General features: G+C 72.3%; 53 protein-coding genes and 1 pseudogene (1 of these 54 running past the window's edge). 33 read left to right on the forward strand and 21 right to left on the reverse strand.

The window, feature by feature from the left end; all coding sequences use genetic code 11:
• Positions 1-270 precede the first annotated feature (270 nt).
• Both ftsH and folE read left to right on the forward strand, forming a co-directional pair.
• On the forward strand, positions 271-2,295 hold the full coding sequence (gene ftsH / locus ACN6LM_RS18690; protein ID WP_164403118.1) for an ATP-dependent zinc metalloprotease FtsH: 2,025 nt from the start codon (positions 271-273) through the stop codon (positions 2,293-2,295).
• A 151-nt stretch (positions 2,296-2,446) separates the two neighbouring features.
• Positions 2,447-3,052 (forward strand): GTP cyclohydrolase I FolE, encoded by a 606-nt coding sequence (gene folE / locus ACN6LM_RS18695; RefSeq protein WP_445066525.1) that lies wholly within the window; start codon positions 2,447-2,449, stop codon positions 3,050-3,052.
• Between the two features lie 43 nt (positions 3,053-3,095).
• On the opposite strand, the gene ACN6LM_RS18700 is transcribed toward folE, so the two are convergent.
• The 6 genes from ACN6LM_RS18700 to ACN6LM_RS18725 form a co-directional block, all read right to left on the reverse strand.
• A complete protein-coding gene (locus ACN6LM_RS18700; protein ID WP_445066526.1) occupies positions 3,096-3,581 on the reverse strand; it encodes a DUF3180 domain-containing protein in 486 nt (161 codons plus the stop codon).
• A gap of 67 nt (positions 3,582-3,648) precedes the next feature.
• Positions 3,649-4,260: a 2-amino-4-hydroxy-6-hydroxymethyldihydropteridine diphosphokinase gene (folK, locus tag ACN6LM_RS18705; RefSeq protein ID WP_164403115.1), complete on the reverse strand. Its 612-nt coding sequence runs from the start codon at positions 4,258-4,260 to the stop codon at positions 3,649-3,651.
• Positions 4,257-4,616 carry a dihydroneopterin aldolase gene (folB, locus tag ACN6LM_RS18710; RefSeq protein WP_445066527.1) on the reverse strand — a complete coding sequence of 120 codons (360 nt, stop codon included), beginning with the start codon at positions 4,614-4,616 and terminating at the stop codon, positions 4,257-4,259. Before folB ends, folK begins: the two co-directional genes overlap by 4 nt.
• 211 nt (positions 4,617-4,827) lie before the next feature.
• Positions 4,828-5,349, reverse strand: a complete 522-nt coding sequence (locus ACN6LM_RS18715) for a nuclear transport factor 2 family protein (RefSeq protein WP_445066528.1) — start codon at positions 5,347-5,349, stop codon at positions 4,828-4,830.
• On the reverse strand, positions 5,346-6,200 hold the full coding sequence (folP, locus tag ACN6LM_RS18720) for a dihydropteroate synthase (protein WP_445066529.1): 855 nt from the start codon (positions 6,198-6,200) through the stop codon (positions 5,346-5,348). Before folP ends, ACN6LM_RS18715 begins: the two co-directional genes overlap by 4 nt.
• 30 nt (positions 6,201-6,230) lie before the next feature.
• Positions 6,231-8,060: a phosphatidylglycerol lysyltransferase domain-containing protein gene (locus tag ACN6LM_RS18725; protein ID WP_445066530.1), complete on the reverse strand. Its 1,830-nt coding sequence runs from the start codon at positions 8,058-8,060 to the stop codon at positions 6,231-6,233.
• A gap of 140 nt (positions 8,061-8,200) precedes the next feature.
• On the opposite strand from ACN6LM_RS18725, the gene ACN6LM_RS18730 reads away from it, so the two are divergent.
• Complete coding sequence (locus ACN6LM_RS18730; protein ID WP_445066531.1) at positions 8,201-9,322, forward strand: alpha/beta hydrolase; 1,122 nt, start codon at positions 8,201-8,203, stop codon at positions 9,320-9,322.
• Between the two features lie 9 nt (positions 9,323-9,331).
• On the opposite strand, the gene ACN6LM_RS18735 is transcribed toward ACN6LM_RS18730, so the two are convergent.
• Positions 9,332-10,519 (reverse strand): betaine/proline/choline family ABC transporter ATP-binding protein, encoded by a 1,188-nt coding sequence (locus ACN6LM_RS18735; protein WP_445066532.1) that lies wholly within the window; start codon positions 10,517-10,519, stop codon positions 9,332-9,334.
• 131 nt (positions 10,520-10,650) lie between these two features.
• Between ACN6LM_RS18735 and ACN6LM_RS18740 the strand changes: the two genes are divergently transcribed.
• The 4 genes from ACN6LM_RS18740 (at position 10,651) to ACN6LM_RS18755 (ending at position 14,178) form a co-directional block, all read left to right on the forward strand.
• The gene (locus ACN6LM_RS18740) at positions 10,651-11,355 is read left to right on the forward strand and encodes an ABC transporter permease (RefSeq protein WP_445066533.1); all 705 of its coding nucleotides are present in this window, start codon (positions 10,651-10,653) and stop codon (positions 11,353-11,355) included.
• Between the two features lies 1 nt (position 11,356).
• A complete protein-coding gene (locus ACN6LM_RS18745) occupies positions 11,357-12,031 on the forward strand; it encodes an ABC transporter permease (RefSeq protein WP_445066534.1) in 675 nt (224 codons plus the stop codon).
• An 83-nt stretch (positions 12,032-12,114) separates the two neighbouring features.
• Complete coding sequence (locus ACN6LM_RS18750; protein WP_445066535.1) at positions 12,115-13,092, forward strand: ABC transporter substrate-binding protein; 978 nt, start codon at positions 12,115-12,117, stop codon at positions 13,090-13,092.
• 105 nt (positions 13,093-13,197) lie between these two features.
• A complete protein-coding gene (locus ACN6LM_RS18755; protein ID WP_445066536.1) occupies positions 13,198-14,178 on the forward strand; it encodes a hypothetical protein in 981 nt (326 codons plus the stop codon).
• Between the two features lie 42 nt (positions 14,179-14,220).
• Here the strand turns inward: ACN6LM_RS18755 and ACN6LM_RS18760 are convergent, their stop codons facing one another.
• On the reverse strand, positions 14,221-15,363 hold the full coding sequence (locus ACN6LM_RS18760) for an NADH-quinone oxidoreductase subunit D (RefSeq protein ID WP_445066537.1): 1,143 nt from the start codon (positions 15,361-15,363) through the stop codon (positions 14,221-14,223).
• 57 nt (positions 15,364-15,420) lie between these two features.
• Entirely contained in the window at positions 15,421-16,422 is a 1,002-nt protein-coding gene (locus ACN6LM_RS18765; RefSeq protein ID WP_445066538.1) for an SAM-dependent methyltransferase, read from the reverse strand.
• A gap of 94 nt (positions 16,423-16,516) precedes the next feature.
• Between ACN6LM_RS18765 and ACN6LM_RS18770 the strand changes: the two genes are divergently transcribed.
• Together ACN6LM_RS18770 and ACN6LM_RS18775 are read left to right on the forward strand one after the other, a co-directional pair.
• Positions 16,517-17,734 (forward strand): sensor histidine kinase, encoded by a 1,218-nt coding sequence (locus tag ACN6LM_RS18770; protein ID WP_445066539.1) that lies wholly within the window; start codon positions 16,517-16,519, stop codon positions 17,732-17,734.
• Positions 17,735-17,759: 25 nt separating this feature from the next.
• A complete protein-coding gene (locus ACN6LM_RS18775) occupies positions 17,760-18,434 on the forward strand; it encodes a response regulator (RefSeq protein WP_445066540.1) in 675 nt (224 codons plus the stop codon).
• A 5-nt stretch (positions 18,435-18,439) separates the two neighbouring features.
• On the opposite strand, the gene ACN6LM_RS18780 is transcribed toward ACN6LM_RS18775, so the two are convergent.
• Positions 18,440-19,555, reverse strand: a complete 1,116-nt coding sequence (locus ACN6LM_RS18780) for a DUF5937 family protein (RefSeq protein WP_445066541.1) — start codon at positions 19,553-19,555, stop codon at positions 18,440-18,442.
• Positions 19,556-19,623: 68 nt separating this feature from the next.
• Positions 19,624-20,814, reverse strand: coding sequence for a threonine aldolase family protein (locus ACN6LM_RS18785; RefSeq protein WP_445066542.1), 1,191 nt, complete (start codon positions 20,812-20,814; stop codon positions 19,624-19,626).
• Positions 20,815-20,980: 166 nt separating this feature from the next.
• Between ACN6LM_RS18785 and ACN6LM_RS18790 the strand changes: the two genes are divergently transcribed.
• The 10 genes from ACN6LM_RS18790 (at position 20,981) to ACN6LM_RS18835 (ending at position 29,110) form a co-directional block, all read left to right on the forward strand.
• Positions 20,981-21,970: a Rossmann-like and DUF2520 domain-containing protein gene (locus tag ACN6LM_RS18790; protein ID WP_445066543.1), complete on the forward strand. Its 990-nt coding sequence runs from the start codon at positions 20,981-20,983 to the stop codon at positions 21,968-21,970.
• Complete coding sequence (panC, locus tag ACN6LM_RS18795; RefSeq protein WP_445066544.1) at positions 21,970-22,986, forward strand: pantoate--beta-alanine ligase; 1,017 nt, start codon at positions 21,970-21,972, stop codon at positions 22,984-22,986. The genes ACN6LM_RS18790 and panC overlap by 1 nt, the downstream gene beginning before the upstream one ends.
• Positions 22,983-24,722, forward strand: a complete 1,740-nt coding sequence (locus tag ACN6LM_RS18800) for an L-aspartate oxidase (RefSeq protein WP_445066545.1) — start codon at positions 22,983-22,985, stop codon at positions 24,720-24,722. The genes panC and ACN6LM_RS18800 overlap by 4 nt, the downstream gene beginning before the upstream one ends.
• Positions 24,723-24,724: 2 nt before the next feature.
• Positions 24,725-25,756, forward strand: a complete 1,032-nt coding sequence (gene nadC / locus ACN6LM_RS18805) for a carboxylating nicotinate-nucleotide diphosphorylase (protein ID WP_445066546.1) — start codon at positions 24,725-24,727, stop codon at positions 25,754-25,756.
• Positions 25,756-26,553 (forward strand): type III pantothenate kinase, encoded by a 798-nt coding sequence (locus tag ACN6LM_RS18810; protein ID WP_018102267.1) that lies wholly within the window; start codon positions 25,756-25,758, stop codon positions 26,551-26,553. Before nadC ends, ACN6LM_RS18810 begins: the two co-directional genes overlap by 1 nt.
• A 137-nt stretch (positions 26,554-26,690) precedes the next feature.
• Entirely contained in the window at positions 26,691-27,263 is a 573-nt protein-coding gene (locus ACN6LM_RS18815) for a hypothetical protein (protein ID WP_445066567.1), read from the forward strand.
• 43 nt (positions 27,264-27,306) lie between these two features.
• Positions 27,307-27,486, forward strand: coding sequence for a hypothetical protein (locus ACN6LM_RS18820; RefSeq protein WP_018102269.1), 180 nt, complete (start codon positions 27,307-27,309; stop codon positions 27,484-27,486).
• 120 nt (positions 27,487-27,606) lie between these two features.
• A complete protein-coding gene (locus tag ACN6LM_RS18825) occupies positions 27,607-28,050 on the forward strand; it encodes a BlaI/MecI/CopY family transcriptional regulator (RefSeq protein WP_445066547.1) in 444 nt (147 codons plus the stop codon).
• A 9-nt stretch (positions 28,051-28,059) separates the two neighbouring features.
• Positions 28,060-28,617 carry an amino-acid N-acetyltransferase gene (locus tag ACN6LM_RS18830; RefSeq protein WP_164401223.1) on the forward strand — a complete coding sequence of 186 codons (558 nt, stop codon included), beginning with the start codon at positions 28,060-28,062 and terminating at the stop codon, positions 28,615-28,617.
• 157 nt (positions 28,618-28,774) lie between these two features.
• Positions 28,775-29,110, forward strand: a complete 336-nt coding sequence (locus tag ACN6LM_RS18835) for a histone-like nucleoid-structuring protein Lsr2 (RefSeq protein ID WP_018102272.1) — start codon at positions 28,775-28,777, stop codon at positions 29,108-29,110.
• On the opposite strand, the gene ACN6LM_RS18840 is transcribed toward ACN6LM_RS18835, so the two are convergent.
• A complete protein-coding gene (locus tag ACN6LM_RS18840) occupies positions 29,089-29,709 on the reverse strand; it encodes an SCO3374 family protein (protein WP_445066548.1) in 621 nt (206 codons plus the stop codon). The two genes, ACN6LM_RS18835 and ACN6LM_RS18840, sit on opposite strands and share 22 nt — an antisense overlap.
• A gap of 441 nt (positions 29,710-30,150) precedes the next feature.
• On the opposite strand from ACN6LM_RS18840, the gene ACN6LM_RS18845 reads away from it, so the two are divergent.
• The 3 genes from ACN6LM_RS18845 to ACN6LM_RS18855 all read left to right on the forward strand — a co-directional run bounded on the left by ACN6LM_RS18845 (position 30,151) and on the right by ACN6LM_RS18855 (position 35,310).
• Positions 30,151-32,676 (forward strand): ATP-dependent Clp protease ATP-binding subunit, encoded by a 2,526-nt coding sequence (locus tag ACN6LM_RS18845; RefSeq protein ID WP_445066549.1) that lies wholly within the window; start codon positions 30,151-30,153, stop codon positions 32,674-32,676.
• 267 nt (positions 32,677-32,943) lie between these two features.
• A complete protein-coding gene (locus ACN6LM_RS18850) occupies positions 32,944-34,167 on the forward strand; it encodes a PQQ-binding-like beta-propeller repeat protein (RefSeq protein WP_445066550.1) in 1,224 nt (407 codons plus the stop codon).
• A gap of 417 nt (positions 34,168-34,584) precedes the next feature.
• Positions 34,585-35,310: a M23 family metallopeptidase gene (locus ACN6LM_RS18855; protein WP_445066551.1), complete on the forward strand. Its 726-nt coding sequence runs from the start codon at positions 34,585-34,587 to the stop codon at positions 35,308-35,310.
• Between the two features lie 45 nt (positions 35,311-35,355).
• On the opposite strand, the gene ACN6LM_RS18860 is transcribed toward ACN6LM_RS18855, so the two are convergent.
• On the reverse strand, positions 35,356-35,940 hold the full coding sequence (locus ACN6LM_RS18860) for a TetR/AcrR family transcriptional regulator (protein WP_445066552.1): 585 nt from the start codon (positions 35,938-35,940) through the stop codon (positions 35,356-35,358).
• Positions 35,941-36,064: 124 nt separating this feature from the next.
• Here ACN6LM_RS18860 and ACN6LM_RS18865 point away from each other — a divergent pair, with 124 nt between their 5' ends.
• Entirely contained in the window at positions 36,065-37,648 is a 1,584-nt protein-coding gene (locus ACN6LM_RS18865; RefSeq protein ID WP_445066553.1) for an MDR family MFS transporter, read from the forward strand.
• Between the two features lie 56 nt (positions 37,649-37,704).
• Here the strand turns inward: ACN6LM_RS18865 and cseC are convergent, their stop codons facing one another.
• The 5 genes from cseC to ACN6LM_RS18890 form a co-directional block, all read right to left on the reverse strand.
• Positions 37,705-39,066, reverse strand: coding sequence for a two-component system sensor histidine kinase CseC (gene cseC / locus ACN6LM_RS18870; RefSeq protein ID WP_445066554.1), 1,362 nt, complete (start codon positions 39,064-39,066; stop codon positions 37,705-37,707).
• The gene (gene cseB, locus ACN6LM_RS18875; protein ID WP_445066555.1) at positions 39,063-39,767 is read right to left on the reverse strand and encodes a two-component system response regulator CseB; all 705 of its coding nucleotides are present in this window, start codon (positions 39,765-39,767) and stop codon (positions 39,063-39,065) included. Before cseB ends, cseC begins: the two co-directional genes overlap by 4 nt.
• Before the next feature lie 10 nt (positions 39,768-39,777).
• A complete protein-coding gene (locus ACN6LM_RS18880) occupies positions 39,778-40,503 on the reverse strand; it encodes a hypothetical protein (protein WP_445066556.1) in 726 nt (241 codons plus the stop codon).
• Entirely contained in the window at positions 40,491-41,039 is a 549-nt protein-coding gene (locus ACN6LM_RS18885; protein WP_164401226.1) for a SigE family RNA polymerase sigma factor, read from the reverse strand. The genes ACN6LM_RS18880 and ACN6LM_RS18885 overlap by 13 nt, the downstream gene beginning before the upstream one ends.
• A 306-nt stretch (positions 41,040-41,345) precedes the next feature.
• Entirely contained in the window at positions 41,346-42,248 is a 903-nt protein-coding gene (locus ACN6LM_RS18890; RefSeq protein WP_445066557.1) for an A/G-specific adenine glycosylase, read from the reverse strand.
• A 294-nt stretch (positions 42,249-42,542) separates the two neighbouring features.
• On the opposite strand from ACN6LM_RS18890, the gene ACN6LM_RS18895 reads away from it, so the two are divergent.
• A complete protein-coding gene (locus ACN6LM_RS18895; RefSeq protein WP_445066568.1) occupies positions 42,543-43,349 on the forward strand; it encodes a hypothetical protein in 807 nt (268 codons plus the stop codon).
• Positions 43,350-43,385: 36 nt separating this feature from the next.
• Here the strand turns inward: ACN6LM_RS18895 and disA are convergent, their stop codons facing one another.
• Together disA and radA are read right to left on the reverse strand one after the other, a co-directional pair.
• Complete coding sequence (gene disA / locus ACN6LM_RS18900) at positions 43,386-44,510, reverse strand: DNA integrity scanning diadenylate cyclase DisA (RefSeq protein ID WP_073966311.1); 1,125 nt, start codon at positions 44,508-44,510, stop codon at positions 43,386-43,388.
• Between the two features lie 122 nt (positions 44,511-44,632).
• Positions 44,633-46,045, reverse strand: a complete 1,413-nt coding sequence (gene radA / locus ACN6LM_RS18905) for a DNA repair protein RadA (RefSeq protein ID WP_445066558.1) — start codon at positions 46,043-46,045, stop codon at positions 44,633-44,635.
• 134 nt (positions 46,046-46,179) lie between these two features.
• On the opposite strand from radA, the gene ACN6LM_RS18910 reads away from it, so the two are divergent.
• Positions 46,180-48,006 (forward strand): hypothetical protein, encoded by a 1,827-nt coding sequence (locus ACN6LM_RS18910; RefSeq protein ID WP_445066559.1) that lies wholly within the window; start codon positions 46,180-46,182, stop codon positions 48,004-48,006.
• 4 nt (positions 48,007-48,010) lie between these two features.
• Here the strand turns inward: ACN6LM_RS18910 and ACN6LM_RS18915 are convergent, their stop codons facing one another.
• Positions 48,011-48,886, reverse strand: coding sequence for a hypothetical protein (locus ACN6LM_RS18915; RefSeq protein WP_361033038.1), 876 nt, complete (start codon positions 48,884-48,886; stop codon positions 48,011-48,013).
• Positions 48,887-48,927: 41 nt separating this feature from the next.
• Here ACN6LM_RS18915 and ACN6LM_RS18920 point away from each other — a divergent pair, with 41 nt between their 5' ends.
• The 8 genes and pseudogenes from ACN6LM_RS18920 to ACN6LM_RS18955 all read left to right on the forward strand — a co-directional run.
• Positions 48,928-49,878 carry a Ppx/GppA phosphatase family protein gene (locus ACN6LM_RS18920; RefSeq protein WP_445066560.1) on the forward strand — a complete coding sequence of 317 codons (951 nt, stop codon included), beginning with the start codon at positions 48,928-48,930 and terminating at the stop codon, positions 49,876-49,878.
• Positions 49,879-49,961: 83 nt separating this feature from the next.
• Positions 49,962-50,789, forward strand: coding sequence for a sugar phosphate isomerase/epimerase family protein (locus tag ACN6LM_RS18925; RefSeq protein ID WP_445066561.1), 828 nt, complete (start codon positions 49,962-49,964; stop codon positions 50,787-50,789).
• Positions 50,786-51,409 carry a TetR/AcrR family transcriptional regulator gene (locus ACN6LM_RS18930; protein WP_445066562.1) on the forward strand — a complete coding sequence of 208 codons (624 nt, stop codon included), beginning with the start codon at positions 50,786-50,788 and terminating at the stop codon, positions 51,407-51,409. The genes ACN6LM_RS18925 and ACN6LM_RS18930 overlap by 4 nt, the downstream gene beginning before the upstream one ends.
• 243 nt (positions 51,410-51,652) lie before the next feature.
• A pseudogene (gene ilvD, locus ACN6LM_RS18935) lies at positions 51,653-53,507 on the forward strand (dihydroxy-acid dehydratase).
• A gap of 70 nt (positions 53,508-53,577) precedes the next feature.
• Positions 53,578-54,120 carry a hypothetical protein gene (locus tag ACN6LM_RS18940; protein ID WP_445066563.1) on the forward strand — a complete coding sequence of 181 codons (543 nt, stop codon included), beginning with the start codon at positions 53,578-53,580 and terminating at the stop codon, positions 54,118-54,120.
• A gap of 27 nt (positions 54,121-54,147) precedes the next feature.
• Positions 54,148-54,930: a class I SAM-dependent methyltransferase gene (locus ACN6LM_RS18945; protein ID WP_445066564.1), complete on the forward strand. Its 783-nt coding sequence runs from the start codon at positions 54,148-54,150 to the stop codon at positions 54,928-54,930.
• A 61-nt stretch (positions 54,931-54,991) separates the two neighbouring features.
• Complete coding sequence (locus tag ACN6LM_RS18950) at positions 54,992-55,759, forward strand: ABC transporter ATP-binding protein (RefSeq protein ID WP_445066565.1); 768 nt, start codon at positions 54,992-54,994, stop codon at positions 55,757-55,759.
• A protein-coding gene (locus ACN6LM_RS18955; protein WP_445066566.1) for an ABC transporter permease crosses the window boundary here: on the forward strand, positions 55,756-56,393 show its 5' portion. Its footprint extends 121 nt past the window's final position; 638 of the gene's 759 nt are visible here — the first part of the coding sequence; it begins with the start codon at positions 55,756-55,758; its stop codon lies beyond the right edge, outside the window. The genes ACN6LM_RS18950 and ACN6LM_RS18955 overlap by 4 nt, the downstream gene beginning before the upstream one ends.

Consider the following 56,393-nt stretch of genomic DNA (forward strand, 5'->3'; position numbering starts at 1 on the left):
CCCCCCCCCCCCCCCCCCCCCCCCCCCCCCCCCCCCCCCCCCCCCCCCCCCCCCCCCCCCCCCCCCCCCCCCCCCCCCCCCCCCCCCCCCCCCCCCCGGGCCCGCCGGGAACCCTCAAGGGCCGCCCGCCGTTGAGCCTTCGAGGCGCGATTGCCGGACGTCCGAGGCGGACGCCGGTGACCATGCTGGGGTACCGTCCGAAGAACAGTCTTTACTCACAGCAGCATTTACCTACGGGCAGGAGGGACGGGGCGTCTTCGCCTCGTATGGATGGACGTGAAGCGATACTTCCGTGGGCCGGTCATGTGGATCGTGCTGGCCGTCCTCGCCGTGGTCGTGTTGATGAATGTCGTCGGCTCGGGCGGCGGCTACAAGACGGTGGACACCGGACAGGTGATCCAGGCGATCAGCAAGAACCAGGTGGACCAGGCCAAGCTCACCACCGGTGACGATCACATCATCAAGATCGAACTGAAGGACGGCCAGAAGCTGGCCGACGAGTCCGGCAGCAAGTTCCAGGCGAGCTACATCGGCAACCAGGGCGTACAGCTCGCCGACATGCTCCAGAAGAAGTACGAGAGCGGCGACATCAAGGACGGGTACACCGTCTCGCCCTCGAAGCAGTCCCCGTTCGTCTCGATCCTCTTCTCGCTGCTGCCGTTCGTCCTCATCGTGGTCGTCTTCCTGTTCCTGATGAATCAGATGCAGGGCGGCGGCTCCAAGGTCATGCAGTTCGGCAAGTCCAAGGCCAAGCTGATCACCAAGGACACCCCGAAGACGACGTTCGCCGACGTGGCGGGCTCGGACGAGGCGGTCGAGGAGCTCCACGAGATCAAGGAGTTCCTCCAGGAGCCGGCCAAGTTCCAGGCCGTCGGCGCCAAGATTCCCAAGGGCGTCCTGCTCTACGGGCCTCCCGGTACGGGCAAGACCCTGCTCGCGCGCGCCGTCGCGGGCGAGGCGGGCGTCCCGTTCTACTCGATCTCCGGCTCCGACTTCGTGGAGATGTTCGTCGGTGTCGGCGCCTCCCGGGTCCGCGACCTGTTCGAGCAGGCCAAGGCGAACGCCCCGGCGATCGTCTTCGTCGACGAGATCGACGCCGTCGGCCGCCACCGCGGCGCCGGCATGGGTGGCGGTCACGACGAGCGCGAGCAGACGCTCAACCAGCTGCTCGTGGAGATGGACGGCTTCGACGTGAAGGGCGGCGTCATCCTGATCGCCGCCACGAACCGCCCGGACATCCTCGACCCGGCGCTGCTGCGCCCGGGCCGCTTCGACCGGCAGATCGCGGTCGACCGGCCGGACATGCAGGGCCGTCTGGAGATCCTGAAGGTCCACCAGAAGGGCAAGCCGGTCGCCCCGGACGTCGATCTCGGCGCCGTCGCCCGCCGTACGCCCGGCTTCACCGGTGCCGACCTGTCGAACGTGCTGAACGAGGCCGCGCTCCTGACGGCGCGCAGCAACCAGAAGCTCATCGACAACGCCATGCTGGACGAGGCCATCGACCGTGTCGTGGCGGGCCCGCAGAAGCGGACCCGGATCATGTCCGAGAAGGAGAAGAAGATCACCGCGTACCACGAGGGCGGACACGCCCTGGTCGCGGCGGCTTCCCCCCAGTCGGACCCGGTCCACAAGATCACGATCCTCTCCCGCGGCCGCGCCCTCGGTTACACGATGGTGCTCCCGGAGGAGGACAAGTACTCCACGACGCGCAACGAGATGCTCGACCAGCTCGCGTACATGCTGGGCGGGCGGGCGGCCGAGGAGCTGGTCTTCCACGACCCGACCACCGGCGCGGCGAACGACATCGAGAAGGCCACGGCGACGGCCCGTGCGATGGTCACGCAGTACGGCATGACCGAGCGGCTCGGCGCGATCAAGTTCGGTGGCGACAACACCGAACCGTTCGTGGGCCGCGAGATGGGCCACCAGCGCGACTACTCGGAAGAGGTCGCCGCGCTGGTGGACGAAGAGGTCAAGAAGCTCATCGAGACCGCCCACAACGACGCGTGGGAGATCCTCGTCGAGAACCGTGACGTGCTGGACACCCTGGTCCTCCGCCTCCTGGAGAAGGAGACCCTGGGCAAGGAGGAGATCGCCGAGATCTTCGCCCCGATCGTCAAGCGCCCGGCCCGCCCCGCGTGGACCGGTTCCGCCCGGCGCACCCCGTCCACCCGTCCGCCGGTCCTCTCCCCGAAGGAGCTCGCCCTCACCAACGGCGCGAGCACGGCCGCCGGCTCGGTCACGGACACCGTCCCGAGCACGGAGGCCCTCCCCGAGGACCGTCCCGAGAGCTAGTCACCAACCCGGTGTGGCCCCCGTCACGGGGCTCCCGCCAGGCCCGGAATGGATGCCGCGTCCCCCAGGTTCTAGCCTGTTGGGGGCGCGGCTTTCTCCGTACACCTGCGCGGATGCCCCCCGCAGTGACAGCTCAAGGAACGAGGCACACATGACCGACCCGGTGACGCTGGACCCCCAGGGGCCGATCGGCGAGTTCGACGAGAAGCGTGCCGAGGCCGCCGTCCGGGAGCTGCTGCTGGCCGTGGGAGAGAACCCCGACCGTGAGGGCCTGAAGGAGACGCCGGGCCGGGTGGCGCGGGCGTACAAGGAGATATTCGCCGGCCTGTACCAGCAGCCCGAGGACGTCCTGACCACCACGTTCGACCTGGGCCACGACGAGATGGTGCTGGTCAAGGACATCGAGGTGTTCAGTACGTGTGAACACCACCTGGTCCCGTTCCGCGGGGTGGCGCACGTCGGATACATCCCGGCCACCAGCGGCAAGATCACCGGTCTCTCGAAGCTGGCCCGGCTGGTCGACGTCTACGCCCGCCGGCCGCAGGTGCAGGAGCGGCTGACCACGCAGGTCGCCGAGTCCCTGATGGAGATCCTGGAGCCGCGTGGCGTCATCGTCGTCATCGAGTGCGAGCACATGTGCATGTCGATGCGCGGCATCCGCAAGCCCGGGGCGAAGACGCTGACCTCCGCGGTGCGCGGGCAGCTGCGCGACCCCGCGACGCGCGCCGAGGCCATGAGCCTCATCATGGCGCGCTGACCCCGCCCCCCGGCCGGCCCACGAGCCGGACCCGGCGCCGGCCCTACGCCGCCGCCGCGTCCGGCTTGTTGTCGTCCTTGTCGTCCGGGAGCTTGCAGACGTGTTCCAGGAAGAGGGCGGCGGCGATGACCGCGAGGCCGGCCAGGACCGCGAAGCCGGCGTAGATGGCCTGGTCGCGGCGGGGCGGGTTGTCCAGGGAGCCGAGCAGGAAGACGGCCGTGCCGCCGTACATGCCGGAGACCAGGGCGACGACCAGGGCGCTCGCCTGGGCGAAGACCAGGGCGCGGGCGGCCATGAGGGGCTCGACGCCCTTGGCGCCGGGGCGGCGTTCGCGCTGGGCGCGCAGACGGGCGCGGATGGACAGCGCCGTGGCCAGCAGGACGACGGCGATCAGCGCGAGGACGATGGGCGCGAAGAGCGGGACGCTCGGCAGTGTGCCCAGGGAGTCCCAGAGGCGGGCGGCGCCCCAGGACAGGACTCCGGCGGCGGCGAAGAGGCCGGCCAGGACCCCGAGCCGTAGTTGCTTCACCGGGTGAACCGCCCTTCGCCGCCTGTGACCGTCGTGATCGTCGTGCTGTGTCCTGTGAGCCTAACGACTACTCGGGCAGCCGGAGTTCCAGGTCGGCCCGGGGAAGCACGCCGTCGCGCCCGACACCGGTCAGCAGCTCGGCGACCGGGCCCGCGCCGGGCAGCTGCGCCTCGGGGTCCACGTCGTGCCAGGGGGCGAGGACGAATGCGCGCTCGCGGGCCCGGGGGTGGGGGAGGGTGAGCACGGGGTCGTCGGAGACGACATCCGCGTACGAGACGATGTCGACGTCGATGGTGCGCGGACCCCAGCGCTCCTCGCGGACCCGTTCGAAGGCTTCCTCGATGGCCTGGCCGCGCTCCAGGAGCGAGGACGGGGGCAGCGTCGTCTTCACGACGATCACCGCGTTGAAGTACGAGGGCTGGGAGCCCGGGTCGACACCCCAGGGCTCCGTCTCGTACACCGGGGAGACCGCCTTGACCCGAAGGCCGGGAGTGTCCTCCAGGGCGTCGATGGCGCCCTGGAGCGTCTCCAGGCGGTTGCCCAGGTTGGCCCCGAGGGAGAGCACGGCGAGTTTGGGGTTGGAGAGGGTGATGTCCGCCGCGTCCACCTGCTCGACCACGGAGGCGGGCACCGGCTGTACGGTCGGGTCGCTCTGCCCTTCGGTGGAAAATGCAGTCATGCTCGGCTCCGGGTGATGGTGACGGTGACGTCGTCGAACGGGACGGTGATGGGCGCGTCCGGCTTGTGCACCACGACCTCCACCTCCTCGACGCCGTCGTGCTTGAGGCACTGCTGGGCGATGCGCTCGGCGAGCGTCTCGATCAGGTCGACCGGCTCGCCCTGGACCACCGCGACGACCTCCTCCGCGACCACGCCGTAGTGCACGGTCTTCGTGAGGTCGTCGGTGGCTGCCGCGGGGCGGGTGTCGAGACCGAGCACCAGGTCCACGATGAACGTCTGTCCCTCTTCCCGTTCCCGGGGGAAGACGCCGTGGTGCCCGCGGGCCTTGAGGCCGCGCAGCGCGACACGATCCACGCGAATCACTCCTGCTGTCGTTGGTCGTAGGGCCACGGGGCCGCGTGCGGGCGGCCGGGTGCCCGATTTCGAATCTACCCGCGAGCACCGACAGCCCTCCCCCGTGGGGGCCGGGCCTGTGGGCACGGAACAGATAGCCGCTGATACCCCGATGGGGCCGGGTCCAATCACCCCGGGCGGGCTTTCGTGCCCGGAAAGGGAGCGGGGTGGGTCAGGGCGAGGGGTCTTCGTCCTCTTCCTCACCGGTTTCGGCCAGTACGGGCGAACCGTGGTGCGACCAGAGCTTCCAGCCGTCCGGCGTGTGCCGGAACACATTCGTGGCGACGACGAGCTGCCCGACGAGGGGGCCGAGCGAGGCCCCCTCCTCGGCGGGGCCGCCGCTGAGGATGTTCTCGGTGCAGGTCACCAGCGCGGTGTCGCCGGTCATGGAGACGCCGACGTCGGTCAGGAAGAACTGGATGTACTCCGTGTGCGCCATGATCAGCGCGTAGCTGCGCAGCACCTCGCGCCGCCCGCTCAGCACCGGCCAGCCCGGGTGGACGCAGGAGACCGTCAGCTCCTCGTTCGGCAGCCAGGCCGCGGTCAGCGCGTCCAGGTCGCCGCGCTCCACGGCCTCGTAGTACGCGGTGTTGGCCTGCTCGACGGCCGCGATGTCGGCGGCGGCGTCCGCGTGCTCGCCGCCCGGCCCGGCCGTCTCGCCGCCCGGGGCCACCTCGTCGCCCGGCCCGGTCACGCGGCTCCCTCGATGGCGCGGGCGACCCGGACGGCGTCGGCGGTGGCCCGTACCTCGTGGACGCGGACCGCCCAGGCGCCGGCCCGGGCGGAGAGGGCGGAGACGGCGGCGGTGGCGGCGTCGCGCTCGCGGGCGGGCGGCGGGGCGGCACCCTCGCGGGCCAGCACGTGGCCCAGGAACCGCTTGCGGGACGCGGCGACCAGCAGGGGGCGGCCGAGGGCGTGCAGCGCGTCGAGGCCGGCCAGCAGCGCGAGGTCGTGCGGGGCGTCCTTGGCGAAGCCGAGCCCGGGGTCGATCACGAGGCGTTCCGGGGCGACGCCGCCGGCGACCACCGCGTCCATCCGGGCGCGCAGCTCGTCGGTGACCTCGCCGACCACGTCCCCGTACACCGCCCGGCTGTTCATCGACTCGCTGAAGCCGCGCCAGTGCATGACGACGAACGGCGCGCCGGCGGCGGCGACCACGGGGACCATGTCCGGGTCGGCCTGGCCTCCGCTGACGTCGTTGACGAGGACCGCGCCGGCGGCGATCGCCTGCTCGGCGACGCGGGCGCGCATGGTGTCGACGGAGACCGTGACGCCCTCCGACGCCAGACCCCGGACGACCGGGACCACCCGGCGCAGCTCCTCGGACTCGTCCACCCGGCTGGCGCCGGGGCGGGTGGACTCGCCGCCGACGTCCACCAGGTCGGCGCCCTGGGCGACCAGGTCGAGGCCGTGCTTGACGGCCGCCGTGGTGTCGAACCAGCGGCCCCCGTCGGAGAAGGAGTCGGGCGTCACGTTGACGACCCCCATGACCGCGCAGCGGTCCCACTCCGGCAGACCCTGGACCGTCCCGCGCAACGTACTCATACGACCAGCGTAGGCCCGTACGGGACGCCCTTACGCCGGACGGGCGTCCTGCCCGCCCGCCGGGGGCCGGGCGTGGGCGCAGGGGCGGCGGGGGGCGGACCGCAGGGGGCGGGGGAGCGCGAGGTGGACGAAGCCCTCGGCCTGCATCGCGGCGAACGAGATGCGCGGCAGGTCGCGGGCGGTGCGGTAGACCACGAAGCGGGGCTCCCAGCGCGGCCGGAACTTGGCGTTGAACTTGTACAGCGACTCGATCTGGAACCAGCGCGAGAGGAAGATCAGCAGCCCGCGCCAGACCCGCAGGACGGGCCCCGCGCCCAGCTTCTCGCCCCGGGCGAGCGCGGAGCGGAACATCGCGAAGTTCAGCGAGACCCGGCTGATGCCGAGCCGGGGCGCGGCCTGGAGCGATGCGACGATCAGGAGTTCGTTCATGCCGGGGTCGGCGGAGCGGTCGCGGCGCATGAGGTCGAGGGACATGCCGTCGCTGCCCCAGGGCACGAAGTGGAGCACGGCCTTCAGATCGCCGTACGGGGAGTCGGCGCTCTGTTCGTCCGCCTTGTGGGCGGTGGCGACGAAGCAGTCCCGGTCGGCGGTGTCGCCGATCCGGCCGAGCGCCATGGAGAATCCGCGTTCGGTGTCGGTGCCGCGCCAGTCGGCGGCGGCCCGGCGGATGCGGGCGAGTTCTGCCTCGCCGATGTCGGCCACGCGCCGGACGCGGGTCTCGTAGCCGTTGCGCTCAATGCGCTTCACCATCTGGCGTACGTTGCGCATCGCGCGCCCGGCGAGGGAGAAATCCGCGACGTCGACCACCGCCTCGTCGCCCAGCTCCAGGGCGGTGAGTCCGGTCTCGCGGGTCCAGACCTCGCCGCCGGTCTCGCCGCACCCCATGACGGCGGGGGCCCAGGAGTGCGCCCGCGCCTCGTCCATGAAGCGCTCGATCGCCCCGGGCCACGCCTCCACGTCGCCGATCGGGTCGCCGCTGGCGAGCATCACGCCGGAGACCACGCGGTAGCAGACGGCGGCCTTGCCGCTGGGCGAGAAGACGACGGCCTTGTCGCGGCGGAGCGCGAAGTGGCCGAGCGAGTCGCGTCCGCCGTGCCGTTCCAGCAGGGCGCGCAGCCGGGCCTCGTCGTCCTCGGTGAGCCGGGCGGCCGGGTGTTCGGGGCGGAAGGCCAGGTAGATGGTGGTGACGGCGGTCAGCAGGCCGAGGGCGCCGAGCGAGCAGCCGACGGTCCAGGAGGTGTCCCCGGAGTAGTCGACGGGCCCCTCGAAGCCGACCAGGCCGTACAGCACGTGCTGGAGCCGGTCGGCGATGCTGGGACTGCCGACCAGGCGGCGGGGGTGGGCGCTGACGATGACCAGACCGAGGCCGAGCGAACCGGCGCCGAGCAGGACGAAGTTGGCCAGGGCCCGCCACCGGCTGCGCGGGTCGGGCAGGGCGGCGAACTCGCGCCGGTGGCGTACGAGCAGGTAGCACAGCGCCAGCGAGACCAGGGTGCCGAGGATCGAGTGCCGGTAGCTGAACTGGGCCAGCGCGCCCGCCGGGAGCAGGACGACCGCGGCGCGCCAGGCCCGGCGCTTGTGCCGCTTGAGGCCGTGGGCCAGGAGGAGTAGCAGGACGCCGGCGCTGAGCGAGAGCGCGGCGGCGAACGGGCCGAGGGCCCCGGGGAGCACTTCGGCGAGGGTGTGCATGCGGCTGTGCCGGAAACGAGGGAAGACTCCGGCGGCGACGTCGATCAGTCCGACGGCGGTGCACGCGGTGCCGACGAGCGCGGGCACGGCCTCCGGCCGGGGCCCGCCCGCGAACGTGCGTGCGCGAACCGGAACCGATCCTGATTTATCCCCATCTAGCGTGACAGACATCGCTTCCCGTGGTTCCGCGAGAGATTTCCTGGAGTCCGGTGGCCGGAGCCCTGCGGACGATGTGCGACCTCTAGGACGATCCTTCCGGGCCGCGGGTTCACCCGCTGCCCGGAAATTTCCTGACAGAAAGTTCACCCGTCATGGGCCTTACGGGCAAACCGGTGCTGTTCCTCGCGATCGCGCTGGCCGTCGTGCTGTTCACCGTCACCGTCTGGTGCTGGCCGAGGCTCGCCCGGCGCAGCGCGCCCGCCGTGCTCGGCCGGGTGGGCATGCTGCTCGCGACCCAGGTGGCGGTGTTCGCCACGGTCGGCCTGCTGGCCAACAACAGCTTCCTCTTCTACGGCTCCTGGGCGGATCTGTTCGGCCGCAAGCAGGAGCTGGGCGTGATCACCGACCACGCGGCCGGGACGCTGGCGGCGAAGAACATCGTCCGGGTGGGCTCGCAGCGGCCGGACGTGCCGGGCGGGGCGCTGCCCAGGGTGGGCGGCCGGATCGACAAGGTCGTGATCGCGGGGAAGCACTCGGGCATCGAGAGTTCGGCGTACGTGTATCTGCCGCCGGAGTACTTCCAGCCGGCGTTTTCGCGGCGGAAGTTCCCGGCGGTGGTGGTGCTCACCGGTTACCCGGGCACCTCGGAGAACCTGATCAAGGGGCTGCGCTATCCGCGAACGGCACTCGAACGGGTGAAGGCCGGACGGGCGCAGCCGATGGTCCTGGTGATGCTGCGTCCGACGGTGGCGCCGCCCCGGGACACCGAGTGCGTGGACATAGAGGGCGGTCCGAAGACGGAGACGTTCTTCGCGGACGACGTGCCCCGGGCGGTCTCGGCCGGGTACCGGGTCGGCAAACGGGCCCGGAACTGGGGCATCATCGGCAACTCGACGGGCGGTTACTGCGCGTTGAAGATCGGGCTGCACCACCCGGGCCGGTACACCGCGAGCGCGGGGCTCTCCGCGTACTACAAGGCGGCCGAGGACCCGACGACGGGCGACCTCTTCCACGGCGACGAGGCGGCGCGGCGCCGCGCGGACCTGCTGTGGACGCTGGACAACAGGCCGCAGCCGGACTCCTCGTTCCTGGTGACGACCTCGCGCCAGGGCGAGGCGAACTACGCCGACACGCAGAAGTTCGTGGCCGAGGTGAAGCAGCCGGCGCAGGTCTCCTCGATCGTGCTGGACAGCGGCGGGCACAACTTCAACACGTGGCGCCGGGAGATCCCGGCCGCCCTGGAGTGGCTGAGCAGCCGGCTGAGCGAGAGCTGAGGGGCGGGCTCAGCCCTTCGCGGCCTCCGTGACACCGGTGACGCTCTCGACCTCCACCTCCGCGCGGGGGACCGCGCGGCCGTCCGCGCCGACCGAGCGGCGCAGCGCCTCGTGCAGGCGGGCCGGGGTGAGCACGCCAAGGAAGCGGCCCTCGCCCGCCTCGTCGATGACGGCGATCCAGCCGGCGTCGTGCTGGAGCATGGTGGCGAATGCCTGCTTGAGCGGGGCGCCGAGGGGGAGCCACGCCTCCATGCGGCGGGCGTGGTCGCGGACGGCGCCCTCGGAACCGGTACGCGTGTCACCGGCGGGGATCCAGCCGTGCAGGTGCTCGTCGCGGTCCAGGACGACGGCCCAGCGGGCGCCCTCCGCGCGGAGGCGGTCGGTCGCGGTGGACAGCGGGTCGTCCAGGTGGACGACGGGCGGGTGGTCGAGGTCGCTCTCCTCGACGGGGGTGACCGAGAGCCGCTTGAGGCCCCGGTCGGCGCCGACGAAGTCCGCGACATAGGCGTTGGCGGGGGCGCCGAGCACGGTGGCGGGGGTGTCGAACTGCTCGATCGAGCCCTGCCCGTAGACGGCGATGCGGTCGCCGAGACGGACCGCTTCCTCGATGTCGTGGGTGACGAACAGAACGGTTTTGCGGACCTGTTCCTGAAGTCTCAGGAATTCGTTCTGAAGGTGCTCGCGCACCACGGGGTCGACCGCGCCGAACGGCTCGTCCATCAGCAGGACGGGCGGGTCGGCGGCCAGCGCCCGTGCGACTCCCACGCGTTGGCGCTGTCCGCCGGAGAGCTGTTCGGGATAGCGGTCGCCATAAACGGAAGGATCGAGTCCGACAAGGTCGAGGAGTTCGGCGGCGCGGGCGCGCGCCTTTTGGCGTTTCCAGCCGAGCAGATGGGGAACGGTGGCGGTGTTCTCCAGGACTGTCCGGTGCGGGAAGAGGCCCACTTGCTGGATCACATAGCCGATGCGACGGCGCAGTTGGACGGGGTCGATGGCCGATATGTCGTCCCCGTCGAGGAATATCCGGCCGTCGGTCGGTTCGATCAGCCGGTTCACCATCTTCATGGTGGTCGTCTTGCCGCAGCCCGACGGTCCGACGAGCGTGACCAGTTCACCCTCGGCGACCTCGAAGGAAAGGCCGTCGACGGCGGTGGTGCCGTCCGCATACCGCTTGGTGACGTGCTCGAAACGGATCATGGTTCCCCATTGTCGCGGGTGTTCTGTGAAGGACATGTTGCTGGAACACAACGGCTCCGGCGATTGTCAGTGGTCGAGGATAGGCTCGCCGGACATCAGTACGAGAAGGCGAACGGGAGGTGGGGGGACGGATGGCCGGACAGAACTGCCTGGTGACGAACGACTGGATCTGCGGGGAGTATCTCCGTTCCCGCAGCCAGGAGTTGACGGACGCCACCGTCCAGCACATCTGGATCACCGCCGTCTCGGTCGCGATCGGTGTGGCCGTCGCCTTCCCGCTGGCGCTCCTCGCACGCAGGGGCCGCCGGTTCGCCGGACCGGTCCTCGGGCTGACGACGGTGCTCTACACCGTGCCGTCGCTCGCGATGTTCTCGCTCCTGCTGCCCCTGCTCGGGCTCTCCGCCGCCCTGGTGGTCACCGGGCTCGTGCTGTATTCGCTGACCATCCTCGTACGCAACATCCTGGCGGGCCTGGAAGCGGTGCCCGCGGAGGCGAAGGAGGCCGCGCACGGCATGGGGTACGGGCCGGTCCGCCTGCTGTGGGAGGTGGAGCTGCCGCTCGCGCTGCCCGCGCTGATGGCGGGGATACGGATCGCCACGGTGTCGACGATCGCGCTGACGACGGTCGGTTCGATCGTCGGCCGGGGCGGCCTGGGCAATCTCATCGAGGACGCGCTGCCGAGCTTCTTCAAGGCCCAGGTGCTGGCCGCCTCGGTGCTCTGCGTGCTGCTCGCGGTCGTCGCGGACCTCCTGCTGCTCGGTCTCCAGCGGCTGCTGACGCCCTGGACGCGCATACGTGCCGCCGCGACCGGCCCGGCGAAGGCGGAGGCGGTCTGACATGGGAGTTCTCGGGGACGCCTGGGCCTGGCTCACCACCGGTGCCAACTGGTCCGGGGAGAGCGGGGCCGCCCACCGGCTGGGCGAGCATCTGTACGTCAGCGGTGTGGCGCTCGCCCTGGCCTGCGCCGTCGCCCTGCCCCTCGCGCTGTACCTGGGCCACATCAGGAAGGGCGGCGCCCTCGCGGTCAACCTGGCCAACGTGGGGCGCGCGGTGCCCGTCTTCGCGGTGCTGGCCCTCTTCATGGTCTCGCCCCTGCGCAACGCGGGGTACATACCGACGATCACCGCCCTGGTGCTGTTCGCCGTGCCGCCGCTGCTCACCAACGCCTACGTGGGGATGACCGAGGTGGACCGCTCGGTGGCGGAGGCGGCGCGCGGGATGGGCATGTCGGGCGGCCAGCTCTTCCTGCGCGTCGAGCTCCCCCTCGCGTACCCGCTGATCATGACCGGGCTGCGATCGGCTGCCGTCCAGGTCGTGGCGACGGCGACCATCGCGGCCATGGTCGGGCAGGGCGGCCTCGGCCGCATCATCACCGCCGGGTTCAACACGTACGACACCGCGCAGGTGGTGGCGGGGGCCCTGCTGGTCGCCGTGCTCGCCCTGCTGGTGGAGGCCGTCCTGGTGGCCGTCGACCGCCTGCTGTCCCCGCTGCGCCGCCGCCGGCCGGCCTGAGCCCCGGCCCACCCGACTCGTCACACATGTCGTACATCCACCACTTGTCGCATACGGCGTCGCCGCCGTGGACGGAGAAGAACATGACCAGGACCTCACGCGTGGCCGGCGCCGTCATCGGCATCCTCGCGCTCGCGGGCTCGCTCGCCGCGTGCGGCGGGGACAGCCTGGAGGAGGACAAGGGCGCCCCGGCCGGGGGCCAGGACTCCGGCAAGAAGGGCTCGCTCGTCGTCGGCGCCGCCGCCTTCACCGAATCCAAGGTGCTCGCCGAGCTGTACGCGCAGATCCTCGAGGACGCCGGCTACAGCACCTCGGTCACCACCGTGAAGAACCGCGAACTGTACGAACCCTCCCTGGAGAAGGGCGAGATCGACGTCGTACCGGAATACGCGGCGACGATCGCCGAATTCCTCAACGCGAAGGCGAACGGGGCGAAGAAGGCCGAGGCCGATCCGGTCGCGTCGGGCGACACCGCCGCCACCGTCGCCGCCCTGAAGAAGCTCGCCGAGCCGCGCGGACTGAAGGTCCTTCCGGCGGGGAAGGCCGTCGACCAGAACGCGTTCGCGGTGACCAGGGAATTCGCCGACAAGCACAAGCTGAAGACGCTTTCCGATCTCGGCGCCGCGAAGATCGGCGTCAAGGTCGCGGCGGGCGACGAGTGCGAGGTGCGGCCCTTCTGCGCACCCGGGCTCAAGAAGACGTACGGCATCGACGTCACCGGAATCGACCCCAAGGGCGTCGGCACCCCGCAGTCCAAGCAGGCGGTGAAGGACGGCAAGGACCAACTCGTCCTGACCACCACCACCGACGCCGTGCTCGACACGTACGACCTGGTGTTCCTGGACGACGACAAGAAGCTCCAGAACGCGGACAACGTCCTGCCGGTCCTGAACGCGAAGGACGCCGGGGACCAGGAGATAGCCGACGCGCTCGGCAAGCTCACCGGCGCACTCACGACCGAGGACCTCGCACAACTGAACCGCAAGGTCGACGCGGAGCGCGCCAAGCCGGCCGATGTGGCCCGCGAATATCTCCAGTCGAAGGGACTGATCAAGAAGTAGCGAAGGCGCCCGGAGAACGGGCAGCGGGAGCCGCCGGGTAACTTGCCGGGCACAGATTGCCGGGCGGCTCCCCAAGTGCGCCGCGCACACGGTAAATTTCGGGCCATGCCACGTGGACGCCATCGCCATTCGCCACCACTGCACAGAATCCTTCCGCCTTCGGCAGTCGCCGGAGCGTCGGTCGCCTGTGCCGCGGGAGCCTGGCTGCTGACCGAACCCATGGTCCTGCGCGCGCTGGTCGCGGCCGCGGCGGCGGCCGCCGTCACCGGCGCGGTCCTCATGCGCGGCTGGGACCGCGAGGCGGGCCGTCGTGTCGCCGAGCTGACGCGCGCCCGCGCCAGTGACGAGTGGCGCGCCGAGGAGCGCGCGGCGGAGCTCGAAGCGGATCTGGAGGAGGCGCGGGAGATCCGCGCCCGCCTGGAGACGAAGCTGCGCCGCAAGCGCGTCGAGCTGGCCGGTCTGCGGGGCGAACACGCCGCGCTGCTGCGGCGGTACGCCAACGCGGAGACCGAGCGCGCCAGCGTCCTGGAGAGCCGGCGGAAGCTCGCGATCGAGGCGTCCGCGCCCGCCCGCGCCCTGCCCCCCGCCCGCTCCACCCCCACCCCGGACGCCTACGCCCGCGCCGCCCGCGCGCTGGCCGACCTCCCGCGCAACGCGGCGCTCCAGAAGGGCCGCCGGATCGCCGAGGACGCGGCCCGGCACCGGGAGACCGCGGAGCGCGCCCGGGAGGCTGAGGAGCCGCGGGCCGCCCTGCCCGCCACCCGGCCCGCCGTGCAGCCGCCCGCCCCGCGCCCGGTTCCGGCCGCCAGCGCGGTCGTCCCGTACGCCGCGTCCCGCCGCCACCTGGTGCCGCAGGGCGGCTTCGACTTCTTCGGTACGCAGAAGGCCGTGCCCGCCGCGGCCGAGCGCGCCGCCATCGAGGCCGTGCAGAACGAGGACCTGGCCGACGTGGTGGGCGAGGAGGTCCTGGCCGCGCAGCGCCCGGACGCGCCGGAGGACCGCGCCGTCGGCAAGGTCATCGACCTCACCGCGCACGACGAGACGGAGCAGCTGGACGTGGCGGTGCTGCGCAGCGCGATCTCGTAACGCGGTGGCGGGCGTCGGCGCCCGCCGGGTGGCGATGGCGCGTTACTTGTCGATGTCGCCGACGACGAAGAACAGCGAGCCCAGGATCGCCACCATGTCGGCGACCAGCGTGCCCGGCAGCAGTTCGGTGAGCGCCTGGATGTTGTTGAACGACGCCGAGCGCAGCTTCAGCCGGTACGGGGTCTTCTCGCCCTTGGACACCAGGTAGTAGCCGTTGACGCCGAGCGGGTTCTCGGTCCAGGCGTACGTGTGGCCCTCGGGGGCCTTGAGGACCTTCGGCAGCCGCTGGTTGACCGGCCCCGGCGCCAGGTCCGCCATCCGGTCCAGGCAGGCGTCGGCGAGGTCCAGGGCGTTGTGCGTCTGCTCCAGCAGGCACTCGAACCGGGCCAGGCAGTCGCCCTCGGTCCGGGTGACGACCTTCAGCGTCTCCGACAGCTCTCCGTACGCGAGATACGGCTCGTCGCGCCGCAGGTCGAAGTCCACGCCCGAGGCGCGGGCGATCGGCCCGGACACCCCGTACGCGTGCACCGCCCCGGCCGACAGCACGCCGACGCCCCGGGTGCGGCCCCGGAAGATCTCGTTGCCGAGGACCAGTCCGTCGTACACGTCCATCCGGGAGCGGACCGAGGCGACGGCGTCCCGGACCCGGCCGAGCCAGCCCGCCGGCAGGTCCTCCTTGAGGCCGCCGACCCGGTTGAACATGTAGTGCATACGGCCGCCGGAGACCTCCTCCATCACCGCTTGCAGCTCCTCGCGCTCCCGGAACGCGTGGAACACCGGGGTGATCCCGCCGAGTTCCAGCGGGTACGAGCCGAGGAACATCAGGTGGTTGAGGACCCGGTTCAGCTCGGCGAGCAGGGTGCGGGTCCAGACCGCGCGCTCCGGGACCTCCATGCCGAGCATCCGCTCGACGGCCATCACGACGCCCAGCTCGTTGGAGAACGCGGAGAGCCAGTCGTGGCGGTTGGCGAGCATGATGATCTGGCGGTAGTCGCGGGCCTCGAACAGCTTCTCCGCGCCGCGGTGCATGTAGCCGACGACCGGTTCGGCGTGCTGGACGCGCTCGCCGTCCAGGACGATGCGGAGGCGGAGCACGCCGTGGGTGGAGGGGTGCTGGGGGCCGATGTTGAGCACCATGTCGGTGCTTTCGGCTGCGCCGCCGATGCCGATGGTCGTCTCCGTCATGGGGTCAGTATTCCTTGCGCGCCGTTGGTGAGGGGCTCTGCCCCGGGCCCCGCACCCTCAATCGCCGGAGGGGCTTGAGGGTGCGGCGGGGCTGAGCACGTGTTCCAGCCACCCGAAGTCGCCCAGGCCGCCCTTCGCCGTCAGTTCCGCCGCCTCGCCCGCCGTGGACAGGGCGCGGAGGTACGCGGGCGGGTCCGCCGACGCCAGGGTCAGGGGCGGGCGTTCGCCCGTGATGCCCAGGGCCGCCAGGGCCTCGCGCTGGGTCCGCAGGTGCGCGGGCGGGCCGGCCGCCGCCGCGCACGCGTCCAGGGCCACGTGCGCCGTCAGGTCGCAGCTCCCGTCCGGCACCGGCCGGACCTCGCGGCCCGCGCGGAAACCGGTGAGCGTGCCGAAGGGCGGGCGCTCCCCGCGTACGTGCGCGTAATCCACCGCCACCGCGAGCCCGGCGGACAGGGACGACACCGCCGCCGCCCACGCCTCGTCGCGCGGGCGGCCGATCTCCGCCCGGCTGCCCGGTCCGGCCGACGGCCACCAGCGGCGCAGCCACTCCGCGTCCGCGCCGGTCACCGGAGCGCCCAGCCGCTCCGCGCCGTCGGAGGCGCGGACCTCGACGTACCGTTCGACGCCCCCGGCGTCCGTCTCCGCGACGGGGAGCGGCACGTTGTCCAGCCACTCGTTGGCGAAGAGCAGCCCGCGCGCCCCGTGCGGCGGCTCGGCGCACCACTCCACCCGGGGGTCCAGGCCCTCGGGGCGGGCGGCGAGCTCCACGGCGTACGCGCGCACCGCGAGGTCCGCCCCTCCCTCGGCCGGGAGCGCGGCGAGGACGCCGGTGACGAGTTCCCCGCGCCCGGCGCCCATGTCGACCAGATCCACGTGCACGGTGCCGAGGTCCGCCGCCGTGCGCACCAGGAGCCGGGCGACGGCGGTGGCGAACAGCGGTGACGCGTGCACAGAGGTACGGAAGTGACCCGCGGGGCCCTCGGGGCGCCGGTAGAAACCCTCGTCGCCGTAGAGAGCGGTCTCCGCCGCGTCCTGCCACCCGCGCCACTCATCCGTCACGGGCCCAGTCTCCACCTTGGGGAGTACGGTCCAGGGACGCGGATCGGCCCTTCGGTTGACCCGGCGGCCCCCGGCCTTCTTTACGCTGGGTCACGTGCAGCGCCTCTACGATTTCATCCGCAGACACCCGACGGGCGTCGACAGCTTCTGGGCTGTCTTCCTCCTCGGGCTCTCCGGCATGACCATCGTGGTGGGCGACGTCGGGCACGGCGGGCGTCTCGAACGGATCGCGGTCGTGCCGGTCGTCCTCGGCCTCTGCCTCGTCGTCGCGCTGCGCCGCCGCGCGCCGGAGAAGATGCTGCTGCTCGCCATCGCGATGGGCGTCGTCCAGCTGATCTGCGGTGTCCGGCCGACCGTCGCGAACTTCGCGATGCTCGTCATCACCTTCACGGTGGCCACCGTCGGTGAGCGCTGGGCCTCCCGGCTCGCCCTGGCGTGCAGCCTGACCGCCGCCACGCTGTCCCAGCTCCGCTGGCCGGACGAGGAGGGCGTGCCGCGCAACTGGGCGCAGACGCTGTTCGTCGTCGTCGTGCTGACGGTGCCGTTCGTGCTGGCCTGGGTGCTCGGCGACTCGATGCGGACCCGGCGGGCCTACTTCGACCAGCTGGAGGAACGGGCGGCCCGTCTGGAGCGGGAGCGCGAGGCCCAGTCGAAGGTCGCGGTGGCCGCCGAACGGGCCCGTATCGCCCGCGAACTGCACGACGTCGTCGCGCACAACGTCTCCGTGATGGTGGTGCAGGCCGACGGAGCCGCCTACGTCATGGACGCGGCGCCCGACCAGGCCCGGCAGGCGCTGGAGACCATCTCCAGCACCGGCCGCCAGGCGCTCGCGGAGATGCGGCGGCTGCTCGGGGTGCTGCGGACGGGCGACGCGCAGGAGAGCGGGGAGTACGTCCCGCAGCCGGACGTCGAGCAGATCGAGGACCTGATCGAGCAGGTCCGCAAGGCCGGCCTTGCGGTGGACTTCAAGGTCGAGGGGACCGCCCGCCCGCTGCCGAGCGGCGTCGAGCTGACCGCGTACCGCATCGTGCAGGAGGCCCTGACCAACACCCGCAAGCACGGCGGCCCGCACGCCGGGGCCAGCGTGCGGCTGGTCTACTTCGACGACGGGCTCGGCCTGCTGGTCGAGGACGACGGGCGGGGCGCCGCGCACGAGCTGTACGAGGACGGGGGCGCCGACGGCGCCGGCCACGGCATGATCGGCATGCGGGAACGGGTCGGCATGGTCGGCGGCACACTGGACGCCGGGCCGCGCCCCGGCGGAGGATTCCGGATCAGCGCGCTGCTGCCGCTCAAGGCCGCCGACCGCTGAACGAACGAGGAGAGAACAGGCCCCCATGGCGATCCGCGTGATGCTCGTCGACGACCAGGTGCTGCTGCGCACCGGATTCCGGATGGTGCTCGCCGCCCAGCCCGACATGGAGGTGGTCGCCGAGGCCGGCGACGGCGCGGAGGCGATCGACATCCTGCGCGCCACCGCCGTGGACGTGGTGCTGATGGACGTCCGCATGCCGAAGCTGGACGGCGTCGAGGCCACCCGCCGCATCTGCGCGGAGCCCGACCCGCCGAAGGTGCTGATCCTGACCACGTTCGACCTGGACGAGTACGCGTTCTCCGGGCTGAAGGCAGGGGCCAGCGGCTTCATGCTGAAGGACGTGCCGCCGGGCGAACTGCTCGCCGCGATCCGCTCCGTGCACAGCGGGGACGCCGTCGTCGCCCCGTCCACCACCCGCCGGCTGCTCGACCGCTTCTCGCCGATGCTGCCCAGCGGCACCCAGGAACCGCAGCACAAGGACATCGCCAGGCTCACCGAACGCGAGCGCGAGGTGATGCTGCTCGTCGCGCAGGGCCTGTCGAACGGCGAGATCGCGGGGCGCCTGGTGCTCTCCGAGGCGACCGTGAAGACCCATGTCGGCCGCATCCTGACCAAGCTGTCCCTGCGCGACCGGGTGCAGGTCGTCGTCCTCGCGTACGAGACGGGACTGGTCCGCGCCGGCGGCGGCGCGGGCTGAAACAGCTAGCGGAGGATCCCTTCCAGGAAGTCGCTGCCGAGCCGGGCCACCACGGTCAGGTCCAGCTGGTGCAGCACGTACCGGCCCCGGCGCCGGGTCGTGACCAGACCGGCCTTCTTGAGCACCGAGAGATGGCGGGAGACCTCGGGCGCGGTGATCCCGTTCGTGTCGGCGAGTTCACCGGTGGTGTACGGGGAACGCGCGATGTTCCGGCACAGCCGCATCCGCATCGGGTGCGCCAGCGCCTCCAGCCGCAGCTGGAGCAGCTCCACCGAGGCGGGCGCGGGCAGCTCCGGCCGGTGCACCGGGTAGTGGATCACCGGGCGCCAGCCCGGGGCGTGCAGCACCATCAGATGCGGCCAGCCGAAGCTGGTCGGGATGAGCGTGAGTCCGGGGCCGACGGCGGGGTCCGTCGCGGTGGTCGCCCCCTCCGCCAGCTTGTCGACGCTGATCCGGCCGCCGTCCGCGTCGAGCGAGAGCGCGGGCGAGACCGCCCGGATCGCCTCGGCGAGCCCCTTGCGCCGCAGCAGGTCCGTCTTGTGCCGCGCGTCCGCCACCAGCTGGATGCGCGTCCGCTCCCAGGTGTCCGCGAAGAACGCCTGGTCGCAGTCCTCGAACAGGCGGCGCAGCCAGCGGCGTACCGGAGCCGGGTCGGCCAGCAGCCGCTCGGTGAAGTCCACCTGGCGCGGACCGCGTGCCGCCGCCATGTCCAGCGCCCGGGCGCGCGCCTCCGCGTTGCGCAGCGGGGAGGCCGCGCCGGTCCCGTAGAACGCGGCGCAGGTGAACTCCAGGGCGGCGGAGACGAACCGGTCGTCGTCCAGCCGGTCCAGGATGTCCAGCTCGGCGGCGAGGGTGTCGCCCGGCATGCCGTCGCCCCCGACCCCGGCGGACGGCATGAAGATGTCCGAGAAGGTGTTCCGCCACAGGAACTCCGCCTCGTGCAGCCGGTCGGCGAGATCGGGCTCCAGGGCCGTGGCGGTGGCCGTCGCCCAGCCGTGCAGGCCCGGGTGGTGCCCCGGCTCGGAGAGGGCGTGCAGGGCGACGCCCAGCTCCACGAGCGGGGAGGTCCGGAAGACGATGCGGGCGGGGTCGAGGCCCGCGATGCCGATGGTGACGCTCACCGGTCCATGGTGCCGGGTGGGTGTGACAGCCGGGCCCGGGGCCCCGCCGCCTCAGCCCTCCCGCCGGCTCAGCTCTTCCCTTCCACCCGCTCCAGGAACGCCGCCACCGCGTCCCGGACGTCCTCGGCGCTCCACTCCAGCCCCGCCTCCGTCACCGTCACCTCGGTGAACGCGACCCCCGGCGCCCCCGTGTCCGGCGTGAACCAGCGGCGGAAGAGCACCACGCCCGTCTCCTCCGCCTGCCGCACCGACGCCCGGCTCAGCGCCTCCGCGTCGTACGGCAGCCACACCTGGAACTGGTGCGTGTGCGGCACCTCGGGGTGCACCCGGGACCAGCCCGCGCCGGCCGCCTCGAACCCCTCGGCCAGCGCCCCGGCCACCACCTTCGCGTGCTCCACGTACGACGGCAGCCTCGGCAGCTCCCGGTCGAGCCCGGCCAGGGCCGCGACCGCCGCCGGGAACTGCTGGAAGAGCTGACCGCCGTACCGGTGCCGCCAGAGGCGGGCCTCCTCGACGAGCGAGGCGGAACCGGCGAGCACGGCCCCGGAGATCCCGCCCAGGGACTTGTAGAACGACACGTACACGCTGTCCGCGAGCGCGGCGATCTCCGGCAGCCCGCGCCCGAAGTGCGTGGCGCACTCCCACAGCCGGGCCCCGTCGAAGTGGACGACGGCGTCGCGGTCGCGCGCGGCGGCCACCACGGCCTCCAGCTCCTCCCAGGCGGGCAGCACGAAACCGGCGTCCCGCAGCGGCAGCTCCAGCATCAGCGTGCCGAACGGCTCCGGGAAGTCGCGGACCTCCTCGGCGGTCGGCAGCCTCGGAGCGGTCGTCGGGTGGACCGTGCGCAGCCCGCTCACCGCACCGAAGGCGCCGTTCTCGTGCACCTCCGGGTGGGCGAGCGGGTGCAGGGCGACCACGGGGTTGCCGGTGCGTGCGGCCCAGCAGCGCAGCGCGACCTGCTGCGCCATCGTCCCGGTCGGGAAGAACACGGCGGCCTCCGTGCCCAGCAGGGCGGCGACCCGCTGCTCCAGCTCGCCGATGACACCGTCCCCGTAGATGTCCGCCGGGAGTTCCGGGTCGGTGACCGTTCCGGCGTCCGCCGCCAGGGCGGCCAGCTGCTCACCGAGCGTGCGGTCCTGCGGATTGCGGGACAGCGCGCGCCCGGCCCGCCGCCACGCGGCGATCCGCCGCGACCGCCACGCCTCCTCGCTTTCCGGCTCCGCCGTCTCGTCCGCCACCTGCGTGTTCATGTCTGCCATGGGACGATCATCACGCAGAAGGCCGGGTCTGCCCACCGCGATTCCGGGGCCCGCCCGGAGCGGTATCCACAGCCTGTGGACAGACGGGAGGACGGGGCGGCCGCTGGCGTAGCATGCAAGGGAATCGTCCGGTACCCCCCGCGGACTGGAACGGAAGGCCCGCAGCGTGAACGCAACAGCTCCCAAGGACCCCCTCGACGCGAGGGACCGCCCCGCCCGGCTCACCGTCGGCGTGGTGGGGGCGGGCCGTGTCGGCCCCGCCCTGGCCGCCTCCCTCGCCCTCGCCGGACACCGCCCGGTCGCCGTCTCCGGGGTCTCCGACGCCTCGCGGGGGCGCGCCGCCGACCTCCTCCCCGACGTCCCCCTCGTGACGCCCGCCGACGTCCTCGCGCGCGCCGACCTCGTCCTGCTGACCGTCCCCGACGACGCCCTCCCGGGGCTGGTCGAGGGCCTGGCCGAGACCGGGGCGGTCCGCCCCGGACAGCTCCTCGTCCACACCTCCGGGCGGTACGGGACGAAGGTGCTGGACCCCGCGCGCCGCGCCGGCGCCCTGCCGCTCGCCCTGCACCCCGCGATGACGTTCACCGGCACCTCCGTGGACGTCCAGCGACTGGCCGGCTGCTCCTTCGGGGTCACCGCGCCGGACGAGCTGAGGCTCGCCGCGGAGGCGCTGGTCATCGAGATGGGCGGCGAGCCGGAATGGATCGCGGAGGAGTCCCGTCCGCTCTACCACGCGGCCCTCGCCCTCGGCGCGAACCACCTGGTGACCCTGGTCGCCCAGTCGATGGAGCTGCTGCGCACCGCCGGGGTCACCGCCCCCGACCGGATGCTCGGCCCCCTGCTCGGCGCCGCCCTGGACAACGCCCTGCGCTCCGGCGACGCGGCGCTCACCGGACCGGTCGCGCGCGGCGACGCCGGCACGGTCGCCGCGCACCTCGGGGAGCTGCGCGCCCACGCCCCGCAGACGGTCGCCGGTTACGTGGCGATGGCCCGCGCCACGGCGGACCGCGCCCTCGCCCACGGCCTGCTCAAGCCGGAGCTGGCCGAGGAGCTGCTGGACGCGCTGGCCGACGGCGGCGCGGGCACGCGGGGTCCCGCCCCGGACGGCGGCCCGGCCTCTTCCGGCGACACCGGCACCGGACCGGAGGAGTCCTGATGACCGCCACCACGTCCACCGCCCCGGTCCTGCTGAACACGGCCGCCGAGCTGCACGCGTACGCCCCCGAGGGGCGGCGGGCCGTCGTCATGACGATGGGCGCCCTGCACGAGGGCCACGCCTCGCTCATCCGTGCCGCCCGCGCCCACGCGGGCCCCGCCGGGCAGGTCGTCGTCACCGTCTTCGTCAACCCGCTCCAGTTCGGCGAGGCCGCCGACCTCGACCGCTACCCGCGCACGCTCGACGCCGACCTCGCGGTGGCCGGCGCGGCCGGCGCCGACGTGGTCTTCGCCCCCTCCGTGGACGAGGTCTACCCGGGCGGCGAGCCGCAGGTCCGGATCTCGGCGGGCCCGATGGGCGAGCGCCTGGAAGGGGCATCGCGCCCCGGGCACTTCGACGGCATGCTCACCGTCGTCGCCAAGCTGCTCCACCTCACCCGGCCGGACACCGCGTTCTTCGGGCAGAAGGACGCCCAGCAGCTGGCGCTGATCCGGCGCATGGCGCGCGATCTGAACTTCCCGGTGGAGATCACCGGTGTGGAGACGGTCCGGGAGCCGGACGGCCTCGCGCTGTCCAGCCGCAACCGCTTCCTCGACACGCACGAGCGCCGCACCGCGCTCGCCCTGTCCCGCGCCCTGTTCGCGGCCCGCGACCGCCTCGCCGCCCAGACCGCCCTGCACGCCCGCGCCCAGGCCACCGGCGCCACCGAGGACCGGGCCGCCGGACTCAACCGGCTCGGCGAGGCCCGGCTCGCGGCCGACGCCCAGACGGTCGCCCGGGCCCGGCCGGACGCCGGACCCGCCGCCGTGCGCGCCGCCGCCCGCACGGTCCTGGAGGAGGCGGAGGCCGCGAGCCCGCCGCTCGCCCTGGACTACGTGGCGCTCGTGGACCCGGCCGACTTCACCGAGATCCCCGACGACCGCGCGGCCGGTGAGGCGATCCTCGCCGTCGCCGCCCGGGTCGGCGCCACCCGCCTCATCGACAACATCCCCCTCACCTTCGGAGCGACCCCGTGACCGGAATACGGCTGACCGCCCCCGCACCCGGCTGGTCCATCGACGCCGACGTCGTGGTCGTCGGCTCCGGCGTCGCCGGGCTCACCACCGCCCTGCGCTGTGCCGCGGCGGGCCTCGCCACCGTCGTGGTGACCAAGGCCCGTCTCGACGCCGGCTCCACCCGCTGGGCCCAGGGCGGCATCGCCGCGGCCCTCGGCGAGGGCGACACCCCCGAACAGCACCTGGACGACACCCTGGTCGCCGGCGTCGGCCTCTGCGACGAGTCCGCGGTGCGGGCGCTGGTCACCGACGGCCCGGGCGCGGTGCGCCGGCTGATGGAGACCGGCGCCCGCTTCGACACCGCCGACGACGGCTCCGTGGCCCTCACCCGCGAGGGCGGCCACCACCGCCGCCGCATCGTCCACGCGGGCGGCGACGCGACCGGCGCCGAGGTCTCCCGCGCCCTGGTGGAGGCGGTCCGTGCCGCCGCCCTCCACACCATCGAGAACGCCCTCGTGCTCGACCTCCTCACCGACGCCGAAGGCCGTACCGCCGGTGTCACGCTGCACGTGATGGGCGAGGGCCAGCACGACGGCGTCGGCGCGGTCAACGCCCCGGCCGTGGTCCTGGCCACCGGCGGCATGGGCCAGGTCTTCTCCGCCACCACCAACCCCTCGGTCTCCACCGCCGACGGCGTGGCGCTCGCGCTGCGGGCCGGCGCCGAGGTCTCGGACCTGGAGTTCGTCCAGTTCCACCCCACGGTCCTCTTCCTCGGCGCCGGCTCCGAGGGCCAGCAGCCGCTGGTCTCCGAAGCGGTACGCGGCGAGGGCGCCCACCTGGTCGACGCCTCCGGCACGCGCTTCATGACCGGGCAGCACGAACTGGCGGAGCTGGCCCCGCGCGACATCGTCGCCAAGGGCATCACGCGCCAGATGCAGCTCAAGGGCACCGACCACATGTACCTCGACGGCCGCCACTTCGGCGCCGAGATGTGGGAGCAGCGCTTCCCGACCATCCTGGCCGCCTGCCGGTCCCACGGCATCGACCCGGTCACCGAGCCCATCCCCGTGGCCCCCGCCGCGCACTACGCGTCCGGCGGCGTCCGCACCGACCTGCGGGGCCGTACGACCGTCCCCGGCCTGTACGCCTGCGGCGAGGTCGCCTGCACCGGGGTGCACGGCGCGAACCGGCTGGCCTCCAACTCGCTGCTCGAAGGACTCGTCTTCGCCGAGCGCATCGCCGCCGGCATCGTCGCCGACCGCCCCCGCGCGGGCGAGGCCGTCGGGCCCGTCGGGGCCCCCGTCCCGCTCCAGGCCCCCGAGACCCGGCTCACGGTCCAGCGCGCCATGACCCGGGGTGCCGGGGTGCTGCGCTCCGCCGAGAGCCTGGCCGCCGCGGCGGACGAGCTGGAGGAGCTGGAGGAGCTGAGCCTCGCCGCCCGCGACGCGGGGGCGACGGAGACCAAGCCCGCGGTGCCCGGCGTCGAGGCGTGGGAGGCCACCAACCTGCTGCTCGTCGCCCGGGTCCTGGTCGCCGCCGCCCGCGCCCGCGAGGAGACCCGGGGCTGCCACTGGCGCGAGGACCGGCCCGAGCGCGACGACGCGGACTGGCGCCGCCACCTCGTCGTACGGCTCGACCCCGAGGACGGTCTCGTCCTCCGTCGGACGGATAGCGAGGCGTTCGGGCCCGTGGACGCGCCCGGGGCAGCAGACTGCGCAGCGACGAGCACCACCCACCCCACTCCCGAGGAGCCGTAACCGTGAGCACGCCCGAAGAGAATCCGCGCCCCACTCCCGTGGACGTACCGCTGATCCGGGTCGGCGCGCCCGCCCCCGCCGCGGGCGGCTGCGGGGACGGCTGCGGCTGCGGCGACGGCGAGGAGTACGAGGAGTGCGGGCTCGACCCCGCGCTCGCCCAGCTCCTCGCCGAATCCGGCCTGGACCCCATCCAGGTCGAGGACATCGCGCACCTCGCCATCGCCGAGGACCTGGACGGCGGGGTGGACGTCACGACCTTCGCCACCGTCGCCGAGGACGCCGTGGCCACGGGTGACTTCACCGCCCGCGAGGCCGGTGTGGTGGCCGGGCTGCGCGTGGCGGAGGCGGTCCTGTCGATCGTCTGCACCTCCGAGTTCGAGGTCGAGCGGCACGTCGAGGACGGCGACCGCGTCGCCCCCGGCCAGAAGCTGCTGACCGTCACCACCCGCACCCGCGACCTGCTCACCGGCGAGCGCAGCGCCCTCAACCTGCTCTGCCGGCTCTCCGGCATCGCCACCGCCACCCGCGCCTGGGCCGACGTGCTGGAGGGCACCGGGGCCAAGGTCCGCGACACCCGCAAGACGACGCCGGGGCTGCGCGCCCTGGAGAAGTACGCCGTGCGCTGCGGCGGCGGGGTCAACCACCGGTTCTCGCTGTCCGACGCCGCGCTCGTCAAGGACAACCACGTCATCGCGGCGGGCGGGGTGGCCGAGGCGTTCAAGCGGGTCAGGGAGGAGTTCCCGGACGTCCCGATCGAGGTCGAGGTGGACACGCCGGCCCAGCTCACCGAGGTGCTGGACGCGGGCGCCGACCTGATCCTGCTGGACAACTTCACCCCGGCCGAGACCGCCGGAGCGGTCGCCCTGACCGGCGGACGCGCCTTCCTGGAGTCCTCCGGCCGGCTCACCCTCGACTCGGCCCGCGCCTACGCGGAGGCCGGCGTCGACTACCTGGCCGTGGGCGCGCTGACCCACTCCTCGCCGATCCTGGACATCGGGCTGGACTTCCGCGACACCGACGGGGCCGGCGCCTGATGCTGCTCACCATCGACGTCGGGAACACCCACACCGTCCTCGGCCTGTTCGACGGCGAGGAGATCGTCGAGCACTGGCGGATCTCCACGGACGCCCGCCGCACCGCGGACGAGCTCGCCGTGCTGCTCCAGGGCCTCATGGGCATGCATCCGCTGCTCGGCATGGAGCTGGGCGACGGCATCGAGGGCATCGCGATCTGCTCCACCGTCCCGGCCGTGCTGCACGAGCTGCGCGAGGTGACCCGCCGCTACTACGGCGACGTCCCCGCCGTGCTCGTGGAGCCGGGCATCAAGACCGGGGTGCCGATCCTGATGGACAACCCGAAGGAGGTCGGCGCGGACCGCATCATCAACGCGGTCGCCGCCGTCGACCTGTACGGCGGTCCGGCGATCGTGGTCGACTTCGGCACGGCCACCACCTTCGACGCGGTCTCGGCCCGGGGCGAGTACACCGGCGGTGTCATCGCGCCCGGCATCGAGATCTCCGTCGAGGCGCTGGGCGTCAAGGGCGCCCAGCTCCGCAAGATCGAACTGGCCCGGCCGCGCAGCGTCATCGGCAAGAACACGGTCGAGGCCATGCAGGCGGGCATCATCTACGGCTTCGCCGGCCAGGTCGACGGGGTCGTGGAGCGGATGAAGAAGGAGCTGGCGGCCGACCCGGACGACGTCACCGTCATCGCGACGGGCGGCCTTGCTCCGATGGTGCTGGGCGAGTCCTCCGTCATCGACGAGCACGAACCCTGGCTGACCCTCATCGGGCTCCGTCTGGTGTACGAGCGCAACGTGTCGCGGCTGTAGGAACAGGCCGCTGACCGGCGGCTCCGGGTGCGACGGCGCTCCGGAGCCGCCGCGCCACTGACGACCAGTTAAGCCGATTTTGTCCCTTTAGCACGTATTGTCGCGTCATGCCCACGCCCTACGGATCACGCGGCGGTATGGCCTTCAGCGCGGACGAGCTGCGAGTGCTCCGACGCGCCCTCGCCTTCGCGCTGCACCCCGCGCCCCTGCCCGACGAGGATGTCCAGGACTGCCTGCGGCTGGCGGGCAGCGTGGACGAGGCCGTCGCCGAGGCCGGACGGCTGCGCGCCTTCCTCCTCGCCGACCTCGCCCGCTACCGCGACGCCCTCCCCGGCTCCCGCACCGGCTATCTGGAGCTCCTCCAGGACGCCCTGGCCGCCGGGTACGACCCGCTCTCCGAGGACCTGGCGGCCCTGCGCGCCCTGCGTGGCGGCCCGCTCGCCGCCGCCCTCCTGGAGCGCTGCCAGATGATCGCGGAGCGCTCCGTACGCGCCCGGCTCGCCGGACGGGCCGTGCCCGCGACCGCCCCGGCGCCCCGCAGCCGGCTGCTCGCGCTGCCCGGCGGGCGCGCTGCCGAGCCGGACAGGCCGAAGACGCCTCCGGCCCCGGCCCGCCCCGTACCGCCGTCCGAGCGCCCGGCGCCGAAACCCTCCGAGGTCTTCCCGCCGCGCCGCCCCGTGCCGCAGCCACCGCAGCGCCGCGCGGGGTAGGGCCTCTCCGGAGGCCGGGAGGCGGCTCGCTACTCTGGAGGGCATGGACTACGTATCCGCGCTCGTGCCCCCCGTGGTGATGGCCGCCTTCTTCATCGGCCTGGTCGTGACGATCGTCAAGAGCCAGGGCGGCCCCAACAAGGCCAAGGAGGACGCGGCCGTGGACGCGGCGATCAGCCGCGCCGAGTCGGTTCAGCAGACCCCGCGCACCGAAGGGGCCTGACCCCTTCGGGCGCGCCCGGCGCTCCCGTATGCGAAAGGGCGTACGACTCCCGAGGAGTCGTACGCCCTTTCGCTGTGTAAATAGCTACGCATTCCAGACATCTGGCACTAAGGTGACGCTGTGCCCCGACAATTGGGAGAGCTCGAAGACGCCGTGATGACACGGGTCTGGGAATGGAACCGCCCGGTCACCGTGCGGGAAGTCCTGGAGGACCTCCAGCGGGAGCGGTCCATCGCCTACACCACCGTCATGACGGTAATGGACAATCTCCATCAGAAGGGCTGGGTCCGCCGCGAAGTGGAGGGCCGCGCATATCGATATACGGCCGTCTCCACCCGCGCCGCATACGCCGCCGCCCTGATGAACGAAGCCTGGTCGCTCAGCGACAACCCGGCGGCCGCGCTGGTCGCGTTCTTCGGGATGATGTCGGCCGAGCAGCGCGAGGCTCTGCGCGACGCGATGCGGATCGTTCTGCCCGTTCTTCCCGGGGACGGCGCGGGCGGAGCAGGGGATGACGAAGCCGGTGAAGCGGCCGATGGCGCGGAGCCGGGGGCCGGGCGATAGCGTCTGGGTATGTCCTCAGAGCTTCCGCAAACCGATTTCCGGACCGAACCGTCGGTTATAAACGTGGCCATCACCGTCCGGCGCGCACGGACGAGCGATGTACCCGCCGTCCGCCGTCTCCTCGACGGCTACGTGCGGGAAGGCATCCTCCTCGACAAAGCCACGGTGACGCTTTACGAGGACATCCAGGAGTTCTGGATCGCCGAACGGGACGAGGACGCCTCGGTCGTCGGCTGCGGTGCGCTGCACGTCATGTGGGAAGACCTCGCCGAAGTCCGCACGCTCGCCGTCGACCACGGCCTCAAGGGCGCGGGAGTGGGCCACCAGGTCCTCGACAAGCTGCTGCGGACCGCCCGCTGGCTGGGTGTCCGCCGGGTTTTCTGTCTCACCTTCGAAGTCGACTTCTTCGCGAAGCACGGCTTCGTGGAGATCGGAGAGACGCCCGTCGACGGAGATGTCTACAGCGAGCTGCTGCGTTCCTATGACGAGGGAGTCGCGGAGTTCCTCGGTCTCGAACGAGTGAAGCCGAACACCTTGGGCAACAGCCGGATGCTTCTGCACCTGTGACCGCGCGAAGAGCGGGAAGAGGGGGGCTGCGCCTCTATGTCCGAATCGCGCACGTTTCCCGTCTCCTTGAGCTGCTGAACCTCTCCCGAGGGTTTGTGTTTTCCGGGGAAAAGCGGTTTCCTTTCCGCGTACTCCATTTTCGATGAAAGGAAATCCGGTGGCACAGAAGGTTCAGGTCCTTCTTGTTGACGACCTCGACGGTGGCGAGGCGGACGAGACGGTGACGTTCGCGCTGGATGGCAAGACGTACGAGATCGACCTCACCACCAGCAACGCGGACAAGCTGCGTTCCCTTCTCGAGCCCTACGCGAAGAACGGCCGGCGTACCGGTGGCCGTGCGGCGTCGGGACGCGGCAAGGGCCGCGCCGTCTCCGGTGGCAACAAGGACACCGCCGAGATCCGTAAGTGGGCCCGCGAGAACGGCCACAATGTGAATGACCGCGGCCGCGTCCCCGCCGAGATCCGCGAGGCTTACGAGAAGGCCAACGGCTGAGCCACGGGCTCATCGTGGAACAAGCCCGCCCGGGCGCGCGCCAGTCGGGCCCGGTGGCATTCCGTCGCCACGGCGTCCACGAGCCGGACGAGGTCGGGAGCGTCACCACGCCTGCTCCCGAAGCCGGAGAAGGCCGGGAGAACCGGCGCTTCGTCCTGTTCCCGTGACGGCCTGGGGGGCCGCAGCCAGGAGGCGGCCCCCGGCTCCACCGGACGTCCCGGCGGCGGCGGAGCGGTGATCCGCCCGCCTGCGCCCAGACCGGTCAGCGACAGCGCGACCCCGCCCCACTCCAGCCAGTCGAGCAGCCCCGGCAGCTCCTCCGCGCTTCCCGGCGCCACCAGCAGGCTCATCCGCAGCCCCATGAGCGCCACCGGCCCCGTAGGGCCCACCCGCCGCAGCGCCGCGTGCCCGGCGACGGCGGGGACGACGAGCACGTCGAACCGCAGCCCGGTCAGCAGCCGCACCGGTGAACCGCCCGCCGTGGCCCAGCCCATCTCCCGCTCGTACCACCCGGCCCAGCCGTTGCACGGCTCGCCCCGGAGGTCACCGCCCAGCTCGACGGAGGGCGGGACGCGGGGCGGCGGCACGGTGAGAGTCATGACGGAACAACCCCCGACCGGCCTCGCAGGTTACGTACCGCGCACGTGCAAACGCATAGGGTGTCCGGGTTGGGGGCGTACGGGCGCATTCAGGAGTACGAAGATGTTCGCCCGTAGCGGAGGGAACCCGCGTACGCCGCATGGACTGTCTGTAATTGCGGGTAAGACATCCCTAGTGGGGAGGGGCGACACGCATGCCATGCACGTCTCACGTTCGCCATCGGCGTACTGGCGACTGGGGTATTGGCCTGGCCTGCGGGAACATCGTCTCGCACCATCGGGTTGGAGGAGTTGTCGGCGTTCGGGGCGGGGCATCCGCCAGGAAGCAAGGCCGTGTGTCGGCAGTCGAAATGAGCGGTCCCCGCTTGCGGGACTAAGCTGCGGAAGGACAGGGAGGGGACCGACCCCTTACTGCCTGACCGCTCTGAGGAGCGATTAACGATGTTCGAGAGGTTCACCGACCGCGCGCGGCGGGTTGTCGTCCTGGCTCAGGAAGAAGCCCGGATGCTCAACCACAACTACATCGGCACCGAGCACATCCTCCTGGGCCTGATCCACGAGGGTGAGGGTGTCGCCGCTAAGGCCCTGGAGAGCCTCGGGATTTCGCTCGAGGCGGTCCGCCAGCAGGTGGAGGAGATCATCGGCCAGGGCCAGCAGGCCCCGTCCGGACACATCCCCTTCACGCCCCGAGCCAAGAAGGTCCTGGAGCTGTCGCTCCGCGAGGCCCTCCAGCTCGGCCACAACTACATCGGCACGGAGCACATCCTGCTCGGCCTGATCCGTGAGGGCGAGGGCGTCGCCGCCCAGGTCCTCGTGAAGCTCGGCGCCGACCTGAACCGGGTGCGCCAGCAGGTCATCCAGCTGCTGTCCGGGTACTCCGGCGGCAAGGAGGCCGCCACCGCGGGCGGTCCCGCGGAGGGCACGCCCTCCACGTCGCTGGTGCTCGACCAGTTCGGCCGCAACCTCACGCAGGCCGCCCGCGAATCCAAGCTCGACCCGGTCATCGGGCGCGAGAAGGAGATCGAGCGGGTCATGCAGGTGCTTTCCCGCCGTACGAAGAACAACCCGGTGCTCATCGGCGAGCCCGGCGTCGGCAAGACGGCGGTCGTCGAGGGCCTGGCCCAGGCCATCGTCAAGGGCGAGGTGCCCGAGACCCTCAAGGACAAGCACCTCTACACCCTCGACCTCGGCGCCCTGGTCGCCGGCTCCCGCTACCGCGGTGACTTCGAGGAGCGCCTGAAGAAGGTCCTCAAGGAGATCCGCACCCGCGGCGACATCATCCTGTTCATCGACGAGCTCCACACCCTGGTGGGTGCGGGCGCCGCCGAGGGCGCGATCGACGCCGCGAGCATCCTCAAGCCCATGCTGGCGCGAGGCGAGCTCCAGACCATCGGTGCGACCACGCTGGACGAGTACCGCAAGCACCTGGAGAAGGACGCCGCGCTGGAGCGCCGCTTCCAGCCGATCCAGGTCGCGGAGCCGTCGCTGCCGCACACCATCGAGATCCTCAAGGGTCTGCGCGACCGCTACGAGGCCCACCACCGCGTGTCCATCACGGACGAGGCGCTGGTCCAGGCCGCGACGCTGGCCGACCGTTACATCTCGGACCGCTTCCTGCCGGACAAGGCGATCGACCTGATCGACGAGGCCGGTTCCCGGATGCGCATCCGCCGGATGACCGCGCCGCCGGACCTCCGTGAGTTCGACGAGAAGATCGCGGGCGTCCGCCGCGACAAGGAGTCGGCCATCGACTCCCAGGACTTCGAGAAGGCGGCTTCCCTCCGCGACAAGGAGAAGCAGCTGCTGGCGGCGAAGGCCAAGCGCGAGAAGGAGTGGAAGGCCGGCGACATGGACGTCGTGGCCGAGGTCGACGGCGAGCTCATCGCCGAGGTCCTGGCCACCGCCACCGGCATCCCCGTCTTCAAGCTGACCGAGGAGGAGTCCTCCCGGCTGCTGCGCATGGAGGACGAGCTCCACAAGCGCGTCATCGGGCAGAAGGACGCCATCAAGGCGCTCTCGCAGGCGATCCGCCGTACGCGGGCCGGCCTGAAGGACCCGAAGCGCCCCGGTGGCTCGTTCATCTTCGCCGGCCCGTCCGGTGTCGGTAAGACCGAGCTGTCCAAGACGCTCGCCGAGTTCCTGTTCGGCGACGAGGACGCGCTGATCTCCCTCGACATGTCGGAGTTCAGCGAGAAGCACACGGTCTCGCGCCTCTTCGGTTCGCCCCCCGGCTACGTGGGCTACGAGGAGGGCGGCCAGCTCACCGAGAAGGTGCGCCGCAAGCCGTTCTCCGTCGTCCTCTTCGACGAGGTCGAGAAGGCCCACCCCGACATCTTCAACTCCCTGCTCCAGATCCTGGAGGACGGTCGCCTGACCGACTCCCAGGGCCGGGTCGTGGACTTCAAGAACACGGTCATCATCATGACGACCAACCTCGGGACCCGGGACATCTCCAAGGGCTTCAACCTGGGCTTCGCCGCCCAGGGCGACGTCAAGACGAACTACGAGCGGATGAAGGTCAAGGTCAACGAAGAGCTCAAGCAGCACTTCCGGCCCGAGTTCCTCAACCGTGTGGACGACACGGTCGTCTTCCACCAGCTCAGCCAGGAAGACATCATCGAGATCGTCGATCTGATGGTCGCGAAGGTGGACGAGCGGCTCAAGGACCGTGACATGGGCATCGAGCTCAGCACGGACGCCAAGAAGCTGCTGGCCAAGAAGGGCTACGACCCCGTGATGGGCGCCCGGCCGCTGCGCCGGACGATCCAGCGCGAGATCGAGGACGTCCTCTCGGAGAAGATCCTCTTCGGCGAGCTGCGTCCCGGCCACATCGTGGTCGTCGGCAGCGAGGGCGAGGGCGACGAGGAGAAGTTCACCTTCCGCGGCGAGGAGAAGTCGGCTCTGCCCGACGTCCCGCCGATCGAGCAGGCGGCGGGCGGCGGCCCGAACATGACGAAGGAAGCGTGACAGGCGCCTTCTGCCACCCCGGCAGTAGCGCCCGAGCGTCCGAAGGGGCGGCCCCGGACCGGTTTCGACCGGCCGGGGCCGCCCCTTTTCGCGTCCCGGACACGGTGACAGCGGCGTCACAGGAACGTTCCGGTCGCGTTCGCTACGCGCATTGACCGAAAACCGCTGGTTACGCTGACCCCGCTTCGGGCGGCCTGCCCGAGAGGGCTTCTCGATTGCGAATGAAGAGCCCGGGATCACGTAACGAACGAGGGGGGCGGGCACGCCATGGGCAGAGGCGACGTGTCGCGCAGGCGGATGATCAGGCTGGCCGGAGCCGGAGCGGGGCTGGCCCTGCTCGGTGCCGGGACCGCGGCATGCGGCCCGGCCGAGGAGCCGGCCGAGGGCGGCGGCTCCGGTTCGGCGAAGCCGGGCGAGTCCGGGAAGCCCGGGGGTGCCGCCCCCGAGCCGGGCGGGAAGCCGAAGCCGGCCTGGCAGCACGCCGCCACGTACGACGGTCTGGCCTGGATATCCGCGGTCGCCGTGGTCGACGACGTGGTGCTGGTCTCCGGTGACCCGCTGGTGGCCCGTGACCTGTCCACCGGCAAGGAGCTCTGGTCCCGGGCCGAGGTGACCACCCCCGGCGCGAGCATGCTCATCGGCAACGGCACCCTGTACCTGGCCAGCGCCCGGTACGACGGCAACGTCATCGGTCTCGACCCCAGGACGGGCAAGGACACCTGGCGCAGCCGGCTCGGCGACAAGGAGTACTCCCAGCCCCGGGTCATCGCCGCCGACGCCGGCCACGTCTACGTCGTCGCCGGGATCCTGGACAAGGACTTCCGGACCCCCGACAACGTGATCGCCGCCATCGACACCTCCTCGGGCAAGGTCGTCTGGCGCGAGCAGCGCGACCACGGCACCGAGACGAACGGCCTCACCGCACGGGTCTCCGGCAAGCGCCTCGTCTACACGGACTTCCGCGAGAACCTCACGGTCCGCGACACCGCGACCGGCCACCAGGTGTGGACGAAGAAGATCGGCCGCACCGGCAACCGCGGCTTCGAGGTCCACGAGGGCCTGGTCATCATCGCGACCCGGGAGAAGATGCGTGCCTTCGACCTGGAGACGGGCGCCGAGCGCTGGTCCTTCGCGACCGAGAAGTACAGCCGGTTCAACGACCCGGCCGTCCTGGACGGCGTCCTCTACGTCTCGGACACCGGCCACGCCCTGTGGGCGGTCGACCCGGCGACCGGAAAGCGCCACTGGCACAACGAGGAGAGCCTGGAGATCGCGGCCCCCTGGCAGTTCGCCAAGGTGGGCGGCGTCCTCTACGGAGCCACCCAGTTCGACAAGTACGGCGGCATCCACGCCTTCGACCCGGCCGACGGCAAGCTGCTGTGGACGTACAACGACGGCTCCGGCGACCTCGACCGCTGGTACCTGGCCTCGGGCGGCAGGCACCTGGTCGCGCTGCACGCCGAGAAGGTGACCGGGCTGCCCGTGGGATAGCGCTCGGCGCCGGGCCGAAGGTCCCGAAACGGACGGCCTTCGGTCCCACCGCCGGTGACAAGGCGCACAGGCCGTTCCGGGCCTACTAGCCGCCATAGGAGCGACGGGCCCGATCCGTCGGGGGCCTTTCGGCCCTGCGGCGGACGGGCCCTCCGCGCGCCCTGGCCCGTATGCCCCGACAGGGGGCGTATGTCCGGTTGGGTCGGTGTGGAACTGGGCGTAAACCTGTTCCGGGGGAGGACTTCCGAGGGTCTTCCGGAGGGGGTGGACGGGGGTCTTCCGGGCGCATTCCCGGGGTGCTTTCTACGGCTTTTGATCGTAGATGGGGTGTTTGAGCACCGGCGGGGGTGCGGGTTACCAAGGTATGGCCAGCCCGGCACACCGCCGGGTCCAGTCACCTCCGGAGGATTTCCGCTTATGTCGAAGCGCGTTACGTTCCAGTCCCGCCGCCCGTCCGTGTCCCGTGTCCGTGGAGCCGTCGTGGCAGCCGGCCTGGGGACGTCGATGGTTCTCGGCGCGGGCGCTGCGTTCGCGGCCGGCACTGCGGACGCCCCCCAGGCCCCGGCTCTGGTCAGCTCGGCCACCGCCGACTCGGTCGCCAAGCAGGCCGCCGCGCAGGGCAAGGCCGCCGAGCACACCGCGGCCAAGAAGGCCGAGGAAGCCAAGAAGAAGGCCGCCGCCGCGAAGAAGAAGGCCGCCGCCAAGAAGAAGGCCATCGCCAAGCTTCCGTGGGAGGCCCCGGTCAACCACTACGAGCTGAGCGCCAGCTTCGGCAACGACGGCAGCCGCTGGGCCCACAAGCACTCCGGCCAGGACTTCGCCGTGCCGATCGGCACCAAGGTCGAGGCCGCCCACAGCGGCACGATCGTGAAGGCCGGCCCGAACGGCGGCGGCGACGGCCCCGCGTACGGCAACGCCATCGTGATCTCGCACGGCAACGGCACGTACTCGCAGTACGCGCACCTGTCCAAGATCGACGTGCACATCGGCCAGCACGTGAAGAAGGGCGAGAAGATCGCCCTGTCCGGCAACACCGGCAACTCCAGCGGCCCGCACCTGCACTTCGAGATCCGGACCACCCCGAACTACGGTTCGGCGGTCAACCCGGTCAACTTCCTGCACAAGCACGGCATCAACGTCTGATCCGGCCCGTGCCCCCGGCCCCCCGGCCCCCGCCTCCGAGCGGGGTCACCGGGGGGTTTCCGGGTCGTGGGCCCGGGTGACCAGCTCGACGGCGACTTCGAGAGTGGCCTTGCGCTTCTCCTCGGGGTCGCCTCCGACGTCCTGCAGGGCGAGCATCCCGGCGTGCAGGGTGATGAGTGCGCTGAAGCACCGCACCTGGTCGGTGAGCGGCGCGCCCGGTTCCTTGATCAGGTCCACCAGGCCCAGGACCCGGTTCTTGATGGTCCCGCCGATGCTCAGGTCCCGTACGGTCGCCTGGTTCTCCTGCATGAAGCGGAAGAGCGGGGCCGCCTGGGCCAGCGCGTCGCTGTAGCGGCGGAGGATCTCCGTCTTCGTCTCCAGGGTGCGCGGCTGCGTCCCGCCCCAGGCGATCAGCTCCTCCACCGGCCGGTTCAGGTCCTCGAAGATGCTGACGAGGATGTCTTCCTTGGTCTTGAAGTGGTAGTAGAGCGCCGCCTTGGTGACGTCCAGCTTCCCGGCGATCTCCCGGAGCGAGGTCTTCTCGTAACCCTGCTCGGCGAAGAGCTCCAGGGCGACGTCCTGGATGCGCTGGCGAGTGTTGCCCCGGCGCGGCTGCGGCGTGCTGCCCATGGTGCTCTCCCAAATAACTTACTTGACGCCCGGCTAGTTACGGGTCTACCTTCCTCCAGTGTAAGCAACTAGCCGGGCGGCAAGTAAGGGCCCGGTGGTGAAGTTGACTGGGGAGTTGGGGAAGATGGCGGACCTGATCAAGACGGCGGACGGGAAGGCGGGCGGCCCACCGGCCACGAAGGCGGAGCCACCGGCTCCGCCGGAGCGCAGCGTCCGGGTGGTGGTGCTCGCCCTGATGATCGCCATGCTGCTGGCGATGCTCGACAACCTGATCGTCGGCACCGCGATGCCGACCATCGTCGGTGACCTCGGCGGCCTCGAACACCTCTCGTGGGTCGTCACGGCCTACACCCTGGCCACCGCCGCGTCCACGCCCATCTGGGGCAAGCTCGGCGACATGTACGGGCGCAAGGGCATCTTCCTCACGTCCATCGTGATCTTCCTGATCGGCTCGGTCCTCAGCGGCATGGCCCAGGACATGGGCCAGCTGATCGGCTTCCGGGCCGTCCAGGGCCTCGGCGCCGGCGGTCTGATGGTCGGTGTCATGGCGATCATCGGCGACCTCGTGCCGCCCCGCGAGCGCGGCAAGTACCAGGGCATGATGGCCGGCGTGATGGCCATCGCCATGATCGGCGGACCGCTGGTCGGCGGCACCATCACCGACCACCTCGGCTGGCGCTGGAGCTTCTACATCAACCTCCCGCTCGGCGCCGTCGCGCTGATCATGATCACCACGGTCCTGCACCTGCCCAAGCGGGAGCGGACCAAGCGGAACGTCGACTACCTCGGCGCCGCGCTGCTCACCGTCGGCATCACCGCGATCGTGCTGGTCACCACCTGGGGCGGTTCCGAGTACGACTGGAACTCCGCGGTCATCATGGAGCTCATCGCGATCGGCGTCGCCTCGCTGGCCGGCTTCCTCTTCGTGGAGACGAAGGCCGCCGAGCCGATGATCCCCCTCCACATCTTCCGCAACCGCAACTTCACGCTCATGTCCGTGGTCGGCTTCATGGCCGGGTTCGTGATGTTCGGCGCGGTGCTGTTCCTGCCGCTCTACCAGCAGTCCGTGCAGCACGCCTCCGCGACCAACTCGGGGCTGCTGCTCCTGCCGATGCTGCTGTCCATGATGGTCGTCTCGCTCATCGCGGGCCGGGTCACCACCAGCACCGGCAAGTACAAGGTCTTCCCCGTCGTGGGCTCGATCCTCATGGTCATCGGCCTCTTCCTGCTCGCGCAGATGGACACCGGCACCAGCCGCTTCACCTCCGGGCTGTACATGGCGGTGCTCGGCGCCGGCATGGGCTTCCTGATGCAGATCACGATGCTCGTCGCGCAGAACAGCGTCGAGCTGAAGGACATGGGCGTCGCATCCTCGTCGACCACCCTCTTCCGTACGCTCGGCAGCTCCTTCGGCGTCGCCATCATGGGCGCGCTGTTCACCGGCCGGGTCCAGGACGAGATGGCCTCGCGAGGCGGCGGCGCGGCCACCTCGCACTCCGCCCAGCTGGACGCGGCGAGCCTGGCCAAGCTGCCGGTGCCGGTGCGCGAGGCGTACGAGTTCGCGGTGGCGTCCGGCACCCACATCGCGTTCCTCGTCGGCGCGTCCGTCGGCCTGGTCGCGGTCGTCGCCTCCCTGTTCGTCAAGGAGGTCCCGCTGCGGGGCGCAGGGCCCGAGGCCAAGCCCGCCCCGGCGGTCGCGGAGATCTGACCGGACACGGATGTACGCAGGGCCCCGGGGCACACGCCCCGGGGCCCTCGCCCGTGTCAGTCCCTCTTACCGCCGTCCGGTTCCGACTCCGCCGGGCTCCGGTGCTCCGCGAACTGGAGCATCGGATAGCTGCCCGTGGCCGTCGGCGCGTGCTCGGGCAGCCACAGCACCGCGACCGCCCCGCCGCCGCCCTCCGCCGCGCCCTCCGGGGCCGCGTTCCGGAAGGTCAGCCGGGCCCCGAGCACCCGGGCCTGGCCCGCCGCGATCGTCAGCCCCAGCCCGTGCCCGCGCCCGGCCCGGTCGGCCGACCCGGTACGGAACCGGCTCGGCCCCTCCCGCAGCAGCGCCGCCGGGAACCCGGGCCCGTGGTCGCGGACCCGGACCACCCGGCCCTCGACCGTGACCTCCACCGGGGTCGACCCGTGCTTGGCCGCGTTGCCCAGCAGGTTGCCGAGGATGCGCTCCAGGCGGCGCGGGTCCGTGTTGACCCAGGACTCGTGGACCACCCGCACCCGGACCTCCGGGTCCAGCAGCGCCACCCGCCGGCTGACGAACTCGCCGAGCGCGATCTCCTGGAGCTCGGCCCGCTCCGACGCGCTGTCCAGCCGGGCCACCTCGAGGACGTCCTCGACCAGTGTGCGCATCGCCTGGGCCCGGTCGCGCACCAGCTCCGTGGGGCGGCCCGGCGGCAGCAGCTCGGCCGCCGTGAGCAGCCCGGTCACCGGCGTCCGCAGCTCGTGCGCGATGTCCGCGGTGACCCGGCGCTCCGCCTCGATCCGCTCGTTCAGCGCGTCGGTCAGCGCGTCCACCGCACCGGCCAGCTCGTCCGTCTCGTCGCGCACGACACCGCCGACCGCGTCCCTGACCCGGACGTCCGTGTTGCCCTGGGCCACCTTCCCGGCGGCCGCGGCCGCCTTGCGCAGCCGGCGCGAGAGCTGGCCGCCGATCAGCACACCCAGCGCGGAGCCGCCGAGGACCACCGAGACCGAACCGATGATCAGCGCCCGGTCCAGGTCGCCCATGATCGTGGTCGAGCGGTCCGCGAACCGGGTGTGCAGCGACAGCACGTTCCCGTTGCCCACCGGCACGGCCGCCCAGACGTCGGGCACCCCGCCGGAGTCGTCCACATGCGTGGCGCGGCGGTTGCGCCGGACCTCCTCGCGCAGGCTCTTCGGCATCGTCGGATCGTTGAGCTTCGCCCCGAACCGGGGGTCGGCCTTCTTCGTCTTCTTCGCCTCGTACAGCAGCTGCGCGTAGGTCAGCCGTTCCAGCTGGACCTCGCGGGCGTTCTCCAGCATCGAGACGCGGGCCGCGTTGTGCACCACCAGGCTCAGCGCGACGGCGATCAGCGCACCGACCGCCGCGATCGCGATGCTGATCTTCCAGCGGACGCCCGTCCGCAGGGAGGGCCGCCTCATGCCCGGAGCTTGTAGCCGAAGCCGCGGACCGTCTCGATCCGGTCCTGGCCGATCTTCGTGCGCAGCCGCTGCACATGGACGTCGACGACCCGGGTGTCCCCGCCCCAGCCGTAGTCCCAGACCCGTTCGAGCAGCTTGTCGCGGGAGAGCACGGTGCCGGGCGCCGTGGAGAACTCCAGGAGCAGCCGCATCTCGGTCGGGGTCAGCGCCACCTGCGCCCCGCCCCTGCGGACCTCCATGCCCTCGGTGTCGACCTCCAGGTCCCCGAAGACCAGCACCCCGCCCACGGCCTCCGGCTCCGGCTGCCCGCCGCCGGCCCGGTCGCCCGACGCATGGCCGAAGCGGCGCAGCACCGCCCTGATCCGGGCCACCAGGACCGCCCCGTCGAACGGCTTGGTGACGTAGTCGTCCGCGCCGGCCTCCAGACCGAGGACCACGTCGATCGAGTCGGCCCGCGCCGACAGCATGATCACGGGGACCGTCGACTCGTCCCGGATGCGGCGGCACAGGCTGACCCCGTCCAGGCCGGGGACCATGACGTCGAGCAGCGCGATGTCGGGCCGGTCCGCCCGGAACGCCTCCAGGCCGGTCATTCCGTCGGGCACCGCGGTGACCGCGAAGCCCACCCGTTCCAGGGCGAGCTGGGTGGCCTCGCGGATGACGTCGTCGTCCTCGACGAACAGCACATGGGTCTCGGCCATCGGAGAGCTCTCAGTTCCTCGGCGGTTCCGTGGGTTCGGGAAGGTCCCCGTCACCCGTGCCCACGGCTCGGTTGAAGTCGTTGCGCACCCGGTCCTGCTCGGTGAACCGGCCGTTCGCCCAGTGGTACGTGATCACCTCGTCGCCCGAGGGATAGGCGACGGAGTCCTTCTTCTCGTACACCTGGGTCGTCACCACCAGGTCCCCGCGGTCGATGGTGCCGTAGACGGCGGGCTGCTCGACGGTGAAGACGTTCTCGTACGTCCCGTCGGCGCGCGGCCGGTAGACGTAGGTGCCGACCCCCACCGAGTCGCCGCAGGTCATCACGTTCACCACGACGTCGGCGGACGAGCCGCCGGTGATCCTGCCGTACGAGGTGTCCACCGGATACTCGTCGCCGCTGCACGCCTTCAGGTCCAGCCGGACCCGCCCGCTCACCTTCGGGTCCGCCTTCAGCAGCGCCACGGCGTCCACCCGGGGCGCGGGCTTCGCCGTGGCGGCGGCCGTCGTACTCGGGGTGACCTGGACGACCGGTTCGGCGCCCGCCGGGCCCTCGTCCCGGGTGCCGGTGCCACCGGTAGAGCAGCTGACGGCGAACAGCCCGAAGACGGCGAGGCCGGCCAGGGCCGCGCTGCTCGCCGCCCAGCCGGTCAGCGGGCGTCTGCCGACGCCGGCCGTTCCCCCGCCCGTCGTGCCGGTGACCGTGCCGTCGTCACCGCTGCCTGTCAGGCCGCGCACCGCTCCCGCCCCCGCTCCTCGGCGCGCCGGGCATCCCGGCTCGCCGCTTCCCTGTTCTCCAGCTCCTGGCGCAGCCGCGCCAGCGCACGGTGCAGCGTGCTCTTGACCGTACCGGCCGACATGCCGAGCGCCGCCGCCGTCTCCTCCGTGCTCATCTGCTCCCAGTGTCGCAGGACGACGACACTGCGCTGCTTGGGAGCCAGCACGCCCAGGATGTCCATGAGCAGGGCGCGGTCGGCGCGCTGCTCGGTGCCGTCCTCGACGCTGGCGTCGGGCAGCTGTTCGGTGGGCACCTCGTCCAGCTTGCGCGCCCGCCACCACTCGGTGCGGGTGTTGATCATGACGCGGCGCAGGTAGGCGTCGGCGAGGGACTTGTCCTCGATGCGGTCCCAGCGGCCGTAGGTGCGGGCCAGCGCGGTCTGGAGCAGGTCCTGGGCGTCCACGGGGTCCGGGACGAGCCGGCGCGCGCTGCGCAGCAGCGCCTCCTGCCGGGTCCGTACGTACTCTTCAAAACCGAGCACCTCGCCCTGCGCCATCACAACCGCCTCCATCCCCGTGGATCCCCGTGAACCGCTCGTACCGCTGCCCGCCGGTGGTCGGTTCCGGCTGACGTCGCAGACGCTACGGAGCGGTTGTCACGAGGCTGTGCGGGGCAGCCGTACGCGGACGCACGGCTGTCCATCGGTTGTGTAACAACGCGGGGAGGAGACCGGACAAAGGACCCCGCGCCGGACGTGCGAAGGGCCCGCCCGCCCCGTCATTGTCACGGGTCGGGCGGGCCCTGTCGGCCGTTGTTACGAAGGCGGGCGGACGCTGTTACGCGGGGGAGACGGTCCGCTCCCTCAGGTCAGCGGCAGCCGGTACCGCCGGTCGGCCAGTGGCTCGACCAGACCGTCGGCGACCAGTCCGTCCAGCGCGCGGGCCCGCTGCACCGGCTCGTCCCACACCGCGTCGAGCGCCGCCTGCGGGACCGGGCCGACCGACTCGCGCAGCACGGCGAGGAGCCTGCCGCGCACCTGCCGGTCGGTGCCGGCGTAGGTCTGGCCGCGGCGCGGCGGCCCCTGGTGCGCGGGCTTCCCGGCCAGCCGCCAGGCGCACTGCTCCGCGATCGGGCACCGCGAGCAGTCCTCGTTCTTCGCGGTGCAGACGAGGGCGCCCAGCTCCATCGTGGCCGCCGCCCAGCGGGCCGCCCGCTCGTCCTCGTCGGGCAGCAGCTCACGGGCGAGCCTGCGCTCGGCTGCGGTCGTCGCGTTCGGCGGGTACTGGATGCCGGTCGCGGCCCGTGCGAAGACCCGGCGGACGTTGGTGTCGAGGACGGCGTGACGCTGCCGGTACGCGAACGAGGCCACGGCCGCCGCCGTGTACTCGCCGATGCCGGGCAGGGCGAGGAGCTGGGCGTGCTCACTCGGTACGTCGCCGCCATGGCGTTCCGTTATCGCCTGGGCGGCCCCGTGGAGGCGCAGCGCCCGGCGCGGGTAGCCGAGCCGGCCCCAGGCACGGACCGCCTCGCCGGGCGGCTCGGCCGCGAGGTCGGCGGGGCGCGGCCAGCGGGCGAGCCACTGCTCGTACACCGGGAGGACTCGGTTGACGGGGGTCTGCTGCAGCATGAACTCGCTCACCATCACACCCCAGGCCCCCGCTTCGGGGCGGCGCCAGGGCAGATCGCGGGCGTGCTGGTCGAACCAACCGATCACGGGGGCGTGGAGGGAGGCGGGGGGCGTCTGTGTCGCAGTCGTGGCAGTCATCGCACCATCGATCCTGACACGGCGTTCCGGTAAGAGGCCCCACGCCCCGCGAGCCGTTGCGGCAACTGGCCGATGGGCCGTTCTCCGCCCATCTCGACGCACTCGCCCTGCGTAAACGTTTCGTCACATGTGGTCACATCGACTGCTCATGGTGCCCGAACTGGCCCTCGCGGGATGATGATCCGCAAAACTTGGGGATCAAGGCGGCGGGTGGGGCGGGAGTTGGGCCGGATCTCTCGTACAGTTTGGGCCGTGGGATCTCTGCGCAATCCGATCGGTCCGCTACCCTCCAGCATCTACTGGCGACGGAGGGCGGTCGCGGCGGCCCTGGTCGCGCTGCTCGCGCTGCTGATCGCATGGGCCGTCACCTCCGGTGGCGGCGGCGGGGATCACCACGACGACTCCAAGGCGCCCGGCTCCGGCCCCGCGGGCTCCATCACGCCCGGGCCCTCCCGTTCCGGCCCCGCGATCACCGAACAGCCCGGCGGGAGCGGCGAGTCCAACGGCTCCGGCGGCAGCGGCGGTGACAAGGACGGCAGTTCGGGCGGCGGCTCCGCCGGTACGGGCGGCGGCTCGGACTCCTCGGACGCCAACGGCGGTGGCCAGGAAACCGGTTCGGGTTCCGCTTCCGGTTCCACCGGCTCCGGCGGAACGGACGGAGTGGCGGCCGCGCGTCCCGTACCGGCCGGCTCCTCGCTCCCCGACTGCGCTGCGGGCGCGATCCGGATCGCCCTGAAGACCGAACTCAGCTACGCCCCCGACGAGAAGCCCACGTTCCGGCTGTTCGTCACGAACACCTCGTCCACCGCCTGCAAGGCCGACTTCGGGCCGAAGAGCGCGGTGCTCACCGTCACCGAGGCGGGCGGGGACGACGACGAGCTGTGGTCGTCCAAGGACTGCCCGCGCGACCCGAAGCCCGTCCTGATCGAGGTGCCCGCCGGGAAGACCGTCGTGCACAGCGTGAAGTGGGACCGGGCGCAGAGCGCCCCCAAGTGTGCGACGCCACCCGCGGGCAAGGCCAAGCCGGGCACGTACCTCGTGGAGGCCAAGGCGCCGGGCGAGCCCGTGCAGCGCGCCTCGTTCGTCCTCGCGAAGGACTGAGCACCGGCCCCGGTGCCCAGGGGGAGCGCCGGGGCCCTACACGTACCGTTCGAGGATGGACGACTCGGCCAGCCGGGACAGGCCCTCGCGCACGCTGCGCGCCCTGGCCTCGCCGACCCCGTCCACCGTCTGGAGGTCGTCCACGCTCGCCGCGAGCAGCTTCTGCAGACCGCCGAAGTGTTCCACGAGCCGGTCGATGATCGCGCCCGGCAGCCTCGGCACCTTCGCCAGCAGCCGGAAACCGCGCGGCGACACCGCCGAGTCCAGCGTCTCGGGCGAGCCGCTGTAGCCCAGCGCCCGCGCCACGACGGGGAGTTCGAGCAGCTCCGTGTGGGTCAGCGAGTCCAGCTCGGTCAGCGCCTCCGCCACCGTGCGCGAACGCTTCGCGGTCGGCTCGGGCACGTAGTCCCGCACGACCAGCTCGCGCTCCGGCTCCACGCCCGCGATCAACTCGTCCAGCTGGAGCGAGAGCAGCCGCCCGTCGGTGCCGAGCTCCACCACGTACTCCGCGATCTCCGTCGCGATCCGGCGGACCATCTCCAGGCGCTGGGCCACCGCCGTCACGTCCCGGACGGTCACCAGGTCCTCGATCTCCAGCGCGGAGAGCGTCCCGGCGACCTCGTCCAGCCGCAGCTTGTACCGCTCCAGCGTGGCCAGGGCCTGGTTGGCGCGGGACAGGATCGCCGCGGACTCCTCCAGGACCCGCCTCTCCCCGTTCACGTACAGCGCGATCAGGCGCATCGACTGGGAGACCGAGACGACCGGGAAATTGCACTGCTTGGAGACCCGGTCCGCCGTGCGGTGCCGGGTGCCGGTCTCCTCGGTGGGGATCGACGCGTCCGGGACCAGCTGCACACCGGCGCGCAGGATCTTCGACATGTCCTTGTCGAGGATCAGCGCGCCGTCCAGCTTGGCCAGCTCCCGCAGCCGGGTCGCGGTGAACTCCACGTCCAGCACGAAGCCGCCCGTGCACATCGACTCGACGGTCTTGTCCATGCCGAGCACGATCAGACCACCGGTGTTGCCGCGGAGAATGCGCTCCAGGCCGTCCCGCAGGGCCATTCCGGGCGCGACGGCGCTCAACGACGCGCGCATCAGCGCCTCGTTGCCCGTGGTTTGGCCGGACTTTCCGGGCGATGCTGCCCGGTCGCTGGCTGCCACTGCACTCCTCCGGTCACAGGTTTGCGGTGCCCTCGTGGCCTGTCGGTCGGAACAGGCCGTCCAATCGAAGGACCCTACGTCCCTCGTACCGTTCGTACGGACGGGCGAGACCAGGGCAAAGTCTACCGGCGCGCGTCGTCCTCCCGGGGGGCCTGTGCGCGGGTCCGGCGCGGGAGCGCCCTGAGCGCGTCGCCCATGTCGGCCACCTCCGTCACCTTCATACCGGCCGGGACCTTGCCCGGATCGGTCGGGACCAGGGCGTGCGTGAACCCCAGGCGGTGCGCCTCGGCCAGCCTGCGCTGCACCCCCGTGACCCGTCTCACCTCGCCCGCGAGCCCCACCTCGCCGATCGCCACCAGGTTCTTCGGCAGCGGGGTGTCGCTCGCCGCGCTCGCCAGAGCCAGCGCGATCGCCAGGTCGGCGGCCGGCTCGGACAGCTTCACACCGCCCACCGTCGCGCTGTAGATGTCCCGCTTGCCCAGCGAGCTGATCCGGCCGCGCTGCTCCAGGACCGCGAGCATCATCGACACCCGGGAGGTCTCCAGACCCGAGGTGGTCCGCCGGGGAGACGGGATCTGCGAGTCCACCGTCAGCGCCTGCACCTCGGCCACCAGCGGCCGCTTCCCCTCCAGCGTCACGGTCAGGCAGGTGCCCGGCACCGGCTCGTCGCGCCGCGTGAGGAACAGGCCGGAGGGGTCGGCGAGGCCCGTGATGCCCTCGTCGTGCAGTTCGAAGCAGCCGACCTCGTCGGTCGCCCCGTACCGGTTCTTGACGCCGCGCACCAGACGCAGCCGGGCATGGCGGTCGCCCTCGAACGACAGCACCACGTCCACCAGGTGTTCCAGGAGCCTGGGCCCGGCGATCGCGCCCTCCTTGGTGACATGGCCCACGAGCAGCGTCGACATCCCGCGCTCCTTGGAGGCCCGGATCAGCGCCCCCGCCACCTCGCGGACCTGCGCCATCCCGCCCGGCGCGCCCTCGATCTCCGGCGAGGCCACGGTCTGCACCGAGTCCAGGACCAGCAGTGAGGGCTTGACCGCGTCGAGGTGGGCGAGCACCGCCGACAGATCGGTCTCCGCCGCCAGGTACAGGTGATCGTTGATCGCGTGGATGCGGTCGGCCCGCATCCGGACCTGGGAGGCCGACTCCTCACCCGTCACGTACAGGGTGCGGTGCTCGTCGTTCGCCGCCTTCGCCGCGACGTCGAGCAGCAGCGTGGACTTGCCGACGCCCGGCTCGCCCGCGAGCAGCACGACGGCCCCGGGCACCAGACCGCCGCCCAGGACCCGGTCCAGTTCGCCGACACCGGTCGGCCGGGCGGTGGCCTGCCGGCTGTCCACCTGGCCGATGGGCAGCGCGGCGGTGGAGACCCGCCCCGCCGCCGTGGTCCGGACGGCGGGCGCGCCGCCGAACTCCTCGACCGTCCCCCACGCCTGGCACTCGGGACAGCGGCCGAGCCACTTCGCGGTGGTCCAGCCGCATTCGGTGCAGCGGTAGGACGGCCGGTCCTTCGCGGATTTCGTACGGGCAGCCATGGCGCCACCGTATCGGTGAGGTCTGACAACGCGGCCGGGAACGCCTGTCCTTTATCGCGCGATACGTTCACCCGTAAGGGTTAAATCTACTCAAGGAGTACGAGGGGCGAGTCCGCCGTGCCTACGGTCGCTAGGTGACGAGCAGCAGGCTGGAGACTCCGACGAACACCCCCGGCGCACACCGGGGCCAGCATCGCGCGCCCCACTCCTCGCACGCCGCACCGAAGCCGCCCGCCCGTTACGAGCCGCATCTCGACGGCCTCTTCACCTACTGCCTCTCCGTCCTCTGCGACCACGACGCCGCCACCGAAGCGCTGGGCGGCGTCCTGGCCCTGGCCGAACGGCAGGGCTCCCGCTGCCCGGCCGGCGAGGAGGAACGTAAAACCTGGCTGTACGCCCTGGCCCGGTGGACGTGTCTGCGCCGGCTCACCGAGCAGAAGCAGGGCCGCCGCGCCCACCGCCGCCCGGACCCCGCCCGCCCCCCGCACCGCAGATCCGCGGACGAGGACCGCCGCACCCCGACGGCCGCCCGCCCGGCCCGGCGCGCGGCGCGCCCCGCGTCACCAGCCGCCCACACGGCCGCGTCTGCCACGCCGGAGGCCCCGGAGAGCGCCCCCGCCGCCGAGGCGCACCGCCGGGAGCTGGCCCGGCTGGCCTGGCCCGAGGCCGCCGGCACCACCCCGGAGCAGCGAGAGGCGCTGGAGCTGGCCGTCCGGCACGGACTGACCCCGCACGCCGTCGCCGCCGTCCTCGGCCTCGCGCCCACGGCCGCCCGCGAGCTGCTGGCCGGCGCCGCCTGCGAGGTCGAGCGGACCCGGGCCGCCCTCGCCGTCGTGGAGACGGGCAACTGCCCCACGGCCGCCCGGCTCACCGGCGACCACCGCGCACTCCTCTCGCCCACGCTGCGCCGCGAACTCGTCCGGCACGTGGACGACTGCCCGCGCTGCCGCCGCGCCGCCGAGCGCGCCGGGGCCGAGGCGCCGTGGCCCGGGAAGACGGTCGCCCCGGCCGCCGCGCTGCCGGTCGTGGAGGCGCCGCGCCCCTCCGCGTACGTGGCCATGCTGCACGCGCGGAAACACCTGAAGAATCGGTCCGCCACTCCCCGCTTCGACCGCACCGGCTTCCCCATGGACCCCAAGGACCACGCCGCGCGCCGCGACCGGCTGCGTTCCCGGGTCATGACCACGACGGTCGTCGCCACCGTCGTCGCCGCCCCCGTCATCGCCCTGTGGTCCGCGTACCGGGGGGCGCCCCTCACCGGCGAGGGCCGCGACGGCTCGGCGGTCAGCGCCGCCGACAACGGGACCGGTGGTGGCGCCGAGACCCCCTACGCCCCCTACGAGAACGCCGGGAACGCCCGCCCGGACGGCGGCTCCCGCTTCACCGGCGACGACTCGCTGCCGGAGGTCTCCGCCGAGATCGTCAGCAAGGGTGCCGACCCCTCCCGCGATCCCGCCGCCCACGGCGAGGGCCGGCTCACCGTCCGGACCCGCACCGCCGGTTCCGCCACCTTGATCACCCTCACCGCCTCGAAGGCCGGGCCGGTCTCCTGGACCGCCGCCACCGACCGGCCCTGGGTGACCCTGAGCCGCACCTCCGGCAGGCTCCCGGCCGGCGGCAGCGTCACGATCCGCGCCCTCGTGGACCACGCGCGGCAGCCCGCAGGCCCCTGGACCGCCCACCTCACCGTCGCTCCCTCGGGCGCGGTCGTCGCCCTGCACGGCTACGGGGCCAAGGCGCCCACCCCCGGCGCCTCACCGCGCGGACTCCACCCGCGCCCGGTCCCGCCGAGGACCGGTACGCCGGACCCGGAACCCACCCCGGATCCCTCCACCCCGACGCCCGGTCCGACGACGCCGACGCCGACGGAGCCCGACCCGAGCCCGACCCCGGACCCGACCGGCTCCTCCGGGCCGCCCGCGCCGCCGAAGGGGCCGAGCACCCCTCCCCCCGCGAACTGAGGTGCTACGCCGGGTCCGCCGGGTGCGGGGCCATCGGCAGCAGCGAGGCGAGCCGCTGCTCGCAGAGCTCCGTCAGCGTGTCGTACGCCTCCTTGCCCATCAGCTCGATGAGCTCCGGCCGGTACGACACGTACACCGGCTCACCGCCCCCGTGCGCCGAGGTCGCCGATGTGCACCACCAGTGCAGGTCGTGCCCGCCCGGACCCCAGCCCCGCCGGTCGTACTCACCGATCGACACCTGGAGCACCCGGGTGTCGTCGGGCCGGTCGATCCACTCGTACGTACGCCGTACGGGCAGCTGCCAGCACACGTCGGGCTTGGTCTCCAGCGGCTCCCGGCCCTCCCGCAGCGCCAGGATGTGCAACGAGCAGCCCGCCCCCGCCGGGAAGCCCGGCCGGTTCTGGAAGATGCACGAGCCCTGCCAGCGACGCGTCTGGCGGTCCCCGTCCTCGTCGGTCTGCGTCCAGCCCGTCTCCGTACCCACGTCATGGAACTGCCACAGCTCAGGAGTGAGGCGCGCGACATGACCGGCCACCCGCTTCTCGTCGTCCTCGTCCGAAAAGTGGGCGCCCAGCGTGCAGCAGCCGTCGTCGGCGCGGCCCGCCTGGATGCCCTGGCAGCCGCTGCCGAAGATGCACGTCCACCGGGACGTCAGCCAGGTCAGATCGCAGCGGAAGACCTGCTCGTCGTCGGCGGGGTCGGGGAACTCCACCCAGGCGCGCGCGAAGTCGAGCTCCGTCTCGTCGGAGGGATCCGGCTCGGACGCGGCCGGCGTCCGCATCTCCACCTTCTCCACGTGCTTGATGTCCTGCGGGGTCTCCGCCTCGATGTCCCGCTTCTTCGTGGCTTTGCCCGGCTTCGCCTTTTTCGTCTTTGGCACGGGCCCAGAGTATGTGTGCCGGCCGCAGTAGCGTGCCCCGTATGAGACTCGGAGTCCTCGACGTGGGGTCGAACACGGTTCATCTGCTGGTGGTGGACGCCCACCCCGGCGCCCGCCCGCTGCCCGCGCACTCGCACAAGGCCGAGCTGCGCCTCGCCGAACTCCTCGACGAGGACGGCGCGATCGGCCCGCTGGGCGTGGAGCGGCTGGTCGGTACGGTCGCGGGTGCGCTCGAAGCCGCCGAGGACAAGGGCTGCGAGGACGTCCTCGCCTTCGCCACCTCGGCGGTACGCGACGCGAGCAACGCCGACCAGGTCCTGGAACGGGTCCGGGACGAGACGGGCGTCGACCTCGCGGTCCTCAGCGGTACGGAGGAGGCCCGGCTCACCTTCCTCGCCGCCCGCCGCTGGTACGGCTGGTCGGCGGGCAAGCTGCTGGTCCTCGACATCGGCGGCGGCTCGCTGGAGATCGCGTACGGCATGGACGAGGAACCGGCCGCCTCGGTCTCGCTGCCGCTGGGCGCCGGGCGCCTCACCGCGGGCTGGCTGCCGGGCGACCCGCCGGACCCGGCCGAGGTGAAGGCGCTGCGCCGGCACGTACGGGCGCGCATCGCCCGCAGCGTCGGCGACTTCGCCCGCATCGGCCGCCCGGACCACGTGGTGGCCACCTCCAAGACGTTCAAGCAGCTGGCCAGGATCGCGGGTGCGGCCCGGTCCGCCGAGGGCCAGGACGTGCCGCGCACCCTCAGCCGCAAGGCGCTGGAGGAGTGGGTGCCGAAGCTGGCCGCGATGACCGCCGAGGAGCGCGGGACCCTGCCCGGCGTGTCCGAGGGCCGGGCCGCCCAGCTGCTGGCCGGGGCGCTGGTCGCGGAGGGCGCGATGGACCTGCTCGACGTGGAGGAGCTGGAGATCTGCCCGTGGGCGCTGCGCGAGGGTGTGATCCTGCGCCGCCTGGACCACCTGCCGGCGGACGGGGAACCGGCGCTGGACTGAGGGGGCGGGCCGGTGGTGCGGCCCTTGTCACTTTCCGCCGCTCTCCCTCGGGTGGGGCGCACCACTGCCCGTACGCTGTCTGCGTGGCAGAACCAGTGGTGCGCGTCCCGGATGCGAAGGTCGCCCTGTCGACGGCCTCGGTCTATCCGGAGTCGACGGCGACGGCCTTCGAGATCGCCGCGCGCCTCGGTTACGACGGCGTCGAGGTCATGGTCTGGACCGACCCGGTCAGTCAGGACATCGAGGCGCTGCGCCGGCTCTCCGACTACCACCAGGTGCCGATACTCGCCGTGCACGCGCCCTGTCTGCTGATCACCCAGCGGGTCTGGTCGACCGATCCGTGGGTCAAGCTCCAGCGGGCCCGCGCCGCCGCCGAGAAGCTGGGCGCGTCGACGGTCGTCGTCCACCCCCCGTTCCGGTGGCAGCGCAACTACGCCCGCGACTTCGTCACCGGAATCTGGCGGATGGCCGACGAGACGGACGTCCGGTTCGCCGTCGAGAACATGTACCCGTGGCGCTACCGGGACCGCGAGATGCTCGCGTACGCCCCCGACTGGGACGTCACCAACGACGACTACCGCCACTTCACGGTGGACCTGTCGCACACCGCCACCGCCCGCACGGACGGCCTGGCCATGGTGGACCGGATGGGCGACCGGCTGGCCCACGTCCACCTGGCCGACGGCAAGGGGTCCAACAAGGACGAGCACCTGGTGCCCGGCCGGGGCGACCAGCCCTGCGCGGAACTGCTGGAGCGGCTGGCCGGTTCCGGCTTCGACGGGCACGTGGTCATCGAGGTCAACACCCGCCGCGCGATGTCCACCGCCGAACGCGAGGCCGACCTCGCCGAGGCGCTCGCCTTCACCCGGCTCCACCTCGCCGCGTCCACCGAGCGCGCCCCCCGCTCATGACGCCGGACCCGACCGGCCCCCGGCGCCGGGGCCGCCCCGCCCGTGCCGCGTCGGACACCGGCCCGGACGCGCGCACCCGCATCCTGGAGGCGGCCCGCACGGAGTTCGCCGAGCGCGGGTACGACAAGACCTCGGTGCGGGGCATCGCCCGCGCGGCCGGCGTCGACTCCGCGCTGGTCCACCACTACTTCGGCACGAAGGACGAGGTCTTCGCCGCCGCGATCGAGCTGTCCTTCGAGCCCGCGCTGCTCGTCCCGGCCGTCCTCGAAGGGGACGCCGAGAACGTGGGCGAACGCCTGGCCCGCGCCTTCATCGGCATCTGGGAGAACCCGGCGACCCGGGCCCCCCTCCTCGCGGTCCTCCGCTCCGCCCTCACCCACGAGGCCGCCGCGAAGGTCCTCCGGAGCTTCGTGCTGCGCCGCCTCCTGGACCGCGTGGCGGCGGGCCTGGACATCCCGGACGCGACGTTCCGCGCGGAGCTGGCGGCGTCGCACATGGTGGGGATCGCGATACTGCGGTACGTGCTGGGGGCGGAGCCGCTGGCGTCCGCGCCGCCGGAGAAGATCGTCGCGATGGTGGCCCCGACGCTCCAGCGGTACCTGACGGAGCCGTCCCCGTAAGCCCGCGGCACCGTCGTCGGGGGCGCTGCCCCCGGACCCCCGCTGCCCGATCGCCGCAGGGGGCCTGAATCCCGCCCTCGCCGCCGCACATCCGCGGCGACGAGGGGCAGAGACCGGCGCCGCCGGCGTTCGAGGCGCGGGGTCCGGGGCGGACGCTTCCGCATAGCGGACACCCGGTCCACATCCTGGCACCGACGGCGTACGCTCAAGAACAGTCTTCAACGCAGAAGGAGCGAAAAGACGATGCCCACGCTGAGGTCCCGCACAGTCACCCACGGCCGCAACATGGCGGGCGCCCGCGCCCTTATGCGGGCCTCCGGGGTACCCGGCGCGGACATCGGCCGGAAGCCGATCATCGCCGTCGCCAACAGCTTCACGGAGTTCGTGCCGGGCCACACCCACCTGGCCCCCGTCGGCCGGATCGTCAGCGAGGCGGTCGTCGCCGCCGGCGGCATCCCGCGCGAGTTCAACACGATCGCCGTGGACGACGGCATCGCCATGGGCCACGGCGGCATGCTCTACAGCCTCCCCTCCCGCGACCTCATCGCGGACAGCGTGGAGTACATGGTCGAGGCGCACTGCGCCGACGCCCTGATCTGCATCTCCAACTGCGACAAGATCACCCCGGGCATGCTCAACGCGGCCCTGCGCCTGAACATCCCGACGGTCTTCGTCTCCGGCGGGCCGATGGAGTCGGGCCGCGCCACGCTGGTCGACGGCACGGTGCGCACGCTCGACCTGGTCGACGCGATGTCGGAGGCGGTCAACGACAAGATCTCCGACGAGGACATCCTCCGCATCGAGGAGAACGCCTGTCCCACCTGCGGTTCCTGTTCCGGCATGTTCACCGCCAACTCGATGAACTGCCTGACCGAGGCGATCCGGCCTCTCCCTCCCCGGCAACGGATCGGTCCTGGCCACCCACACCGCCCGCAAGGCGCTCTACGAGAACGCCGCCCGCACGGTGATGGACCTGACCCGCCGCTACTACGAGCAGGACGACGAATCGGTCCTGCCCCGCAACATCGCCACGGCCGCCGCCTTCGGGAACGCCATGGCGCTCGACATCGCGATGGGCGGCTCCACCAACACGATCCTGCACCTCCTGGCCGCCGCCCAGGAGGCGGGCGTCTCCTACGGCCTGACCGAGATGGACGCCCTGTCGCGCCGCGTCCCGTGCCTGGCCAAGGTCGCCCCGAACGTCGCCAAGGACCGCACGTACTACATGGAGGACGTGCACCGCGCCGGCGGCATCCCGGCCCTCCTCGGTGAACTGCACCGGGGGGGCCTGCTCAACGAGGACGTGCACTCCGTGCACAGCCCGTCGCTGGACGACTGGCTGAAGACCTGGGACGTGCGCGGCGGTTCCCCGGCGCCGGAGGCGGTCGAACTGTGGCACGCCGCTCCCGGCTGCGTGCGCTCGGCGGAGGCGTTCTCCCAGTCCGAGCGCTGGGACAGCCTGGACCAGGACGCCGAGGGCGGCTGCATCCGCTCCGTGGAGCACGCCTACTCCAAGGACGGCGGCCTCGCGGTCCTGCGCGGCAATCTGGCCGTGGACGGATGCGTCGTGAAGACGGCGGGTGTCGACGAGTCCATCTGGACCTTCGAGGGCCCGGCCGTCGTCTGCGAGTCGCAGGAGGAGGCCGTCCAGAAGATCCTCACCCAGCAGGTCAACGAGGGCGACGTCGTCGTCATCCGCTACGAGGGCCCCAAGGGCGGCCCGGGCATGCAGGAGATGCTCTACCCGACCTCGTACCTGAAGGGCCGCGGCCTCGGCAAGACCTGCGCCCTGATCACGGACGGCCGCTTCTCCGGCGGTACGTCGGGCCTGTCCATCGGCCACGCCTCGCCCGAGGCCGCCTCCGGCGGAGCGATCGCGCTGGTGGAGGACGGCGACCGGATCCGGATCGACATCCCGAACCGCTCGATCGACCTCCTGGTCCCCGAGGCCGAGCTGGCCGCCCGCCGCGAGGCCCTGAACGGCGTGTACGCCCCGAAGAACCGCGACCGCAAGGTCTCGGCCGCCCTCCGCGCGTACGCCGCGATGGCGACGAGCGCCGACCGGGGCGCCGTCCGCGACGTCTCGAAGCTGGGCTGACCCGATCGGTACCGGGGGGCCGCACGCACGGCCCCCCGGCCGCCGCTCAACCTGCGGGATAATCGACTCCGTGAGCGAGAACAGCGAGACCCCCGAAGGCGCGGCCCCCGGCCCGTCCGAGCCGCCGGCCGCGACCCCGCAGGGCCCGCAGCCCGAGTCCCTCCGCTTCTTCGGGACCACGTGGGTCGCCCACGACGGCAACTACGGACTGCGTCGCGTCGGAGCCGCCGTCGGCTCCCTCCTCGCGGTGGCCGCGGCCTGCCTCGTCCTCCGCTTCGCGTACCAGGGGCTGGAGATCGCCGACGTCGGCGGCTTCGTCGGCGTGCTGGTCATCGCGATGTTCGCCGTCTGCAGCGCGATCGCCTTCCGCAAGACCTGGGAGGGCTTCGGCCGCCGCCCGGCCGACCCGGCCCGCGAGGAGAACCTGCGCGGCCTGAAGGCCATCGGCTTCGTCGGCTCGCTGCTCGCGTACTTCTTCCGTACGTTCACCGAGGCGCCCGGCGAGAAGCTGAGGCGTACGGAGTACGAGGAGGCCGTCGCCCGGTACGCGAAGCGCCGCGCCTCCCGCACCGGCAACCCGGCCGCCCGCAAGAAGAAGGGCCGCCGCGGCTGACGCGCCGCCCGGGGGCACGATGGCCGCATGACCACGACACACTCACCGGATGCGGCCCCGGGCCCCTCGCGCGCCCTGTCCTTCGACCGGGCCGCCGCCCAGTACGCCGCCGCCCGCCCCAGCTACCCGGACGCGCTGTTCGACGCCGTCGAGGACATCGCAGGCCGCCCCCTGCGAGGAGCCCGCGCCCTGGACGTCGGCGCGGGCACCGGCATCTCGACCCGCCGCCTCCTCGACCGCGGCGCCCGCGTCGTCGCCGTCGAGCCCGGGCCCGGCATGGCCGCCGAGCTGCGCCGGGGCCTCCCGGACGTCCCGCTCGTGCGGGGCGACGGCAACCGGCTCCCGTTCGCGACCGCCTCGGCCGACCTGATCACGTACGCCCAGTCCTGGCACTGGACCGATCACGCCCGCTCCACCGCCGAGGTCCGGCGCGTCCTGCGGCCGGGCGGCACGCTCGCCCTCTGGTGGAACGTCACCGACGACACGGTCCCGTGGATCGCCGCCCAGGAGGAACGGCTCCTCCGTTTCTTCGGCGTGGGCCCGGAGGAACTGGGCCCGAGGCGCTCGGCCGTCCAGGACCGCGACCTGCCGCCGGACCTCGCCTTCACCCACCGCCGCGTCCCGTGGACCCGGAGCGTCCCTCTCACCACCCACCTCGACAACCTGGGCAGCCATTCCGCGTTCCTGACCATCGAAGACGCCGCCGCCCGGGGTTTCCTCGTCGAGGAGCGGGCCCGGCTCCTGACGGAGTTCCCCGACGGCACGGTGGAGGAGGCCTACGTCGTGGAGCTGCACGCGGCCGTGCGCTGAGCCGGGGCAGCCCCGCCCGGTCCCTTGACGGCGGCGGTCCCGCGGAGCCAATATTCATCACATGATGAATTCTTCGGGCGTCGCCGTCGAGGCCCGTGGCCTCACCGTCCAACGAGGCAGCCGCACGGTCCTCAAGGGCCTCGACTTCACCGTCGAACCCGGCAGGATCACCGGCCTCCTCGGCCCCTCCGGCTGCGGCAAATCCACCCTCATGCGCGCCGTCGTCGGCACCCAGGCCAAGGCCACCGGCACCCTCCAGGTCCTCGGCAGCCCCGCAGGACACCCCTCCCTCCGCCCCCGCGTCGGGTACGTCACCCAGGCGCCCTCGGTCTACACCGACCTCACCGTCCGCCAGAACCTCGACTACTTCGCGGCGATCCTCCAGCCCGGCCGCGCCCACCGCGCCGCCCGTCACGAGGCGGTCACCCGCGCGCTCACCGAGGTCGACCTGACCAGCCACGAGGACGCCCTCGCCGGCAACCTCTCCGGCGGCCAGCGCACCCGCGTCTCGCTCGCCGTCGCCCTCCTCGGCACGCCCGATCTGCTCGTCCTGGACGAACCGACGGTCGGCCTCGACCCGGTCCTGCGCCGCGACCTGTGGCAGCTCTTCCACACCCTCGCCGCCGAACGCGGCACCGCACTCCTCATCTCCTCCCACGTCATGGACGAGGCCGAGCGCTGCCACCGCCTCCTCCTCATGCGCGAGGGCGAGATCCTCGCCGACGACACCCCGGACGCCCTGCGCACCGCCGCCGGCACCGACACCGTCGAAGCGGCCTTCCTGCACCTGGTCGACGCGGCCGCCCACCGCAAGGAGAACGCCCGATGAGCAGCACGACAGCCCCCCTCAGCCCGGCCCGCACCCTCGCCACGGCCGCCCGCGTCCTGCGCCAGCTCGCCCACGACCCCCGCACGGTCGCGCTGCTCCTGCTGGTCCCGGTCCTCCTGATCACGCTGCTGCGGTACGTCTTCGACGGCAGCCCGCAGACCTTCGACTCGATCGGCGCCTCGCTGCTGGGGATCTTCCCGCTGATCACGATGTTCCTGGTCACCTCGATCGCCACCCTGCGGGAACGGACCACCGGCACCCTGGAGCGCCTGCTCTCGATGCCGCTCGGCAAGGGCGACCTCATCGCGGGTTACGCGCTCGCCTTCGGGGCCGTCGCCGTCTTCCAGTCGCTCCTGGCCACCGGCCTGTCGGTGTGGGCCCTCGGCCTGGACGTCATGGGGTCGCTGTGGCTGCTGCTCCTGGTCGCGGTGCTCGACGCGCTGCTCGGCACGGCACTCGGGCTGTTCGTCTCGGCGTTCGCGGCCTCCGAGTTCCAGGCGGTGCAGTTCATGCCGGCGGTGATCTTCCCGCAGCTGCTGCTCTGCGGCCTCTTCATCCCGCGCGACCGGATGGCGCCGTTCCTGGAGGCCGTCTCGGACGTGCTGCCGATGTCGTACGCCGTGGACGGGATGAA

This window comes from Streptomyces sp. SAS_281, assembly GCF_052542855.1.

Excerpts from the sequence above, each read along its gene's own strand:
- ftsH (WP_164403118.1), top strand. The coding sequence starts at position 271 with ATGGACGTGAAGCGATACTTCCGTGGGCCGGTCATGTGGATCGTGCTG.
- folE (WP_445066525.1), top strand. The coding sequence starts at position 2,447 with ATGACCGACCCGGTGACGCTGGACCCCCAGGGGCCGATCGGCGAGTTC.
- folK (WP_164403115.1), bottom strand. The coding sequence starts at position 4,260 with ATGACTGCATTTTCCACCGAAGGGCAGAGCGACCCGACCGTACAGCCG.
- folP (WP_445066529.1), bottom strand. The coding sequence starts at position 6,200 with ATGAGTACGTTGCGCGGGACGGTCCAGGGTCTGCCGGAGTGGGACCGC.
- ACN6LM_RS18725 (WP_445066530.1), bottom strand. The coding sequence starts at position 8,060 with ATGTCTGTCACGCTAGATGGGGATAAATCAGGATCGGTTCCGGTTCGC.
- ACN6LM_RS18730 (WP_445066531.1), top strand. The coding sequence starts at position 8,201 with ATGGGCCTTACGGGCAAACCGGTGCTGTTCCTCGCGATCGCGCTGGCC.
- ACN6LM_RS18735 (WP_445066532.1), bottom strand. The coding sequence starts at position 10,519 with ATGATCCGTTTCGAGCACGTCACCAAGCGGTATGCGGACGGCACCACC.
- ACN6LM_RS18740 (WP_445066533.1), top strand. The coding sequence starts at position 10,651 with ATGGCCGGACAGAACTGCCTGGTGACGAACGACTGGATCTGCGGGGAG.
- ACN6LM_RS18745 (WP_445066534.1), top strand. The coding sequence starts at position 11,357 with ATGGGAGTTCTCGGGGACGCCTGGGCCTGGCTCACCACCGGTGCCAAC.
- ACN6LM_RS18750 (WP_445066535.1), top strand. The coding sequence starts at position 12,115 with ATGACCAGGACCTCACGCGTGGCCGGCGCCGTCATCGGCATCCTCGCG.
- ACN6LM_RS18755 (WP_445066536.1), top strand. The coding sequence starts at position 13,198 with ATGCCACGTGGACGCCATCGCCATTCGCCACCACTGCACAGAATCCTT.
- ACN6LM_RS18760 (WP_445066537.1), bottom strand. The coding sequence starts at position 15,363 with ATGACGGAGACGACCATCGGCATCGGCGGCGCAGCCGAAAGCACCGAC.
- ACN6LM_RS18775 (WP_445066540.1), top strand. The coding sequence starts at position 17,760 with ATGGCGATCCGCGTGATGCTCGTCGACGACCAGGTGCTGCTGCGCACC.
- ACN6LM_RS18785 (WP_445066542.1), bottom strand. The coding sequence starts at position 20,814 with ATGGCAGACATGAACACGCAGGTGGCGGACGAGACGGCGGAGCCGGAA.
- panC (WP_445066544.1), top strand. The coding sequence starts at position 21,970 with ATGACCGCCACCACGTCCACCGCCCCGGTCCTGCTGAACACGGCCGCC.
- ACN6LM_RS18810 (WP_018102267.1), top strand. The coding sequence starts at position 25,756 with ATGCTGCTCACCATCGACGTCGGGAACACCCACACCGTCCTCGGCCTG.
- ACN6LM_RS18815 (WP_445066567.1), top strand. The coding sequence starts at position 26,691 with ATGGCCTTCAGCGCGGACGAGCTGCGAGTGCTCCGACGCGCCCTCGCC.
- ACN6LM_RS18820 (WP_018102269.1), top strand. The coding sequence starts at position 27,307 with ATGGACTACGTATCCGCGCTCGTGCCCCCCGTGGTGATGGCCGCCTTC.
- ACN6LM_RS18830 (WP_164401223.1), top strand. The coding sequence starts at position 28,060 with ATGTCCTCAGAGCTTCCGCAAACCGATTTCCGGACCGAACCGTCGGTT.
- ACN6LM_RS18840 (WP_445066548.1), bottom strand. The coding sequence starts at position 29,709 with ATGACTCTCACCGTGCCGCCGCCCCGCGTCCCGCCCTCCGTCGAGCTG.
- ACN6LM_RS18845 (WP_445066549.1), top strand. The coding sequence starts at position 30,151 with ATGTTCGAGAGGTTCACCGACCGCGCGCGGCGGGTTGTCGTCCTGGCT.
- ACN6LM_RS18850 (WP_445066550.1), top strand. The coding sequence starts at position 32,944 with ATGGGCAGAGGCGACGTGTCGCGCAGGCGGATGATCAGGCTGGCCGGA.
- ACN6LM_RS18855 (WP_445066551.1), top strand. The coding sequence starts at position 34,585 with ATGTCGAAGCGCGTTACGTTCCAGTCCCGCCGCCCGTCCGTGTCCCGT.
- ACN6LM_RS18860 (WP_445066552.1), bottom strand. The coding sequence starts at position 35,940 with ATGGGCAGCACGCCGCAGCCGCGCCGGGGCAACACTCGCCAGCGCATC.
- ACN6LM_RS18865 (WP_445066553.1), top strand. The coding sequence starts at position 36,065 with ATGGCGGACCTGATCAAGACGGCGGACGGGAAGGCGGGCGGCCCACCG.
- cseC (WP_445066554.1), bottom strand. The coding sequence starts at position 39,066 with ATGAGGCGGCCCTCCCTGCGGACGGGCGTCCGCTGGAAGATCAGCATC.
- cseB (WP_445066555.1), bottom strand. The coding sequence starts at position 39,767 with ATGGCCGAGACCCATGTGCTGTTCGTCGAGGACGACGACGTCATCCGC.
- ACN6LM_RS18885 (WP_164401226.1), bottom strand. The coding sequence starts at position 41,039 with ATGGCGCAGGGCGAGGTGCTCGGTTTTGAAGAGTACGTACGGACCCGG.
- ACN6LM_RS18890 (WP_445066557.1), bottom strand. The coding sequence starts at position 42,248 with ATGACTGCCACGACTGCGACACAGACGCCCCCCGCCTCCCTCCACGCC.
- radA (WP_445066558.1), bottom strand. The coding sequence starts at position 46,045 with ATGGCTGCCCGTACGAAATCCGCGAAGGACCGGCCGTCCTACCGCTGC.
- ACN6LM_RS18920 (WP_445066560.1), top strand. The coding sequence starts at position 48,928 with ATGAGACTCGGAGTCCTCGACGTGGGGTCGAACACGGTTCATCTGCTG.
- ACN6LM_RS18930 (WP_445066562.1), top strand. The coding sequence starts at position 50,786 with ATGACGCCGGACCCGACCGGCCCCCGGCGCCGGGGCCGCCCCGCCCGT.
- ACN6LM_RS18945 (WP_445066564.1), top strand. The coding sequence starts at position 54,148 with ATGACCACGACACACTCACCGGATGCGGCCCCGGGCCCCTCGCGCGCC.
- ACN6LM_RS18950 (WP_445066565.1), top strand. The coding sequence starts at position 54,992 with ATGATGAATTCTTCGGGCGTCGCCGTCGAGGCCCGTGGCCTCACCGTC.